This is a genomic window from Streptomyces sp. P9-2B-2, assembly GCF_030406865.1.
Taxonomy (GTDB): Bacteria; Actinomycetota; Actinomycetes; order Streptomycetales; family Streptomycetaceae; genus Streptomyces; species Streptomyces platensis.
Genome location: NZ_CP129126.1, coordinates 5,709,824 through 5,764,559, shown reverse-complemented (window position 1 = coordinate 5,764,559; position 54,736 = coordinate 5,709,824). Strand labels below are relative to the sequence as shown.

Sequence of the window (54,736 nt, the reverse complement as noted above, 5' to 3'; positions counted from 1 at the left end):
CGAGTGGCCGACGTGGAAGCTGACGGTCTTGTTCTGGATGCCCTTGACGCCCGGCGACGCCTCGACGCCGTCCAGGCCGAGCTCCATGGTGACCTCGGAGTTCGCCTGCCAGTACGTCTGGGGACGGAAGTCCAGCCGCTTGTCGTTGAACCAGTGGCCGACGACCTTCTGGTTGCTGCTCGACGCGACCTTGATCGCGGACTCCACATCCGCCTTGTTCTTGACCGGCTTGTCGAAGTTGATCGACACCGGCATGCCGACGCCGACGGTCGAGCCGTCCTCCGGCGTGAAGTTTCCGATGAAGCTGTCCGTCGGGGCGACCGTGGTGAAGCTGGAGTTCTCCACCGCCTTGCGGCCCTGGGTGTCGACCGCATGCGCGGTGACCTTGTACTTCGTGGAGCGGCTCAGCGGCTGGTCCGGCTTCCAGGAGCTGCCGTCGGCGGACAGCGTGCCCTCGACCGGCTGCTTGGTCTCGACCGAGGTCATGGTGACATCGGTGAGTTTTCCGTCGCTGACCGTGACACCGGCGTCACTGTTGAGACCCGTGTCGGTGGCGCCGTCCTCCGGGAGGATCGTGATCTTGGCGTCGGAGGCGTCCCTGGCCGCCGCCTCGTCCACCTGGCGGCTGTTCTCGTGCCGGGTGGTCTCAGCACCACCGTCATGACCTCGGTCAGCCGCACTGCTGCCACCACACGCCGCAAGCGTGAGTACGCCCCCGAGCAGCGTGGCGCTGGCTATAAGGCCCTTCCGGCGCTTGCTGTCCGTCATCACACGCATCTCCATTACTGCCGGTTTCGCACGTTTCCCCGAGCGAGCAGCCAACTGAACGCCGGCTCATGTGGACGGCGGCATTCCGGCCGACGCCATTTGAACGCCTTTTCCGTTTCGCCCGTTCCATGCCTCCACAAAGTGTGGGGAAGGCCACTTATGGCCTGGACCGGTCAAACGGGGCTCATCCGGCATGGTCGCACCGCCACGTAGTCGGCCCCCGTACGGCGGCGAGCCGTACGGGGGCCGTGGCCATCGGAGGTGCCGGTCAGCCCTCCCCGTCCGCGTCATCCGCCAGATCCCACTCCGCCGCGTCCCACTCGGCGTCCGGGTCGTAGTCGGTCAGCTCCTCGCTGCTCCAGGAGGCCTGTGCGAGTTCGGCGCCCGGCACCTTGGTGACGAGGTCGAACGGGTCGATCAGGTGGGCCAGCGCCTCCGCCGGGTCCTCCCGGACCGTCTCCAGCGACTGTCTGCGCTCCTCGCCGGGCAGCGAGGGGTCCGCGTCGATGTGGTCGACGGCGGCACCGGTCAGCCGGCCCGCGTCGGTGACCTCCATGATCAATTCGACATGAAGGCGCACAAACCGTGATGTCTCACCATTGCTCATAGCACGGAGGTTAGGCATGGACGACTCCCGACTTCCGCGCGACCCGCGGCGGTCATTAACATCTGAGGTCAACGGCCAATTTGCCGAACCCACAAGGGGGATCGCTTCCGTGACCGCACGACGACCACTGTTGACCGCCACGGCCGCGGGATCGGTGCTGTTCGCCCTGTGGTTCGTACCGTCCGCCAATGCCACGGCGGAAGGTGACGGTGCGTCGGGTTCCACGCTGCGGGTGGCGTCCGCACCGGACGGTCCCGGCCTGGCCGACCGCGCGGTCAGCGGGGCGCGGGAGACCGTCAGCGGGTCCACGACGGCCACCTCGGACGGCAGCGGAACCGGCAGCGGAACCGGCGGCGGCCGGACCGCCGGCCGCCCGCACTTCCTCGCCGACACCGGCAGCCCGGACACCACGCCGTATGTGATCGGCGGCGCCGCCTGTCTCGCGCTCGGCGCCGGCCTGGTCAGCTACTCCGTCCGCCGCACCCACGGCGGGACCGGCTGAGAGACGGGGCCGGCGCGGTCCGCCGGCCCCCGGCCGTCGTCAGGCCAGCGTGCCCGTGACCGACTCCACGGCCGCCACCAGCTTCCCGCCCCGTACGAACGCATAGGCGCTCTCCAGGTCCGGCGCCAGGAAGCGGTCCCCGCCCGGCCCCTGGACGCCCGCTCCGCGCACCGCGTCCAGTACGGCGCGGGTGGCGGGGGCCGGCGTCAGGCCCTCCCGCATCTCGATGGCACGGGTCGCCGCATAGAGCTCGACGGCGATGATCCGGGTCAGGTTGTCGACCGCAGTACGCAGCTTGCGCGCCGCCGACCAGCCCATCGAGACATGGTCCTCCTGCATCGCGGAGGACGGGATGGAGTCCACCGAAGCGGGCGCGGCCAGCCGCTTCAGCTCGCTGACCAGCGCGGCCTGGGTGTACTGGGCGATCATCAGCCCGGAGTCGACACCCGGGTCACCGGCCAGGAAGGCGGGCAGCCCGTGCGAACGGTTCTTGTCCAGGAGCCGGTCGGTGCGGCGCTCGGCGATCGAGCCGAGGTCGGCGGCGGCGATGGCCAGGAAGTCGAGGACGTAGGCGACCGGGGCGCCGTGGAAGTTGCCGTTGGACTCGACCCGGCCGTCCGGGAGGACGACGGGGTTGTCGACGGCGGCGGCCAGCTCGCGGTCGGCGACCAGGCGGGCGTGGTCGAGGGTGTCCCGGCCGGCGCCGGCGACCTGCGGGGCGCAGCGGATGGAGTAGGCGTCCTGGACGCGCGGGGCGTCGTCCTGGTGGTGACCGGTGAACTCCGAACCGGCCAGCACCTTGGCCATGTTGGCGGCCGCGGCGGCCTGCCCGGGGTGCGGGCGGATGGCGTGCAGCTCGGGCGCGAGGACCTTGTCCGTGCCGAGCAGTGCCTCCAGGGAGAGCGCCGCGGTGATGTCCGCCGAGGTGAACAGCCGGGCGAGATCGGCGCAGGCCATCACGAGCATGCCGAGCATGCCGTCGGTGCCGTTGAGGAGGGCCAGGCCCTCCTTCTCGCGCAGTTCGACGGGCTCGATGCCGTGCGCGGCGAGCAGCTCGGCGGCCGGCCGTACGACGCCGTCGGGGCCTTCCGCGTCGCCCTCGCCCATCAGCGCCAGCGCACAATGCGAGAGCGGCGCCAGGTCGCCGGAGCAGCCGAGCGAGCCGTATTCGTGGACGACGGGCGTGATGCCGGCGTTGAGGAGGGCGGCCATCGTCTCGACGACCAGCGGGCGGACGCCGGTGTGCCCGGAGGCGAGCGTCTTGAGCCGCAGGAACATCAGCGCGCGGACGACCTCCCGCTCGACCCGCGGGCCCATCCCGGCCGCGTGGGAACGCACGATGTTGCGCTGGAGCTGAACCCGCAGCTCGGGGCTGATGTGGCGGACGGCGAGGGCACCGAAGCCGGTGGAGACGCCGTAGACGGGGTCGGGCTTGGCGGCGAGTTCGTCGATGAAGGCGCGGGAGGTGGCGACGGCCGCGAGGGCTTCCTCGGACAGCTCGATCCGGGCCGCGCCGCGGGCCACCGCGATGACGTCCTGTGCGGTCGTGCCGGACGTCCCCAGCACCACAGTGTGCATATCCATATTCAGGCACCCTAGAGACTGAATCGCCGGATGTCACCACCGGATTTCGGGATCACCCCTTACCGATCTCCGCGACGGACCGGTGGTCCCGCGCGGGCAGACCTCCTCATCTCCGGAAGCGCCGGCGCTCCGGCCCCGTCCGCCGGTCCGGGGCGTCCGCGAGCCGGACGACCGGGTCATCCTTGCCCCCGTGCCGCCCGGCGATCACCGGCTCGCCGGACAGCGCCGCCTTGGCCTTGTACTGCGCGGCGTCCGCGAGCCGGAAGAGCCGGCGGGCGCTGCGCACCGGGCCGATCGGGTCCCCGGTCGAGGCGACCCCGACCGCGACCCCCTCACCGAGGTCCAACTCCCCCGCCCGGTCGCACAGTTCACCGGCCACCTTGACCACCTCGTCGGCCGGCGGCCCCACCGCGAGCAGACAGAACTCGTCACCGCCGAGCCGGGCGACGAGGGTGCCCGGCAGCATCGCGCCGCACAGCGACAGCACCGAGCCGAAGCGCTCCAGCAGACGGTCGCCGACCGCATGGCCGCGGGAGTCGTTCACCCGCTTCAGCCCGTTGAGGTCGCACACCACCAGGCTGACCACCACCTCGTCCCGGCGGTGCAGCTCCAGCGCCTCATCCAGCCGCATATCGACGGCACGGCGGTTGGCGAGGCCGGTCAGCGCGTCAGTGAAGGCCAGCCGGCGGGCCTCCGCCAGCCGCTCGGTCTGCGCGATCCCGGCGGCCGTCACCGCGGCCAGCACACTCGCGAAGTCGGCGTCCGCCCGGCCGAAGACCGGCTCCCCCGTTCGCCGCGCGACATACAGCTCACCCCAGGCCCGGCCGTGCAGCACGATCGGCGCGACCACACAGCAGCCCCGGCCGCGGCGGCGCAGTGCGGCCATCCGCTGGCGGTTGCCGCCACCGCCCCCGGCCGGCCCCTCCTCCGCCAACCGGGGCGCCGGCGCTGGCGCCCCCTCGGCGGTCTCCACCCAGGCGCTGGGCTCGCCGCCGCCCGCCCACTGCTCGTGCAGAAAGCCGACGATCTCCGGGAATTCATGGACGGGATAGCTCTCGTCGTCCGGGAACTCCTCCTCGCCCTCGGCGAGTTCGCCGGTATTGACCAGCACCCGCAGCTTTCCCAGCTCGCGCTCCCATTTCGAGATCGCCGCGAAGGAGCCGCCCAGGGCCTGGCGCACCCCCAGCGCCGCGGCGTGCGCCGATTCGCGCGGCGTGTGCGCGGCCGCCATCGCCTGCGCCAGCTCCACCACTGCCCGCAGCCTCGCATCGCCCTCGCCCGTCACCGGATCCTCGCATTCCGTCACCGTGAGCACGCTCTGTACTACAGCGTAGGAATGTTTAACCCCTTTCGCCCCTTTCCGTGCGCGATCGACACCCGGGCGTTATGCGCGTCATTCCTGGTCGGAGGTCGGGAAGGGGTGCGGGAGGGGCGCGAGTGACTCCATTACGGTGAGTAACTACGGTCAAACCTTCCGGAATGGCCGGCACTCGCACGACGGCACACCCTCCCCCGCCTCACTCCCCGGGCCACTCCGGGTCCCGCTTCTCATTGAAGGCCGCCACGCCCTCCGCCCGGTCCCCGGAGAAGGCCACACTGCGCCAGGCGCCGTCCTCCAGGTCCAGACCGGCCCGCAGGTCCAGCCCGTGCCCCAGCCGCATGGCGCGCTTGGCGGCCCGCAGTCCGACCGGCGAGTTGCGGGCGATCCGGGCCGCCAGCTCCAGCGCCTCGGCCCGGTCCTGCCCGTCCGCCGCCAGCTGGTCGACCAGGCCCAGCTCCACGGCCTCGGACGCCGGCACCCGCCGCGCGGTGAACACCAGCTCGGCCGCCCGCGCCGCGCCCACCCGGCGCGGCAGCAGCTGGGTCCCGCCGCCGCCCGGGATGACGCCCACCGACACCTCCGGCAGCCCGACCACGGCCGTCCCGTCGGCGACGATCAGATCGCAGGCCAGCGCCAGCTCGAAGCCGCCGCCGAGCGCGAAGCCGTGCACCGCGGCGATGGTCGGGACGGGCAGTTCCAGCACGCCCGTGTAGGCGGCGCGGGTGTGCGGGCGCTGGCGCATCAGGTCGGCGTCCGTGAAGGAGTTGCGCTCCTTGAGGTCGGCGCCCACGCAGAACGCCCGCTCATGGGTGGAGGTGAGGACCACCGCCCGTACGGAGCGGTCCGCGGCCAGCTCGGCGCAGGCCTGCGCCAGGCTGTCGGCCATGGCCGTCGAGACGGCGTTCATGGCCTTGGGGCGGTCCATGACCAGCTCCGCCACGAAGCCGTGCCGCTCGACGGCGACCCAGCCCTCCGCACCGAACAGCTGCCGTTCCCGTTGCATACAGCCCTCCCTGTTAACGGTCGTTGACCTGACAGGGGGATCATGTCAGCCGGCGGCCCGGAGGAACAGGACAGGCTTTCGCCTGTGGATAACCGCGGCTGTGGACAACCGGGGCGCGGCGCGGTCACCGGACCCGGGACCGGCCGCATGACGCGGTCCCGGCCCGGGGCCCGGTGACCGGGCGCCAGGTCAGTCGCGGCGGTTCAGCAGCCAGGGCTCGACGACGCCCAGACCGCGCACCGGGCGCTGCCACATCGGCTGGAGGGCGAAGCGGTAGGTCGGGGGCGGGGCTCCGGTGCCCTCCTCGGCCGCCTTCTCCGCCGCCGCGGCATCGGCCTCGGAGACCGGGGCGTCACCGATCCGGCCCAGCTCCTCGGCGAACGCCTGGTCCACCAGCACGGTGTCCTTCGGCGCTATCGACGTCAGACGGCTGGCGAGGTTGACGGTCGTCCCGAACACATCGCCCATCCGGGTCGTGACCGTGCCGAACGCGATACCGACCCGCAGCTCCGGCATCGTCTCGTCATGGGCCATCGTCTCGATCAGCCGCAGCCCGATCTCGGCGGCGATACCGGCGTCGTCGGCGGCGAAGAGGACCTCGTCGCCGAGGGTCTTGATGAGCCGGCCGCCGTGCGCGGCCACCAGGTCGGAGCAGGTGGTCTCGAACGCCTCCACCAGCTCGCCCAGTTCCTCGTCCTCCAGGCGGCGGGTCAGCCGGGTGAAGCCCACCAGGTCGGCGAAGCCGACGGCCAGGCGGCGGTCGACCATCTCGACGTCGTCCTGGGCCCGTACGACCCGGCCGGTGGCGGCGGCGAGCTGACGCCGCCAGACATAGACCAGGAACTCCTCCAGCTCGGGGAGCAGCAGCTCGACCAGCGGATAGGTGATCTCCGTACGGGTCAGGCCGGAGTCCTGGGGCTCGGTGAGGCCTTCCAGGAAGGAGTCGATCTGCCAGTCGGCCAGTCGGGCGGTGGTCTGGCCCGTGGACCGGGCGACCTGGATGGCCATGGCCTCACTGAGCAGTCCGGCCTCGACCAGACCGGCGAGGCGGCGCAGGGCCAGCACATCGGCCTCGGTCAGGGCCTTGACCTGGCCGATGTCGGCGAAGCCCATGGCGCGCCAGAAGCGGGCCGCGAGGTCCATCGAGACGCCGGCGCCGCGGGCCGCCTGGAACGGCGTGTAGCGGCGGTCGGCGCCGAGGATGAGTTGTTCGAGGCGGACGGCGATGTTGTTCTCGTCGCCCTCGTCCCCGGCCCCTGGGGGGTCGTCGACGGGGATGTTGCTCACTGCCTCGTCCTCGGTGTCCGTGTCGCGCGAGGCGGCGCCCGAGTCGTCGGCGGTCACCGGCCGCTCCCTGTCCGATCCCTGCGCACTGCCCTTCCGATCACTGCTCGCCGGTGGTCCGCTCCCTGGCGGACCGCCTCAACGATACGGCAGGTGTGCTCTGGCTCACTCTCACATGTCGGCTCTGACCAAGGAAGAGGCGGGCCCTCGTCGGCGCGGCGGGCGGCGTGATACAGGGGGCCGGTGGCGCGGGGCGCGGCCGGGCTCACGGTTCCGGGGAGTCGTCGCCTCCGGGCCGCCGGGACGCCGTGGCACGCAGATGGATGATGTCGCCGGCGCCCACCGGGTGCCGTACGCCGTTCGCGGTGGCCAGGACCAGGCGGCCGTCGGCGTCGATGGCCACGGCCTCGCCGGTCAGGGCGGTGTCGCCGGGGAGTTCGGCGCGTACGGAGCGGCCCAGGGTGGCGCAGCCCGCCGTGTAGGTCTCCTGGAGGCGGCTGGCGCCGGGGTCACCGACGGCGGACTGCCAGGTGGCGTACCACTCCTCCAGCGAGCGGAGCACGGCGCGCAGCAGCGGGTCGCGGTCGGTGGTGGCGGCGCCCGCCAGGGCCAGGGAGCCGGCGGTGGGCACCGGGAGTTCGTCGGCGGTGAGGGACACGTTCAGGCCGATGCCGATGACGACGCCGGAGCCGGCCCGCTCGGCGAGGATGCCGCCCACCTTGCGCTCGCCGGTGCCGGGGGTCCCGTCCGGGCCCGCGGCACCGTCGTCCCCGGGGCAGCTGACCAGGATGTCGTTGGGCCACTTGAGGGCCGTGTCGATACCGGCCGTCCGGGACAGCGCGGCGGCGGTGGCGACTCCGGTGAGCAGCGGGAGCCAGCCCCAGCGCGGCACGGGGACCCGGGGCGTGAGGTAGACGGAGAAGAACAGGCCGGAGCGCGGGGGCGCCGACCAGCTGCGGTTGAGCCGCCCTCGGCCGGCGGACTGCTCCTCGGCCACCAGGACGGCGCCCTCTGCCACCTCTCCCGCGGCCGCGCGGGCCGCCAGGTCGGAGTTGGTGGAGCCGGTCGCGGGGACGACGTCCAGGGCGGTCCAGAGCGCACCGGGGCGCACCAGGGCGCGGCGCAACGCCGTGGCGTTCAGCGGCGGGCGGCCCAGATCGCTCCAGCGGCCGGCATCTTTGTCCCGGTTTTCCGGTGGTTGAGGCGTCATGGGAACAGCCTAGGTGTGGTCAACGACGCAGTGCCGCTGAGCAGTCCCGCCGATACGCTACGGATCGGTAGCCAAACCCGTACCACCCTCAGTACGAGCACCAGTCCAGGACGAGCAGGAGCCGCATCCCGATGTCCGAGCCGGAAGCAAACATCCACACCACCGCGGGCAAGTTGGCGGATCTGCAACGGCGGGTCGAAGAAGCCACCCATGCCGGTTCCGCCCGTGCCGTGGAGAAGCAGCACGCAAAGGGGAAGTTGACGGCGCGTGAGCGCATCGATCTGCTGCTGGACGAGGGCTCGTTCGTCGAGCTGGACGAGTTCGCGCGGCACCGGTCGACCAATTTCGGACTGGACCGGACCCGCCCCTACGGCGACGGTGTGGTGTCCGGCTACGGCACGGTCGACGGCCGTCCGGTGGCCGTCTTCTCCCAGGACTTCACGGTCTTCGGCGGGGCGCTGGGCGAGGTCTTCGGCGAGAAGATCGTCAAGGTGATGGACTTCGCGCTCAAGACCGGCTGCCCGGTCATCGGCATCAACGACTCCGGTGGCGCGCGCATCCAGGAGGGCGTGGCCTCGCTGGGCATGTACGGCGAGATCTTCCGCCGCAACACCCATGCCTCGGGCGTGATTCCGCAGATCAGCCTGATCGTCGGCCCGTGTGCGGGCGGTGCGGTCTACTCCCCCGCCATCACCGACTTCACGGTCATGGTGGACCAGACCTCGCACATGTTCATCACCGGTCCCGATGTCATCAAGACGGTGACCGGCGAGGACGTCGGCTTCGAGGAGCTGGGCGGCGCCCGTACGCACAACACCACCTCGGGCGTGGCGCACCACATGGCGGGTGACGAGAAGGACGCCATCGAGTACGTCAAGGGGCTGCTGTCCTACCTGCCGTCCAACAACCTCTCCGAGGCGCCCGCCTTCCCGGAGGAGGCGGACCTGGAGACCTCGGACACCGACCGCGAGCTGGACGCGCTGATCCCGGATTCGGCCAATCAGCCGTACGACATGCATGTCGCGATCGAGCATGTCCTGGACGACCACGAATTCCTGGAGACCCAGGCACTGTTCGCGCCGAACATCCTGACCGGCTTCGGGCGGGTCGAGGGCCATGCGGTCGGTGTGGTCGCCAACCAGCCGATGCAGTTCGCGGGCATCCTGGACATCAAGGCCTCGGAGAAGGCCGCGCGGTTCGTGCGGACCTGCGACGCGTTCAACGTCCCGGTGATCACCTTCGTGGACGTGCCCGGCTTCCTGCCCGGCACCGACCAGGAGTACGACGGGATCATCCGGCGCGGCGCCAAGCTGATCTACGCGTACGCGGAGGCCACGGTCCCGCTGATCACGGTCATCACCCGCAAGGCGTTCGGTGGCGCGTATGACGTCATGGGCTCCAAGCACCTGGGCGCGGACCTCAACCTGGCCTGGCCGACCGCGCAGATCGCCGTGATGGGCGCACAGGGCGCGGTCAACATCCTGCACCGCCGCACGCTGGCCGCGATCGAGGACCCGGCGGCGCAGGACGAGCGGCGCCAGGAGCTGATCCAGGAGTACGAGGACGCCCTGCTCAACCCGTACGTCGCGGCCGAGCGCGGGTACGTCGACGCGGTGATCATGCCGTCCGAGACGCGCCGGCACATCGTCCGCGGGCTGCGCACCCTGCGGAACAAGCGCGAGGCGCTGCCGCCGAAGAAGCACGGCAACATCCCGCTCTGACCGGGCAGAACCAGCGGAACCAGCCGAACCAGCGGAACCGGCGAAGGGAGCCGTTCTCGATGATCAAGGTCGTACGGGGCAATCCGACCCCTGAGGAGCTGGCCGCCGCACTGGCGGTGGTTCAGGCCCGCGCGGCGGCCGCCGCTGCCGTCGCGCCCGGAAAGACGGACCGCGGCACCGAGTGGTCGGACCCCGCGTCCACGGTTCCTGCGCGGGCCCGTATGCCGCATCCGGGGCCGCGGGCCTGGCGGACGAGTTACTGGCCGCATTGACCGGATGACACCGGGTGGCCGTCGGGCCACCCGGTCGGTGCATAGTGCATTGACTAGTCCCTTTACCCCGTGGCGCCTGAGTACGCGTACTCAGGCGCCACGCGCGTCATGGGCACAGGATCGATACATGCTGTGGTCAGATCCGCCCGATGAGCCTCCTGAGGAGCTGCGCGATGTGCAGGCCAAGCTCCGCCGGATGGGCATCGTGCTGGCTGTGGTCGCGGTGGTGCTGATGGCCCTGCTCACGGGCTGGTAGCCGCCCCCGTACGCGGGGCACCTCGCTGTTCCCGCCACCGGAGAGGCAACACTCACAGTTCCCTTCTGCAACCGCTTCCCCCGATTTCGCTTCTTTCTCTCTTGACAGCGCAATTCGGGCTTTCGGTCGCCCGGACGGCAGCCGGACAGAAGTGGGAGAGCGATGAACAGGCCGCTGAGGCATATAGCCGTCTTCTGCGGGGTGCTGGTGCTGGCCCTGCTGGCGCGTGTGACATGGGTCCAGTTCGTCCAGGCCGACGAGCTCGCCAACGACCCGCACAACCGCCGCGTCAAGATCGAGGCGTTCTCCTACCCGCGCGGCAACATCATCGTCGGCGGCCAGCCGGTCACCGGGTCGGTGGCGACCTCCGGTGACTTCAAGTACAAGCGGACGTACAAGGACGGCCCGATGTACGCGCCGGTCACCGGCTTCGCCTCCCAGGCCCAGGGGACGACCTTCCTCGAAGGCATCTACAACAAGGTGCTCAGCGGCAAGGACGACCGGCTCGCCCTGAAGAACGCCAAGGACATCCTCACCGGCGAGAAGCCGCGCGGCGGCGATGTGATCACCACCATCGACCCCAAGGCGCAGAAGGCCGCGTACAAGGGCCTGACCGACCTCAACGCCAAGGGCGCGGTGGTCGCGCTCGACCCGCGCAACGGCAGGGTCCTCGCCCTCGCCTCCACCCCCTCCTACGACCCGTCGGTCTTCACCGGCATCTCCAACGCCGAGGGCCGGAAGTTCAAGGCGCTGGACGCCCAGAAGTCCAAGCCGCTGAACAACCGGGCGCTGCGCGAGACCTACGCCCCCGGCTCCACCTTCAAGATCCTCACCGCGGCGGCGGCCCTGGAACACGGCGTGGTCTCCGACATCAACGCGTCCTCGGGCGCATCGGCCCCGTACCAGCTGCCGCAGAGCACCACGAAGGTCGGGAACGATGTCGCGGGCGCGCCCTGCGACAAGGCCTCGCTCAAGACCGGTATGCAGTGGTCCTGCAACAACGTCTTCCTCGACGCCGCGCTCAAGGTCGGCAAGGACAAGATGCGCGAGACCGCCCAGAAGTTCGGCTTCAACGAGAACGTCTACGACGAGGACCTCGGCGACCTGCTGGCCACCAAGAGCCTCTACCCGAAGCAGCTCGACCGGCCGCAGACCGCGCTGACCGGTATGGGCCAGGGCAGCCTCACCAGCACGCCGATGCAGATGGCGATGGTGGCCGCCGGTCTCGCCAACGACGGCAAGGTGATGATGCCGCACCTGGTCGACGAGGTGCGCGGCTCCGACCTGTCGACGCTGGAGAAGGCCGAGCCGAAGCTGATGTCCCAGGCCGTCTCCGCCGACACCGCGAAGAAGGTGCAGGAGATGATGGAGTACACCGTCAACGAAGGCACCGCCGAGAAGGCCGCTATCGACGGGGTGACCGTCGGCGGCAAGACCGGCACCGCCCAGCATGGCGCGAACGTCAACGACGAGCGGCCCTACGCCTGGTTCGTCTCCTACGCCAAGCAGAGCGACGGCAGCTCCCCGGTCGCGGTCGCCGTCTTCGTCGACCCCAAGGACATGGACATTCCCCGGGAGCAGATCGCCGGCGGCAAGCTGGGCGGACCGATCGCGAAGTCGGTCATGGAGGCGGTGCTCAAGAAGTAGTCCGGGGGCCCGCGCGGCGGCGGGGGCTCCGTACGATGGCGGGCATGACCGAAGAGTCCCGCCCCCGCCGTCTCGTCCTCGCCTCCCAGTCCCCCGCCCGGCTGGCCCTGCTGCACCAGGCCGGGCTGGCCCCCGAGGTCATCGTCAGCGGCGTCGATGAGGACGCGCTCACCGCGCCCACGCCCGGTGAGCTGGCCCGCGTACTGGCCGAGGCCAAGGCCGAGGCGGTGGCCGGCCGTCCGGAGGCCGCCGGCGCCCTGGTCGTCGGCTGTGACTCGGTCCTGGAGCTGGACGGGCGGGCGCTCGGCAAGCCCGCCGACGCCGAGGACGCCACCGCCCGCTGGAAGTCCATGCGCGGCCGCTCCGGCGTCCTTCAGACCGGCCACTGCGTGATCGACACCGCGACCGGCCGCCGGGTCTCCGCCACCGCCTCGACCACGGTCCGTTTCGGCGAGCCGACCGACGAGGAGATCGCCGCCTACGTGGAAAGCGGCGAACCGCTGTTCGTCGCCGGCGCCTTCACCCTCGACGGCCGCTCCGCCCCCTTCATCGACGGCATCGACGGCGACCACGGCAATGTCATCGGCCTCTCCCTGCCGCTGCTGCGCCGGCTGCTCGCCGACCTGGACGTCGCGATCACGGAGCTGTGGACCTGAGCCTCCCGCCTCCGCCGGCCGTCCTGCCGAGGGTCGAGAAGCGGCCACAGACGGCAAAGGCGGCCACGGGCAGGCTCCCGGTACCTACGCTGCCCGTATGGCAACCGTTGTCGAACTGATCAGCTACCCCGTCAAGGGCTGCGCCGGTGCCCCGGCGACCGAGGCGGAATTGACCCCGGCCGGCCTCGCCCACGACCGCAGCTTCCTGGTCGTCGGCCCCGGCGGCGTCTTCCGCAGCCAGCGCACGGACCCCCGGCTGGCGGTGATCCGCCCGGCGGTCGAGGCCGGCGGGGCGCACCTCACCCTGCACGCGCCGGGCTGCGACCCCCTCCACCTGGACGTCGACACCGGCGTCGGCTCGGCGGCGCGGTCCGAGGTCGAGATGTTCGGGACGCCGTACCGCGCGGTCGACCAGGGGGACCGGGTGGCCCGCTGGCTGTCCGAAGTCCTGGGCGCGGAGAGCCGGCTGGTGCGGGTACCGCCGGAGCACGGCCGGGTGACCGACGGGCTCACCCCCGGCACCTCCGGCTTCGCCGACAGCAGCGCCGTGCATGTCCTCTCCCGGGCGACCCTTGACGACCTCAACCGCCGGATCGCCGCCGCCGGCCGCACCCCGGTCCCGATGGACCGTTTTCGCCCCAACTTCGTGGTGGACGGCTGGCAAGCGCCGCAGACCGAGGACCGGGTGCGCCGGGTCACCGTCGGCGGCGGGGTGCTGGGGTTCACCAAGCTGGCCATCCGCTGCGCGGTCACCCTCGTCAACCAGCAGACGGGCGGCAGGGCCGGGCCCGAACCGCTGCGCACGCTCGCCGCGTACCGGCGGGTGCCCGAGGGCGGGGTGGCGTTCGGATCGAAGTTCGCGGTGGTGGGGACCGGAAAGGTGACGGTGGGCGACGCATTCGAGGTCACCGAGTGGGGAACCGATTGACCCGAAACGACTCGATCGCCCCGGTCGGGTCCGTCATGAGGAGTCCGCACCATGCCGAAGATCCTGCTCATCGCCGGTGACGCCACCGAGGACCTGGAGTTCTTCTACCCCTACCAGCGGCTGCTGGAGGAGGGCTACGAGCCCACGATCGCGGCCCTCACCCGCAAGAAGCTCCAGTTCGTCGTCCATGACTTCGTCGACAACTTCGACACCTACGTCGAACGCGAGGGCCACTCCTGGCCGGCCGACCTCGCACTGTCCGAAGTCGATCCGGCCGACTACGCGGCGCTGGTGCTCCCCGGCGGCCGGGCACCCGAGTACCTCCGCAACGACCCCGACTACCGCCGCGTCGTCACCCACTTCTTCGACGCCGACAAGCCCGTCGCCCACATCTGCCACGCGGCCCTCTCACTGGCCCCGCTCGGCGTCCTCAAGGGCCGCCGCACTTCCGCCTACCCGGCCTGCGCACCGGACGTGGAGATGGGCGGCGGCACCTTCGTCGACGGCGCCGCGGTGGTCGACGGCAAGGTCGTCTCGGCCCGCGCCTGGCCCGACCACCCCGAGTGGATGCGGGCGTTCCTGGAGGTGCTGCGGGAGCACGCGCCGGTGAAGTAGCGGCCGGGCCGATCCGCCCCGGGACAGGGGGAGTTCGCGCCTGACCGGGGCTGCCCGGCCCCGTCGCCGGACGGGAAGCGAGGGGTCAGGCGGAGGTGGGGGCCACCGGCGGTGCGCCGTTCGGGGTGTTTTCCGCGTTTCCGTGCGCGTCCCCCGAAGAGCCCTCGCCGTACGCCATCAGCGTCAGCACCAGCAGCGCCAGCACGACCATCATCGCGAGGAAGGCGACCCAGCCGACCAGGCCGACGGCGAAGGCGCCGAGCATGCCGTGCACCACCGCACAGCTGATGAGGGCGATCCGGGTGAAACCGCCGGGGGCGCGGTCGCGCAGGGCGCAGCGGAGCAGAACCACGGCACAGAACAGCAGGTAGAGGCCGAAGAGAATGCCCCCCACCCAGGAGCCGGTGGACATCGCGCGGGGCTGGAGCCCGGCCAGCGACATCTGCTGGCGGTCCACGACGATACTCAGAATCCAGTTCAGCAGCACGATCCCGAACGCCTCCAGGATCAGTACCACCGCCGCGGCCAAGGCCACCGGCCGTCGTGCCACCCGCACCCCGTCCACCCACTTCCACCGTTCGCCCGCCCGATGCGCCATGTGGGCGCCTGTTGCCGCCGTCACTCCGGTTACCCATCGGTACCGGAAGACATCGGGCACGCTACTGGGGGTCCCCCCTGCTCGTGAAGAGCTTGGGGGAGGGTAATAGCTGGGGCAAGGGTTGTGCACGGGTCGGTGTGGACGACTGCGGGCAAGAGGGCGACGGCGCGCCGACGGACGGAGCCGACCGCAAAGTTTCCTTCGCCCATTCGTAGGGACTCCACAAAGAATTGACGATCCGCTGGACGCCCGAAGTTCGAGACCTAGGCCACACCAGGCCCCGGGCCGGAGCCCAGGAATCCGGGCCTACCCTGGGATACCAGGGGACTTAGGTTCCTCACTGGCGCCCCGAACACACTCCGTGTGGGCAAGCTCACCCCAGGGAACGGGTCGGCACGCGGTGTCGCCAGTCCCTAAAATCGCGGCATCCAATAGATGCGGCGAAGCGCCAAGGAAGGACCCATCGTGCGCAAGGTGCTCATCGCCAACCGTGGCGAAATCGCTGTTCGCGTTGCCCGTGCTTGCCGGGACGCGGGGATCGGCAGCGTAGCCGTCTACGCCGACCCCGACCGGGACGCGCTGCACGTACGCGCGGCAGACGAGGCATACGCCTTGGGCGGTGACACTCCTGCCACCAGTTACCTGGACATCGCCAAGGTCCTGGCTGCCGCTGCCGATTCGGGCGCGGACGCCATCCACCCCGGGTACGGCTTCCTGTCGGAGAACGCCGAGTTCGCGCAGGCCGTCCTGGACGCCGGGCTGACGTGGATCGGCCCGCCCCCGCAGGCCATCCGTGACCTCGGCGACAAGGTCGCCGCCCGGCACATCGCCCAGCGCGCCGGTGCGCCGCTGGTCGCCGGCACGCCCGACCCGGTCTCCGGCTCGGACGAGGTCGTGGCCTTCGCCAAGGAGCACGGCCTGCCCATCGCGATCAAGGCGGCCTTCGGTGGCGGCGGCCGCGGTCTGAAGGTGGCCCGGACGCTCGAAGAGGTTCCGGAGCTGTATGACTCCGCGGTGCGCGAGGCGGTGGCCGCGTTCGGCCGCGGCGAGTGCTTCGTCGAGCGCTACCTGGACCGTCCGCGGCATGTCGAGACCCAGTGCCTGGCCGACAAGCACGGCAATGTGGTCGTGGTCTCGACCCGTGACTGTTCGCTCCAGCGCCGCCACCAGAAGCTGGTGGAGGAGGCCCCGGCCCCGTTCCTGACGGAGGAGCAGAACGCCGAGCTGTACCGCGCGTCCAAGGCCATCCTCAAGGAGGCCAACTACGAGGGCGCCGGCACCTGCGAGTTCCTCGTCGGCCAGGACGGCACGATCTCCTTCCTGGAGGTCAACACCCGGCTCCAGGTCGAGCACCCGGTCACCGAGGAGGTCACCGGCCTGGACCTGGTCCGGGAGATGTTCCGGATCGCCGACGGCGAGAAGCTCGGCTACGACGACCCGGCGGTCCGCGGCCACTCCTTCGAGTTCCGGATCAACGGCGAGGACCCGGGCCGCAACTTCCTCCCGGCCCCCGGCTCGGTCACGCGGTTCGACGCGCCGTCCGGCCCCGGTGTCCGTCTGGACGCGGGCGTGGAGTCCGGCAGCGTCATCGGCCCGGCCTGGGACTCGCTGCTGGCCAAGCTGATCGTCACCGGCGCCACGCGTCAGCAGGCCCTCCAGCGCGCCGCGCGGGCGCTGGCGGAGTTCACCGTCGAGGGCATGGCCACCGCCATCCCCTTCCACCGCACGGTCGTCCAGGACCTGGCGTTCGCCCCCGAACTCACCGGCTCCAGCGACCCGTTCACGGTCCACACCCGCTGGATCGAGACCGAGTTCGTCAACGAGATCCCCCCGTTCGCCGCACCCGGCGCGGACGAGGGCGAGGCCGACAGCCGCGAGACGGTCGTCGTCGAGGTCGGCGGCAAGCGCCTGGAGGTCTCGCTGCCGTCCTCGCTGGGCATGCCGCTGGCCCGGGCCGCGGTCGCGGGCGGTGCCAAGCCGAAGCGGAAGGCCGCCAAGAAGTCCGGCAGCGCCGCCTCCGGCGACGCGCTCGCCTCCCCGATGCAGGGCACCATCGTCAAGGTCGCCGTCGAGGAGGGCCAGCAGGTCACCGAGGGTGAGCTGGTGGTCGTCCTGGAGGCCATGAAGATGGAGCAGCCGCTCAACGCGCACCGCTCCGGCACCATCAAGGGCCTGACCGCCGAGGTCGGCGCTGCGCTCACGTCCGGCGCGGTGATCTGCGAGATCAAGGACTGACCCGACGGCGTTCCGCCAGACGGACGAGGGGCTCCCGGCAACTGCCGCCGGGAGCCCCTCGTGTCCGTTCCGGAGCGCCTACGAGTTCCCCACCACGTCCTCCGGGAAGGTCAGCGACCGGTCCATCCAGTTCAGCGCCTCGGGCAGTTCACGCCGCCAGGTGGCGAAGTTGTGGCTGCCGTGCGGGAGGACGACGGAGGTCGCCGTCATCGGCGGCTTGACCGCGGCGAGGAACGCCTGGGCCGCCGGGTAGTTCTTCTCGCCGCTGCGGCTGGTGCCCACCAGGACGTCCACCCGCGGCACGGGCAGATGCCGCAGCCGCCACATCAGATCGTGCTCCTGGCGGCGGCGCACCCGGTCCCGCCCCTCGCCGAAGAGGTTGCCGGTCGTGGGGTCGTTGCTGACCTTGTAGTCGGGCGACAGGGCGGCCGCCGCGGAGTACGTACGGTCGTGCCGCATGGCGAGCTGGAGGGCGCAGCTGCCGCCCGAGGAGTAGCCCAGCAGGCCCCAGGCGCCGGGGTCGTGGCCGACGCGGTAGTGCGACCGGAGCGCGTCCGGCACATCGCGGGCGATGAACGTCTCGGCCTGCGGTCCGCCCGGCACATCGACGCACTGGGTGTCGCGGGGCGGGGCGATGGTGGGCCGCAGCATCACGATGACGGTCGGCTTCATCCGCCCGGCCCGGATCAGCCGCCCGGCGGTCTGCGGCAGCCGCAGATGCTGGCCGAGCAGGAAGGTGCCGCCGGGGTAGCCGCTGAGCGCGACGACGACGGGGAACCGCTGACGGTCGTACTGCGGCTGGAAGTACTGCGGCGGCAGATAGACATACGCCGGATTCACCACCCGGGTCCGCTTCCCGACGATCCGTACGGTCTCGACCTTCCCGGCCTGCTCCGGCGCCCCCTTCGGCAGACCGTGCACCTTGTCCAGCCCCTCCGGCCCCGAGGGCTGCACCAGGCCCTTCGACGGGTCGCCGACGGGCCCGGCCGCCCCCTGGTCGCCCCATTTGCCGACGGCGGCCGGGGCGTCGTCGTAGAGGCCGAGCAGCTCGTGCCACGACCCGTAGAACTGGAAGTTGGCGTTCACCACGAGGCCGAGCGCCGCCACGATGGCCAGCTGGGTCGCGAAGATCGAGCCGAGCCGCCCCAGCAGCGCCCGCGGCCCGCGCCCAGCGAACCGCGGCCACAGCCAGAGCGTGAGGCCCACACAGACCACGGCGACCGCGGCCACGGCGTACAACAGCGATCGGCTGGTCAGTCCCATGACGTCTTCCCCAGATGTCCCGCGCCGCGCCCGCTTCCCCGGCGGCCCCCACGGCGTCCTCCCCGGTCCTCCGGAAGACCCCGGAAGACCTCATTGCGCCTGGTTTGATGGCGCTTGCCGCCCCGGCGTTGCGGGGCCGCCGAGGTGTTCGGCCGCGTGCCCACCGGGGGATGCCGGGACTTCATCCCCGGTCTGCCGTACGGCCACCGGACGGGGGCGGCGGAGGCGTTCCGGCCATACGGAGGGGCAGTCCGGAAAGCCGTGCCCACCGCACCGGGACAGCGGCCGACGACGCAATGGCATCCTGGACCCACCGGGCCGCACATGGCCGGGTCGAGGGAGGACGGCGATGGCGACCGAGACGGCAGGGCAGCCGCAGACGACGGACCCGGCGGCGACCGCACCGGCGCGGACGCCTGAGGTACGCCCCATGCGGGCCGATGCCCGCCGCAATTACGAGCGGCTGCTGACCGAGGCCCGTACGGCCTTCACCGAGCACGGCACGGACACCTCACTGGAGGACATCGCCCGCCGCGCCGGCGTCGGCATCGGCACCCTCTACCGCCACTTCCCCAACCGGACCGCCCTGATGGGCGCGGTCTTCCAGGGCGAGGTGGACGCCCTGCTGACGCACGCCAGGGCACTGGCCGACGCGCCGCAGCCGTGCGCCGCGCTGGTCGAATGGCTGCGCGCGATCATCACCCACGCCACCACCTACCGCGGGCTGTCCCGCGCGCTGATGACGGCATCGGCCGACGACAGCTCGGGCATGGCCCGGTGCAGCGTGCCGATGCGGGAGGCCGGCGGTGCACTGCTGACGCGGGCCCAGCAGGCCGGGGCCGTACGCCCGGATGTGAGCATCAGCGATCTGATGCAGCTGACCAACGGCATCGCGCTGGCCGTCGAGGAATCCCCGGCCGACCCCAAGCTCGCCGACCGGCTGCTGACGCTCACGCTGCGCGGGCTGAAGGGGGACCACCACTGAGCTGCGGTCCCCGGCGCCGGGGAGGCGCGCCACGGTGGCGCGCCCCCGACGTCTGCGGACAGCTCAGCGCCGCCGTGGTGCCAGATCGGCGACCCGGCCGCCGGAGGCCTCACTCAGGGACGGGGCCGAGCGGAGCTGTGGACCACCGGCCCCGCCGCCCGGCGCATGGCTGCGCCGCTGGCCCGGGAGCGGGACGTCCCGCCGGGGTCCTCTGCGGTCCCCCGGCGCACCGTCCCGCCCTGGCTGCCCCGGCCCGTGACCCACGCCCGAGCCGTTGGCGACGGCGATCTGGACGCCCTGATCGGCCAGCGCCTGGAGTTCCGTGGCGGCGCGGTCGTCATGGCCCGGCGGCTCGTCCGTGACCAGCCGTGTGATCACATCCGTGGGCACGGTCTGGAACATGGTGTCGGAGCCGAGCTTGGTGTGGTCGGCGAGCACCACCACCTCCCCCGCCGCCTGCACCAGCGCCCGGTCGACGCTGGCGGAGAGCATGTTGGACGTGGACAGACCGCGCTCGGCGGTCAGCCCGCTGCCCGACAGGAAGGCGCGGGAGACCCGCAGGCCCTGGAGGGACTGTTCGGCACCGCTGCCGACCAGCGCGTAGTTGGAGCCGCGCAGGGTGCCGCCGGTCATCACGACCTCGACGCGGTTGGCATGGGCCAACGCCTGGGCGACCAGCAGGGAGTTGGTGACGACGGTCAGGCCGGGGACCCGCGCGAGCCGGCGGGCCAGCTCCTGCGTGGTCGTTCCCGCGCCGACGACGATGGCCTCGCCCTCTTCGACGAAGCCGGCCGCGAGATCGGCGATGGCCGTCTTCTCCGCGGTCGCTAGATGGGACTTCTGTGGGAATCCTGATTCGCGGGTAAAGCCTCCCGGCAGGACCGCACCGCCGTGCCGGCGGTCGAGCAGTCCCTCTGCCTCCAGCGCCCGCACGTCCCGCCGTACGGTTACTTCGGAGGTCTGGACGACGCGGGCGAGCTCCCGGAGCGATACGGCTCCATTGGCGCGCACCATTTCAAGGATCAATTGGCGACGTTCTGCAGCGAACACGAAACTGACAGTAACGCCAACGACCGTCTGTTTTCAGCAGGTTGCACCAATTAACGGAAGTTGTGCGCACCGCGGAGCGTGACGTGGTATGCGGTATGCATATGTCGTGCGGATGTCGAACTGCCGGGCGGGACGAGGCGCTTGACCCCTGGTCAGTCGCCTTGCCGGGGCCCGCGGCGGCCGGGACCGGAGCGGCCCGGTCCCGGTCCGATGCAGGGACGTTTCATTCCCAGTACGCACGGCGGGCACGAACATTCGAATCGGCCGCCGCCCGTCCGGCACCCCCGGTTACTCGCTGGCGGCCTTGCGCGTGTGCAGCTGGCGGGCGACCTCGGCGATCGATCCGGACAGCGACGGGTAGACCGTGAAGGCGTTGGCGATCTGCTCGACGGTCAGATTGTTGTCGACCGCGATCGAGATGGGATGGATCAGCTCACTGGCGCGCGGGGAGACGACCACACCGCCCACGACGATGCCGGTGCCGGGGCGGCAGAACAGCTTCACGAAGCCGTCGCGGATGCCCTGCATCTTGGCGCGCGGGTTGCGCAGCAGCGGCAGCTTGACGACCCGGGCGTCGATCCGGCCGCTGTCGACGTCGGCCTGGGAGTAACCGACAGTGGCGATCTCCGGGTCGGTGAAGACGTTGGCGGAGACCGTCTTGAGGTTCAGCGGGGTGACCGCGTCACCGAGGAAGTGGTACATCGCGATCCGGCCCTGCATCGCGGCGACGGACGCCAGCGCGAAGACGCCGGTGCAGTCACCGGCCGCATACACGCCCTGGGCGCTGGTGCGGGAGACCTTGTCGGTCCAGATGTGGCCGGAGTCCGTGAGCTTGACGCCGGCCGCTTCCAGGCCGATGCCGTCGCTGTTGGGGATGGAGCCGACCGCCATCAGGCAGTGCGTACCGGAGATCATGCGGCCGTCGGCCAGGGTGACCTCGACGCGGTCGCCGACCCGTTTGGCGGACTGGGCCCGGGAGCGCGACATGACGTTCATGCCGCGGCGGCGGAAGACGTCCTCCAGGACGGCGGCGGCGTCCGGGTCCTCGCCCGGCAGCACGCGGTCACGGGAGGAGACGAGGGTGACGCGGGAGCCGAGCGCCTGGTAGGCACCGGCGAACTCGGCGCCGGTCACACCGGAGCCGACCACGATCAGCTCTTCGGGCAGCTCGTCGAGGTCGTAGACCTGCGTCCAGTTCAGGATCCGCTCGCCGTCGGGGAGCGCGTCCGGGATCTCGCGGGGGTGCGCGCCGGTGGCGATCAGCACCGCGTCCGCGATCAGGCCCTCCGAGGTACCGTCGGCGGCGGTGACCGTCACCTTGCGGGAACCGTCCGGCGCCTGGCCCGGCTCCAGCCGGCCGCGGCCGCGCATGACCCGGCCGCCGGCACGGGTCACGGACGCGGTGATGTCATGCGACTGGGCGAGCGCGAGCCGCTTGACGCGTCGGTTGACCTTGCCGAGGTCGACGCCGACGACCCGGGCGGGCCGGTCCACGTGCGGAGTGTCGTCCTCGACGATGATGCCGAGCTCCTCGTAGGAGGAGTCGAAGGTGGTCATCACCTCGGCCGTGGCGATCAGAGTCTTCGACGGCACGCAGTCGGTCAGCACCGACGCCCCGCCCAGACCGTCGCAGTCGACGACGGTCACCTCCGCGCCGAGAGAAGCCGCCACCAGGGCCGCTTCGTAGCCGCCGGGCCCACCACCGATGATCACGATCCGAGTCACGTACTCCATTGTCCCGCACGCCCGTACGTCACTCTCGCCCGGGGGCGCCCTCCGCCTCTGACGAGCACCGGAGCGGGCCGCACCGGGTCTCCCGTCCGGACCTCGGGTACCACGAGCCCGACGGGCAACCTCCCGTACCCTCGGAACCATGTCGCTCTACGCCGCGTACGCCGGCAACCTCGACGCGCGGCTGATGTCCCGCCGCGCACCGCACTCGCCGCTGCGCGGCACCGGCTGGCTCAGCGGCTGGCGGCTCACCTTCGGCGGCGAGCAGATGGGCTGGGAGGGCGCGCTGGCGACGGTCGTCGAATCCCCCGGCTCCCAGCTCTTCGTCGCGCTCTACGACATCGCGCCCATGGACGAGGAGTCCATGGACCGCTGGGAGGGCGTCGGCATGGACATCTACCGCCGGATGCGGGTGCGGGTGCACACCCTCGAAGGCGACGAGGCGGCGTGGATCTTTGTCCTCAACGGCTATGAGGGCGGTCTGCCGTCGGCCCGCTATCTGGGCGAGATCGCGGACGCCGCGGAGTCGGCGGGCGCGCCGCACGACTATGTGATGGAGCTGCGCAAGCGGCCCTGCTGACGGGCGGCACCGCGCCGGCCGGGGCGGGCACGCCGCCGTACGGGTGCCGCGACGCGCCCGGGAACCTGCTTTTGGCAGATGCCACAACGATCCGATCCCAGCACCGTGAGCAGCGACATCTACGCGCGTAGGGCATTACCGGCTACCCTCGTCCGCGTGAACGCATCTGTTACTCCGGACATCGCGCGCGACCCCCAGGGTGCCGCCGCCGACGCCGCCGCCCGTCTGCGTGAGCTGACCGGCGCCGAGACCCATGACGTCGCCCTCGTGATGGGCTCCGGCTGGGCCCCGGCCGCCGAGGCCCTGGGCGCGCCCGAGCACGAATTCCCCGTCACCGAGCTGCCCGGCTTCCCGGCACCGGCCGTCGCCGGGCACGGCGGCAAGATCCGCTCGTACCAGGTCGGCGCGAAGCGGGCGCTGGTCTTCCTGGGCCGTACCCACTACTACGAAGGCCGCGGGGTCGCCGCGGTCGCGCACGGCGTCCGCACCGCCGCCGCGGCCGGCTGCAAGACCATCGTGCTCACCAACGGGTGCGGCGGTCTGCGCGAGGGCATGCGCCCCGGCCAGCCGGTCCTCATCAGCGACCACCTCAACCTGACCGCCACCTCCCCGATCGTCGGCGCGAACTTCGTCGACCTGACGGACCTGTACTCGCCGCGGCTGCGCGCGCTGTGCAAGGAGGTCGACCCGAGCCTGGAGGAGGGCGTCTACGCCCAGTTCCCCGGCCCGCACTACGAGACCCCGGCCGAGATCAAGATGATCCGGACCCTGGGCGCCGACCTGGTCGGGATGTCCACCGTCCTGGAGGCCATCGCGGCGCGCGAGGCCGGCGCCGAGGTGCTCGGGCTGTCGCTGGTGACGAACCTCGCCGCCGGCATGACGGGCGAGCCGCTCAACCACGAAGAGGTGCTGCAGGCCGGCCGCGACTCCGCGACCCGGATGGGCAGCCTGCTCGCCCAGGTGCTCGGCAAGCTCTGAGCCACCGCGGCGCCACGGCGCCGCACCGGACGACGACGGCTGACGGCCACGGCGGGTGCCCCACCCGCCGGGCCGCCCCGTCGGCACCGCACCGGGCCCGCCGCCTGCCCGCCGGTCCACCCCACCGCGCGGCGCGGCCCTCCCCCGCGCGCTGCCATCCAGTGGCAATGGCCGGTTTCGCGGCTCCCCGTACCCGCGTACCGGGTATGCGTGACGAGCCGAGAGGGCCCTGCCTCCTCAGCTGTCCTCAGCGCGCCCCCACCCGCATCCACCGTCAGGAGCATCACGTGGCTACCGATCCCGCGGAGCTGACCCACCGGGCCCAGGCATGGCTGGCCGAGGACCCCGACCCGGAGACCCGGGACGAGCTCGCCAAGCTCATCGCAGCCGAGGACACCGACGAGCTGGCCGCCCGGTTCGCCGGCACCCTCCAGTTCGGCACCGCCGGGCTGCGCGGTGAACTGGGCGCGGGCCCGATGCGGATGAACCGCTCCGTGGTCATCCGGGCCGCGGCCGGCCTCGCCGCGTACCTCAAGGCGCAGGGCGACGGCTCGGGCCTGGTGGTCATCGGCTACGACGCCCGCCACAAGAGCGCCGACTTCGCCCGTGACACGGCGGCCGTGATGGTCGGCGCGGGCCTGCGCGCGGCGGTGCTGCCGCGCCCGCTGCCCACCCCGGTCCTGGCCTTCGCGATAAGGCACCTGGGCGCGGTGGCCGGGGTCGAGGTCACCGCCAGCCACAACCCGCCGCGCGACAACGGCTACAAGGTCTACCTGGGCGACGGCTCCCAGATCGTGCCGCCCGCGGACGGCGAGATCGCCGCCGAGATCGCCGCGGTCCGCGCGCTCGCCGACGTCCCGCGCCCGGAGGCCGGCTGGGAAACCCTCGACGAGACGGTCCTGGCCGCCTATCTGGCGCGTACGGACGCGGTGCTGACACCCGGCTCCCCCCGGGACACGAAGGTCGTCTACACGCCCATGCACGGCGTCGGCCGGGACACCCTCGTCGCCGCCTTCGCACGGGCCGGATTCCCGGCGCCGACGGTCGTCGCGGAACAGGCCGAGCCGGACCCGGACTTCCCGACGGTCGCCTTCCCCAACCCGGAGGAGCCGGGCGCGATGGACCTCGCGTTCGCCACCGCCCGGGCGGCGGGCGCGGACATCGACATCGTGATCGCCAACGACCCCGACGCGGACCGCTGCGCCGTCGCCGTCCCCGACCCGGGCACGCCGGACGGCTGGCGGATGCTGCGCGGCGACGAGGTCGGCGCGCTGCTCGCCGCCCACCTGGTGCGCAAGCGGGCGGCCGGCACGTTCGCGACGACCATCGTCTCCTCCCAGCTGCTGTCCCGTATCGCGGCCGCCGCCTCGCTCCCGTACGAGGAGACGCTGACCGGCTTCAAGTGGCTGGCCCGGGTGGACGGTCTGCGGTACGCCTTCGAGGAGGCGCTCGGCTACTGCGTCGACCCGGCGGGCGTCCGCGACAAGGACGGCATCACCGCGGCCCTGCTGATCACCGAGCTGGCCGCGGAACTCAAGCAGTCCGGGCGCACCCTCGGCGACCTGCTCGACGACCTCGCGCTGGAACACGGGCTGCACGCCACCGACCAGCTCTCGGTCCGCGTCGAGGACCTGTCGCTGATCGCCGACGCCATGCGCAGGCTGCGCGAGCAGCCGCCGACCGCGCTGGCGGGCCTGACCGTGACCCGCGCCGACGACCTGGCGCAGGGCACGGAGACGCTGCCGCCGACCGACGGGCTGCGCTACTACCTGTCCGGTTCACCGGCGGCCGGCATCGAGGCCGCCCGCGTGGTGGTCCGCCCCAGCGGCACCGAGCCCAAGCTCAAGTGCTACCTGGAGGTCGTGGTCCCGGTGTCCGCACCCCAGGCGCTGCCCGAGGCCCGCACGAAGGCCGTCACGGCGCTGGAGTCGATCAAGCGAGATCTGGCGGAGGCGGCGGGGATCTGAGGGGGTGGGGGGCGCCTTACGGCCCTGGGGCCGTTCGTCCGGGGGCGGGCGTGGATTGCCTCTCCTGGACCGCCCCGCCTGAAGGGGCCTGGTGCACCCTCCCGTACCCGCCACCCCCAGCGGGCCCTGAACCACCACTCCCGTACCCGCCCACCCCCCGAAGGGGGGTGGGCGGCGGGGAAACAACAACACCGGGGTGGGCGGCGGGGAAACAACCCTGGGGCGCGCCCCCGAACCCCGCCCCCCTGGACCCGAGGCAGTTCGCCCCCTGGGCCCACAGCAACTACAGCCCCACCACTACAGCCAGGCCCCGGGCCGTAACAGCCCAGCGCTACGGCGCGACCCCGGCGGCGCAGCTACACCGCCACCATCACCACCAGCCCCACCGCCCCCACCACCAGCGGGGCGAGGACCGCGTACGACCAGCGCACCGCCGGTTCGCCCTGGGCGTTCTCGCGGTGGGTGGCGCGCTCCTTGATCTCGCGCAGCTCGTCGAGGGTCTGGTCGGCCATGGCGCGCGGCACCGGACCGGCGTCGGCGTCGAGCCCGAACCGGGGGCGGGGCGCGGAGCCCCGGGCCGCCTGGCGGCTGACCTTCTTGCGCTGCCGCAGCGAGACCGGGATGGCCCACAGCTGGTACTTGCCGCCGCTGGTGAACACCTCGGCGGAGAACGCCGCCCGCAGGTCCTCCACCGCGCCCCACGGCAGCGTGATCGTACGGAACGGGTTACGCACCGTCAGCCGGTCCTCGCCCGCCCTGACCAGCGGCCGCAGGGTGAAGGCGACCACCAGCGGCACCCCGAGGAGCAGCGCGAACAGCGCCGTCAGCTTGGTGCGCAGGTCGCCCCGCAGCAGGGCGTCGCCGCCGAGCCAGAGTCCGAGCAGGAGGAGCAGCGCGCCGCCGACGAGGGCCGCGGGCGAGCGGTAGCTGCGCTCCGCGTACTGCTGTTGGGGCGGGGAGGTCCGGTCCTGGCTCGTCATGGGGCCGATTCTGCCCGACCGTCCGGATGCCGGACATTGCGTTACGGCATCATTCGGGCGCGGGGTGCGGCCACCTCCGGGCCCCGGTGGCGGCCTCCTGCGCCGCCCGTCACCGGGCACGTTGCCGGAATCGGCGCGGCCCGGCCCGGCCGGATTCGGTCGGCTGAGGGGGATGACATGGTGCTACGCGCGTAGATATGCTCCCCTCGTGACCATGCCCATCACTGTTCCCGCATACGGCAAGGAAGCCGCGGGGCGTCTGGCGTCAATGGCGGACGTGACCGCCGACGACGGTGCGCTGCGCCGCTTCCTCCACGGCCTCCCCGGCGTCGACGCGGTCGGCCTCGAAGCCCGCGCCGCCGGCCTCGGCACCCGCTCGATCAAGACGACGGCGAAGGCGTACGCCATCGATCTCGCCATCTCGATGATCGACCTGACGACCCTCGAAGGCGCGGACACCCCGGGCAAGGTCCGGGCGCTGTGCGCCAAGGGCGTCCACCCCGACCCCACCGACCGCACCAGCCCCAAGGTCGCGGCGATCTGTGTCTACCCGGACATGGTCGCGACGGCCAAGGAGGCGCTCGGCGACTCCGGCATCCATGTCGCGTCCGTCGCCACCGCCTTCCCCGCGGGCCGCGCCGCGCTGCCGGTCAAGCTCGCCGACACCCGTGACGCGGTCGCGGCCGGCGCCGACGAGATCGACATGGTGATCGACCGGGGCGCCTTCCTCTCCGGCCGGTATATGGACGTCTTCGAGGAGATCAAGGCCGTCAAGGAGGCGTGCGTCCGGCCGGACGGCACAGCGGCGCACCTCAAGGTCATCTTCGAGACCGGTGAGCTCCAGACGTACGACAACGTGCGCCGGGTCTCCTGGCTGGCGATGCTCGCGGGCGCCGACTTCATCAAGACCTCGACCGGCAAGGTCGCCGTCAACGCCACCCCGCCGGTCACCCTCCTGATGCTGGAGGCGGTCCGGGACTTCCACGCCGCGACCGGCGTGCAGGTCGGGGTGAAGCCGGCCGGCGGCATCCGGACGACCAAGGACGCGATCAAGTACCTGGTCATGGTCAACGAGACGCTCGGCGAGCCCTGGCTGACCGCCGACTGGTTCCGCTTCGGCGCCTCCAGCCTCCTGAACGACCTGCTGATGCAGCGCCAGAAGCTCAGCACCGGCCGCTACTCCGGCCCCGACTACGTCACGGTGGACTGAGGCTCCCATGACCTTCGATTACGCACCCGCACCCGAGTCCCGCTCCGTCGTCGACATCGCGCCGTCCTACGGCCTGTTCATCGACGGCGAGTTCGCCCCGGCCTCCGACGGCAAGGTCTTCAAGACCGTCTCCCCGTCGTCGGAGGAGGTCCTCTCCGAGGTCGCCCAGGCCACCGGCGACGACGTCGACCGCGCCGTGACGGCCGCCCGTAAGGCCTTCGAGAAGTGGTCCGCGCTGCCCGGCGCCGAGCGCGCCAAGTACCTCTTCCGGATCGCCCGGCTCATCCAGGAGCGCTCGCGCGAGCTGGCCGTGCTGGAGTCGCTGGACAACGGCAAGCCGATCCGGGAGTCCCGGGACGCCGATCTGCCGCTGGTCGCCGCGCACTTCTTCTACTACGCGGGCTGGGCCGACAAGCTCGACCACGCGGGCTACGGCGCGAACCCCCGCCCCCTGGGCGTCGCCGGCCAGGTCATCCCGTGGAACTTCCCGCTGCTGATGCTCGCCTGGAAGATCGCCCCGGCGCTGGCGACCGGCAACACGGTCGTCCTCAAGCCCGCCGAGACGACCCCGCTGTCCGCCCTGTTCTTCGCGGACATCTGCCGCCAGGCGGGCCTGCCGAAGGGTGTCGTCAACATCCTGACGGGAGACGGTTCCACGGGCGCCGCGCTGGTCGCGCACCCGGACGTCAACAAGGTCGCCTTCACCGGCTCCACCGACGTCGGCAAGGCCATCGCCCGTACGGTCGCCGGCACCGACAAGAAGGTGACCCTGGAGCTGGGCGGCAAGGCGGCGAACATCGTCTTCGACGACGCCCCGCTCGACCAGGCCGTCGAGGGCATCGTCAACGGCATCTTCTTCAACCAGGGCCACGTCTGCTGCGCGGGCTCCCGTCTGCTGGTCCAGGAGTCCGTCCAGGACGAGCTGCTGGACGCCCTCAAGCGCCGGATGCGGACCCTGCGGGTGGGCGACCCGCTCGACAAGAACACCGACATCGGCGCCATCAACTCCGCCGAGCAGCTGGCCCGGATCACGTCGCTGGCCGACGCGGGCGAGGCTGAAGGCGCCGAGCGCTGGTCGCCGTCCTGTGAACTCCCCACCTCGGGCTACTGGTTCGCCCCGACGCTGTTCACCGGCGTCACCCAGGCGCACCGCATCGCCCGCGAGGAGATCTTCGGCCCGGTGCTGTCCGTGCTGACCTTCCGCACCCCGGCCGAGGCCGTGGAGAAGGCCAACAACACCCCCTACGGGCTCTCCGCCGGCATCTGGACGGAGAAGGGCTCGCGGATGCTGTGGATGGCGAACAAGCTCCGCGCGGGCATCATCTGGTCCAACACGTTCAACAAGTTCGACCCGGCGTCGCCCTTCGGCGGCTACCAGGAGTCGGGCTACGGCCGCGAGGGCGGCCGGCACGGTCTGGAGGCGTACCTCAATGTCTGAGCTGACTGGCCGACTCTCCGTCTTCAAGACCTACAAGCTGTACGTCGGGGGCAAGTTCCCCCGGTCCGAGAGCGGGCGGGTGTACGAGGTGACCGACTCCAAGGGCACATGGCTCGCCAACGCGCCCCTGGCCTCCCGTAAGGACGCCCGGGACGCGGTGGTCGCCGCCCGTAAGGCGTTCGGCGGCTGGTCCGGCGCCACGGCCTACAACCGCGGCCAGATCCTCTACCGCGTCGCCGAGATGCTGGAGGGCCGCCGCGACCAGTTCACCGCCGAGGTCGCCGCGGCCGAGGGGCTGTCGAAGGCGAAGGCCGCGGCGCAGGTGGACGCGGCGATCGACCGCTGGGTCTGGTACGCGGGCTGGTCCGACAAGGTCGCCCAGATCGCCGGCGGCACCAACCCGGTGGCGGGCCCGTACTTCAACGTCTCCGCCCCGGAGCCGACCGGTGTGGTCGCGGTCCTGGCCCCGCAGGAGTCGTCGTTCCTCGGCCTGGTCTCGGTGATCGCCCCGGCGATCGTCACCGGCAACACGGTGGTCGTGGCGGCCGCCGAGAACGCCCCGCTGCCCGCCCTCTCCCTGGCCGAGGTGCTCGCCACCTCCGACCTCCCGGGCGGCGTGGTCAACATCCTCTCCGGCCGCACCGCGGAACTGTCCGCCCCGCTCGCCGCCCACCAGGACGTCAACGCCCTCGACCTGGCGGGCGCAAACGACGAGCTGGCGAAGGACCTGGAGACGGCCGCGGCCGACAACCTCAAGCGCGTCCTGCGCCCGGCCCCGGTCAACTGGACCGCCGACCCCGGCACCGGCCGCCTGCTGGCCTTCCTGGAGACGAAGACGGTCTGGCATCCCATGGGGGTGTAGGGCTGCTGCGGCGCCCGGACGGCGTCACGGAACGACGGTGCGGGGCCTCGCCTATGTGGCGGGGCCCCGCACTGTTGTGGTGTACCGGACCGCGGCCCGGCCGCGTCCGTTCACCCCGGCAGCACCCTCGTCACCGTCCCCACCAGCGGCAGGTCCTTGAGCGCGGCGCCGTTCGAGAGGGCGCCGGTCAGCAGAGTGGTGCCCACCGGCTTGAAGTCGGCGATCTGGGTGCTCACCGCATTGGCGAGCGGGTCGACGGAGGTGTTGGCCAGCGGGTCCAGCTTCAGGTTCTTGACCGGGCCGAGGCCGCCGGCCGCGGAGTGCAGCAGTGCGCCGGTCAGTCCCGAGGCCGCGGCGCCGGTGTCGGTGGCGAGGTCCGAGGCGGCGGGGGCCGCGCTCGCCGTCGCCGCACCGCCCGCCGCGAGCGCCGCACCGGCGGCGGAAATCACCAGTCCCGCCCGCAGCAGAGCACGCGGAACACGACTGGGCTTGGGACGCGCGTGGGAGGGCATGTGCCACCTGCCTGTGGATCGAAGGGGTTCGAAGTGCTGTGCGAGACAGCGCATTCGGGTAATCAATTGACTGCGTAGCGTAGTTGAGGGGCGGGAGCCGATCCACCTCGCGCGCCAGGGGTACCCCACACGGCGCAATACGCGACAATGGGTGCCCGTGAGCTCCCACACCGCCACCCGGCCGCCCGCCACCAAGCGCCCTGCGGCCCGGGTCGTTCTGCTGACCGGCCCCTCGGGTTCCGGCAAGACGTCCCTGGCCGCCCGCAGCGGCCTCCCCGTCCTCAACCTCGACGACTTCTACAAGGAGGGGACGGACCCGACACTGCCGCAACTGCCCGACGGCGGCGGCGCCGACTGGGACGCGCCGCTGTCCTGGGACGCCGGCGCCGCCCTCGCGGCCATCGACGCACTGTGCCGTACGGGGCGTGCCGACGTTCCGGTGTACGACATCGCGACCAGCGCCCGGGTCGGCGCGTCGGGGCTCGACCTCGGCGGCGCCCCGCTGTTCATCGCGGAGGGCATCTTCGCGGCCGAGGCCATCGCGGACTGCCGGGCCGCGGGGCTGCTGGCCGACGCGCTGTGTCTGCGCGGCCGCCCCACCACCACCTTCCGCCGGCGGCTGGCGCGGGATCTGCGCGAGGGCCGCAAGTCCGCCCCGTATCTCGTCCGTCGGGGCCTGCGGCTGCTGCGCGCCGAGCGGTCGGTCGTCGCCCGGCACACCGCTCTGGGCGCGCACCCCTGTGCCAAGCCGGAGGCGCTGGCCCGGATATCGGCCGCGGGGGCACCGGACGCGGTCGGCGCGGCCGTCCCTTCCTGACGGGACGATTCGGCACCGGACGGGACGGGACCGGACGGGACGGGGCGGGGCCGCGACGGCGCCCGCACGGCACGACGCGCAGACGCGAAGAAGCGGGCTCGGACAGACCCCCCGGCCGTCCGAACCCGCCTTTTCTTCCCCCTGCTCCCCGTGCTTCCCCCGTATCCCCCGATACGCCCGGCCGCCGTGGATCACTCCGCTTCGGCCGGTTCCCCCGTATCCCCGTTTCCCCCCTCGGGCGTTCCCCCTGCCCCCCGGGCTTCCCCCGGTCCTCAGGCCACCAGCTCGCCGAAGGACTCCTCCTCGTCACGGCCGAAGCTGAGGACCTCGTCCTCACGCAGCCGGCGCAGGGCGCGCCAGATGCTCGACTTCACCGTGCCGACACTGATGTTGAGAATGTCCGCGATCTCCGGGTCCGTACGGCCCTCGTAGTAGCGCAGCACCAGCATCGTGCGCTGCGTCTCGGGCAGCCGGACCAGTGCCTGCCACAGCACGGCGCGGAGTTCGGTGCCGCGCATCGCGTCCGCGTCGGCCGCCGTCTCCGGCAGTTCCTCGGTCGGGTACTCGTTGAGCTTGCGCCGGCGCCAGGCGCTGATGTGCAGATTGGTCATGGTGCGGCGCAGATAGCCGCCGAGCGCCGCCTTGTCACTGATCCGGTCCCACGCCCGGAAGGTCGAGAACAGCGCGCTCTGGAGCAGGTCCTCGGCCTCGTAGCGGTCGCCGGTCAGGTGGTAGGCGGTGGCGTACAGGGAGGCGCGGCGCTCCTGGACGTAGGCGGTGAAGGCCGCTTCGGCCTCGGCCGCCTCCGACGCGGAACGCCGTTCCCCCGTGGCCTCCCCGTACTCCGCTCCCCCGGTGGTTCCCCCGTTTTCTCCCCTGTGGGCGGCCTTGCCCCCGTGCCCCGGGTCGATTTCCACCGTCATCGCGTCGATGGCCACCATGAAGGGCGGCCGCTGACGCCCGGTGCTGCGGGTGCAGCCCCGTACGGCACCGGACTTCTCGCCGGACCGGACGACATCGTGGAGTCGCGTGATAACTGCGCTGGAAGTGCTGCCGTGCAGTGTGTTCATCTCGCGCCCCCCGTCGTAGAGCCAGCTCGTTCGGTGTGTTCCGGGTTGTTGATCTCTCCCGGTGACCAAAAGACTGCCAAGCCAGTTTCATCGCGTTGTCCGTCGACTGTCACAGGCCTGTCACAGGCGTCTGGGCGGCGCGTCGCGGGGGCCTCACGCGGTGGGCCTTGTGTACGAGAGCGCCACTTGTCGATGTCCCGGCGTCCCATGGGCCAGAATGGCTGAGTGCCTTTCCTGTTGCTGATCGAGGACGACGACGCCATCCGCACGGCCCTCGAACTCTCGCTGTCGCGCCAGGGTCACCGTGTGGTGACCGCGGCGACGGGCGAGGACGGCCTGAAGCTGCTGCGTGAGCAGCGCCCGGACCTGATCGTGCTGGATGTGATGCTGCCGGGCATCGACGGCTTCGAGGTGTGCCGGCGGATCAGGCGTACGGACCAGCTGCCCATCATCCTGCTCACCGCGCGTAACGACGACATCGACGTCGTGGTGGGGCTGGAGTCCGGCGCCGACGACTATGTCGTCAAACCGGTCCAGGGGCGGGTGCTGGACGCCCGGATCCGGGCCGTGCTGCGCCGCGGCGAGCGGGAGTCCAGTGATTCGGCGACGTTCGGCTCGCTGGTGATCGACCGGTCGGCGATGACGGTCACCAAGAACGGCGAGGATCTGCAACTGACGCCGACCGAACTGCGGTTGCTGCTGGAGCTGAGCCGCCGTCCCGGCCAGGCGCTGTCCCGCCAGCAACTGCTGCGGCTGGTGTGGGAGCACGACTACCTGGGCGACTCGCGCCTGGTGGACGCGTGTGTGCAGCGGCTGCGGGCGAAGGTGGAGGACGTGCCGTCCTCGCCGACCCTGATCCGTACGGTCCGCGGCGTCGGCTACCGGCTGGATTCGCCGCAGTGAGGGAACGTTCCGCGGGCGATACGACGGGCGACAGCGCGGACGCCGGAGCCGGGGACGCGTCCGGGCCCGCGGCGGGACAAGGGATGCAGCGGGTGCTGCGGGGGCTGCGCCGGGCCTCGGGGCTGCTGCGCTGGACCAGTCTGCGGCTGCGGCTGGTCGTGGTCTTCGGGCTGGTGGCGCTGACCGCGGCGGTCTCGGCGTCGGGCATCGCGTACTGGCTCAACCGCAACACCGTTCTGGAGCGCACCCAGAACGCCGTCCTCAACGACTTCCGCAAGTCGCTGGAGGACAGTACGCGGTCGCTGCCGCTGCGGCCGCGGTGTGCCGAACTCCAGGACGCGGCACGGCAGATGGCGGCCGGGCCGCAGGACTACGCGGTGCTGCTGATCGGGGCCGACCGCGAGGGCAAGGCCTGCGCGGCCACCACGAACAAGAATCTGCTGACGCTCGACAGCGTGCCCCTGTCACTGCGTACCGCGGTCGACGAGGTGCGCCCGGTCGACGAGTCCAACCGCTACGCGCACCACCTGTACTGGCAGCGCAAGGAGGTCGGGGACGCCCCCTACCTCGTCGCCGGGGCGAAGGTGATCGGCGGCGGGCCCACCGGCTACATGATCAAGTCGCTGGCCACCGAGCGGCAGGACCTCAACTCGCTGGCCTGGTCGCTGGGGATCGCGACCGCGCTCGCGCTGGTCGGCTCGGCGCTGCTGGCGCAGGCCGCGGCGACGACCGTGCTGCGGCCCGTACAGCGGCTGGGGCATGCCGCGCGGCAGCTGGGCGAGGGTCGGCTGGACACCCGGCTGCGGGTGACCGGCACGGACGAACTGGCCGATCTGTCCCGGACGTTCAACCGTACGGCGGAGCGTCTGGAGCACCGGGTCGAGGAGCTGAGCGGGCGCGAGGCGGCGTCCCGGCGGTTCGTCGCCGATATGTCGCACGAGCTGCGGACGCCGCTGACCGCGATCACCGCGGTCTCCGAGGTGCTGGAGGAGGAGGCGGACTCCCTCGACCCGATGATCGCGCCGGCCGTGCAGCTGGTGGTCAGCGAGACCCGGCGGCTGAACGACCTCGTGGAGAACCTGATGGAGGTCACCCGCTTCGACGCGGGGACGGCCCGGCTGGTGCTGGACGACGTCGATGTCGCGGACCAGGTGACCGCCTGTGTGGACGCCAGGGCCTGGCTGGACGCGGTCGAGCTGGACGCGGACCGCGGCATCGTGGCCCGTCTGGACCCGCGGCGGCTCGATGTGATCCTGGCGAATCTGATCGGCAACGCCCTCAAGCACGGCGGCTCGCCGGTGCGGGTCTCGGTGCACACCGAGGAGGTGCCGGGGGACGGTGCGGGCGGCAAGACGGGCAGCACGGCGGTCACCGGCGGCCCGGCCGCGCCCCACCCGTCCGGCGGCCCGGAAGCCGGTACGGAGCAGGAGGTTCCGGAGCGGTCCGGGGAGGAGCCGGACGCGGGGCCCGGGGGCGGCGAGCTGGTGATCCGCGTACGGGATCACGGCCCCGGCATCCCGGAAGAAGTCCTTCCGCATGTCTTCGACCGCTTCTACAAGGCGAGCGCCTCCCGGCCACGGTCGGAGGGCAGCGGTCTGGGCCTGTCGATCGCGCTGGAGAACGCACATATCCACGGCGGGGAGATCACCGCGGCCAACCTCCCCGAGGGCGGCGCGGTCTTCACCCTGCGGCTGCCGATGGACGCCACACCGCTGACGGACGGCGACCGCAGGGACCGCGGCACGGCCCGCGCGGCCGACGAGGGCACGGAGGACGGGCGATGACGCCGATCAGGCGGACGGGGCGGCGCACCGCCGCCGTGGCGGCGCTCGCGCTCGCCGCCGCGGGCTGCGGCATCCGGGGCACGTCGGTGCCGGTCGACGCGGGTGGCGCGCCCTCGCGGGTGAGCTGCAAGGCCCCGGCGAGCGAGCCGGCCCCGAACCCGCCCGGCAGGTCCCAGGCCACCGTCTATCTGGTGTGCGGTTCGGCGCTGGCCCAGGTGGAGCGGGCGGTGTCGCTGCCCAAGGGCTCGGCGGACACCGATCCGCGGCTGCCGGCCGCCCGTGCGCTGTTGAAGGAGCTCCAGCGGCGGCCGTCGGCCGACGAGGACCGGGCCGGCTTCAGCACCGCGCTCCCCCAGGACCTGAAGGTCACGGCGCCGCGCGCGGGCGATGCCGCGGACACCCTGCGGCTGAGCATCCGGCCGGAGGATCTGCCGTCGTTCGCGCTGGCGCAGCTGGTGTGCACCTACGGCGCGAGCCCGGCGCTGGGCAAGCAGCACGCGGCGGTGCTCGGCGGACCGGGCGACGCCACCGCGCACCGCTACGACTGCTCGGCGGATGTGCTGGCCAATCCCGACATAGCGGAGAACGCCGGGTGGGGCGACCCGTTGGCGGAAGAGGACTGACCCGGCGGAGCAAGGCGGGCGCAATTGGGCGGAACCGCGGCCACCGCCGGTCGCGTCCTGGCCTGTGTGCAGCGTCATGGCCCCGGCACCACCGCCGTTCCCCGTATGCGCGTCACCGGACTTCTCCTCCTTGTGGCGCATCTGTCGATCGTCGCCTGGCTGACGTTGCGTCCCCGCACGGTGCCCTGGGTGTCCGCGACGAATCTCGAACCGCTGGCGACGATCCGGGCCGAGCTGGCGCACGGACCGTCGTGGGAGGTCGTACAGCATCTGGGCGGCTCGGTGCTGCTGCTGGCGCCGCTGGGCGTGCTGCTGCCGCTCTCGGCCGGCCGGCTGAACGTTTCGCCGCTGGTGTCGCTGACCCGCACGGTGTTCGCCGGCGCGATGATCTCGCTGGCCATCGAGCTGCTCCAGTCAGGGGTGCCCGGCCGGGTCCCGGACATCGATTCGGTGCTGCTCGCCTCCCTCGGCGTGGCCCTGGCGCACCTGGCGGTCGTCCCCGGGGCGCGGCGCCGGCTGCGTCGGCGGTACGGGGATCTCGGGGAGGTAACCCCGAGGATCCCCAGGGTTGAACTGGCCCCGCAGGCTGATGTCCTCTCCGGCAGCCGGACCTACCTTTGAGACATCGGGCAAACGCCCACCGAGTCGCAAAGGAGCCGCCGTCATGACCGCCGCACTGGTCCGCCCCAGCAACAACCGAATGATCGCCGGAGTGTGCGCGGGCCTGGCCCGTCGCTTCGGAACGACGCCGAAGACGATGCGTGTGCTGTTCGTGGTGTCGTGTCTGCTGCCCGGCCCGCAGTTCCTGATCTACCTGGCGCTGTGGATACTCCTCCCCTCGGAGGACAAGGCCGCCACCGGCGCCGCCGCCTGGTGACCCGGCCGGCCGCCGGACCGTCCGCCCGGCCCGGGCCCGGACCGGCGCCCCGCCGCCCGGTTCCCTGACGGCACATGACGATGCCCCGACCGTACGCACGAGGGCGTTCGGCCGGGGCACGGCGCAGAAGGTGTCCCTAGGGGACGAGCCGCGTGGCGGGATCAGCCACCCAGGGGGAGGGTCTTGGTGACGGCGCTGGTCGGCAGGCCGCCCAGCAGCTTGTTGCCCTGGGAGTTGAGCTTGGTCTTGACGTCGTTGCCGGCCGGCTTGGCCTTGGTGAGCCCGGAGACGGTCTTGGTGGCGTCCTTCACCGGCAGGCTCTTCAGCACCCCGGCGGTGTCGACCGACGGGGCCGCGCTGGCGACGCCCGCGGCGGTGACGACAAAAGCGGCACCGAGCGCGACGGTACCGAGAGTCTTGATGGTTCCCTGCTTCATCGAATTACGTCCTCGTGATGGGGGCTTGACCGGCAAATCAACCTACTGAGGCGGCAACCGGCGCCGCAAACAGCCACGACGAAAGAAAAAACGGCCGGTGGACATTCCACCGGCCGTTGCGCTATAGGCTCGCCTGAGCCCTTACGCAGGGTCAGAAGCGCTGTTCGCAGGGGGCGTTGTGACCGCCGGACGGAACAGCCATTCGGCCCGGAGTTCCGCGTAACCGGGCTTGATGACGTCATTGATCATGGCCAGACGTTCATCGAAAGGAATGAACGCTGATTTCATCGCATTGACTGTAAACCACTGCATGTCATCGAGCGTGTATCGAAATGTCTTGACCAGGTGATCGAATTCCTCGGACATGCTGGTGTGGCTCATCAGCCGGTTGTCGGTGTTGACCGTGAGCCGGAACTGCAGGCGGCGCAGCAGGCCGATGGGGTGCTCGGCGTAGGAGGGGGCGGCGCCGGTCTGGAGGTTGGAGGTCGGGCACATCTCCAGCGGGATGCGCTTGTCCCGCACGTACGAGGCGAGCCGGCCGAGCTTGACCGAGCCGTCGTCGGCGACCTCGATGTCGTCGATGATCCGGACCCCGTGGCCGAGGCGGTCGGCGCCGCACCACTGGAGGGCCTGCCAGATCGACGGCAGGCCGAAGGCCTCACCGGCGTGGATGGTGAAGTGGTTGTTCTCCCGCTTGAGGTACTCGAACGCGTCGAGGTGGCGGGTGGGCGGGTAGCCGGCTTCGGCGCCCGCGATGTCGAAGCCGACGACGCCGGTGTCCCGGTAGCGGTTGGCGAGTTCGGCGATCTCCAGGGCGCGGGCGGCGTGCCGCATGGCGGTCAGCAGCGCGCCGACGCGGATGCGGTGCCCCTTCTCGCGGGCCCGCCGCTCGCCCTCGCGGAAGCCCTCGTTGACCGCCTCGACGACCTCTTCGAGGGTCAGGCCCTGCTCCAGGTGCTGCTCGGGCGCGTACCTGACCTCGGCGTAGACCACACCGTCGGCGGCCAGGTCCTCGGCGCATTCGGCGGCCACCCGGGCCAGTGCGTCGCGGGTCTGCATGACGGCGCAGGTGTGGGCGAAGGTCTCCAGGTAGCGCTCCAGCGAGCCGGAGTCCGACGCCTCGCGGAACCAGACCCCGAGCTTCTCCGGGTCGGTCTCGGGCAGTCCCTCGTAGCCGTTCTCGCGGGCCAGCTCGACGATGGTGGCCGGGCGCAGGCCGCCGTCGAGGTGATCGTGGAGCAGCACCTTGGGGGCGCGGCGGATCTGTTCACTGGTCGGCAGGGTGGTGGTCTCGCTCGTCATTTCGGCACTCTAGCCCCTACGCGCGTAGATCTCATCGAACGATACATAACAGTGACCCGTCCGCGGGATGGCCTGCAGGCCTCCTTCTGCCATCGTTCTGCTCATGGCTCAGCAAGCACTTCCGGTGCGTGAGGCCCGGCTGGGAAAACCGCTGGGAACGGCCGGCAAGGAGGGGGCGCGCGAAGCGCTCCGGTGGAAGGGCGGCAGGCGGGGCACCGGCCGGGAGGTGAGCGGTGTCGCGCTTTTACTGCCCGGCGGCGGACCGACCGGGGTACGGCGCCCGTCGCCGGTGGCGGCGCTGGCGGTGCGCCCGCTGGCGGTCCGGCTGGCGAAGGCGGGACGCCCTGAGGGCCTGACGGCCCATGTCGTGCGCTATCGCTGTCACGGCTGGAACGGGGCCGCGGCCCATCCGGCGCGGGACGCGGAATGGGCGCTGGAGGAGGTGGTCCGCCGCTACGGCGATGTCCCGGTCTGCCTCGTCGGTACGGGCATGGGCGCCCGCGCCGCCCTGCACGCCGCGGGCCATCCGGCCGTCAACTCCGTACTGGCGATCGCCCCTTGGCTGCCCGACCCGCACCGGGACAGCGAGCACCCCGATCCGGTGAAACAGCTCATCGGCCGCCAGGTCCTGCTCGTCCACGGCACCAACGACGAACGCACCGACCCCGATCTCTCCTACCGCTACGCCGAGCGCGCCAAGAAGGTCAACCGCGACATCTGCCGCTTCGAGGTGCACTCCGACGGCCACTCGCTGCATCAGCACCGTGCCGAAGTCCTGGCCCTGGCAACGGACTTCGTGCTCGGCTCGCTGTTCGCCCGGGGCTACGCCCGCCCGGTGAAGGACGCGCTGGCCGCGCCGCCGCCACTGGGTCTGCGGATGCCGCTGGCGGCGGGGTTCGGGGCGTCGTTGCGGCAGTGAGGGCCGGGAGCCCGGCCGGTGCACCCGGCATCCGGCACCCGTCGCCCGGCACCCGGCGGTGGGCTGGTCGGGCCGCCGCCGGGTCTGCGGAGGCAACTGGCGGCCACGCCCCTCACCTGGGCAGCAACCGCCCCCGTCGGCTCAGCAGGAACTTCTTGAACTCGGCCACCGGTGGGGTGTCCGGGTGGCCGTCGAGCCAGGCGACGCCGATCTCGCGGACCGCGCGCGGTGCCGTCACGGTCAGCTCGGCGACGCCGGGGCGGGGGACGGGCGGCGGCGGGAGCAGGGCCACGCCCAGCCCGGCCGCGACCAGGCCGCGCAGCGTCTCGGCCTCCTCCCCCTCGAACGCGACCCGCGGCGTGAAGCCCGCCTCGGCGCAGAGCGCGTCGGTGATCCGGCGCAGCCCGTAGCCCGGTTCGAGGGTCACGAACAGCTCCCCGGCGGCCTCCGCGAGCCGGATCCGCTTACGGGCGGCCAGCGGATGATCGTCCGGGACGACCAGGCGCAGCTTCTGCTCATCGAGCCGGCGGGCGACCAGGTCCGGGTAGTCGGGCACCGGCGAGGTCAGACACAGATCGAGGTCGCCGGCCCGCAGCCGCTCGATCATGGCCTCGCCGTAGTTCTGGACGAGCTGGAAGCGGACGCGCGGATGGTCGGCGCGGAAGCTGCGGATCAGGCCGGGCACGGTCTCCGGTCCGAGGGTGTGCAGAAAGCCGAACGCCACCTTCCCGGCCGCCGGATCGACATCGGCCCGTACGGACTCCGTCGCCCGCTCCAGGTCCGTCAACGCCCGCTCGGTGGCGGCGAGAAAGGCGCGGCCGGCCGGAGTGAGGGAGAGGGTGCGGCCGTGCCGGGCGAAGAGGGCGACGCCGAGGTCCTCCTCCAGCCGGACGATGGCCCGGCTGAGCGTCGGCTGCGGCATGCCGAGCTCCTGCGCGGCGCGGGTGACGTGCTCGTGCCGGGCGACGGCGGTGAATTGGGCGAGCCGCGGGGCGAGTGTCACCGCCCACGAGTCGGCGCCCAGCTCGGCCACCTCGCCCGCGTCCGCCCCGGCGCGACCCGAATCAGCGATGTCTTTTCTGTTGCGACCTTGCAACAGAGGCCCTTGCGACCTGGGATCATGTGCCACAGCATCGATTATGCCGTTTCCATGCATTGGACGCATGAAACACAGAGGCCTACTTTCGAAACATGCCTCCCGCTGATACCGGGGCGTCCGTCATCGACCGTGCGGCCGCCTCTCCCCAGTCCTCCCCTGACTCCTCTCCCGCCGCCGCGCCCGACCCCGAAGCGGGCAAGCTGCGGCCGGGCGGCCCCGGCTATCGCCGGATGAGCTTCGCCCTCTTCGCCGCCGGAGTGGCGACCTTCGCCCTCCTCTACTCCACGCAGGCGCTGCTGCCCGCGATCTCCGCCGACCTCGGGGTGAGCCCGGACCAGGCGAGCTGGACCGTGTCCGCGGCGACCTTCGGCCTGGCGCTCGGTGTGATCCCGCTGAGCGCGGTCTCCGAGCGCTTCGGCCGGCGCACGCTGATGATGTGGTCCCTCGCGGTGGCCGCGCTGCTCGCGATGCTGGTGCCGTTCGCCCCGTCGCTCGGTGCGCTGATCGCGCTGCGCGGCCTTCAGGGCGTCGCCCTGGCCGGACTGCCGGCCTCGGCGATGGCGTTCCTGGCGGAGGAGGTACGCGCGAAGGCGCTGGTGGCGGCCATCGGACTGTTCGTGGCGGGCAACAGCATCGGCGGGATGTCCGGCCGGATCGTGACCGGCTGGGTCGCCCAGGCGTGGGGCTGGCGGGCGGCGCTCGCCGCGGTGGGTGTGCTGGCCGTGGTGTGCGCGGTGGCCTTCCGGCTGCTGGTGCCCAAGGCCCGGCACTTCGTGTCCCGTTCGGTGGGCCCGCGGGCGCTGGCCCGTACGCTCGGCAGCCACCTCGCCGACCCGCTGCTGCGCCGTCTCTACGCCATCGGCGGGCTGTTCATGACGGTCTTCGGCGCGGTCTACACGGTCATCGGCTACCGCCTGGTCTCCGAACCGTTCAACCTCCCGCAGGGCATCGTCGGTTCGATCTTCGTGGTCTATCTGGTCGGTACGGTCTCCTCGGCCGCGGCCGGCAAGCTGGTCGCCCGGGTGGGCCGCCGGGGCGCCCTGTACCTGGCCGTCGGTACGACCTCGACGGGTCTGCTGCTGACGCTCTCCGACTCGGTGGGCGCGGTGCTGGCGGGCCTGATCCTGATCACCGCCGGTTTCTTCGCGGGCCATGCGGTGGCCTCGTCCTCGGTCAGCCGCACCGCCAAGACGGCGCGCGCCCAGGCCTCGGCGCTGTACCAGTGCGCGTACTACGTCGGCAGCAGCCTGGGCGGCGCGCTCGGCGCCGCCGCCTTCCACGCCGTCGGCTGGGAGGGCACCGTCCTCCTCGGCCTCGCCGCGATGCTCGGCGCCGCCTCGATCACCCTCTACGCCACCCGCAAGGCCGTCGCCGAACGCCGCCTCCTCCACCTGGAGAAGGCCGCGTAACGCCCACGCCCCGCAGTCCGAAGGGCCCGTCCCTCCACCTGTCCTGGTGGGGCGGGCTCTTCGTCGTCAACTGACGCGAAAGAGCGACGTGTCGATGGTCATGTCGAACGGCTCGGGGAGGTGGAGCCGCTCACCGAGGCGTGCGGAGCGCTGGTTGCGGTAGCGCGTGTGATCCGGCTCGCCATGGAGAGTGGCGGTCGGGCCGTCGGGCGACCAGAGGTCGATGAGCAGGTAGAGCGGTACGCCTGCGGAGGCGTATCCGGCGGGTTTATGGAGCCGGTCGTGGACCGCAGAGGTCATTGAGGTGATCTCGACGACCAGTTCGGCAGCCGCGGCAGGGATGAAGCGCCCTGGGCCCCGAACCACGGAATCGGGGGCCACAACGAGGTTGGGGACGTAGAGGCCCTTGCGGGCGGGAACAGCCAGGGCGAGTTTCTGGTAGGCGCCTCGGTTCTCAGGGAGCGCCTGCTGGTACAGGGCGCGGCTGAGCTCGGCGACGATCACGTTCTGCCGGACATCGCGCGGCGGGGCGACGGTGACGATGCCGTCCACGATCTCCACCATGCAGCCCTCAGGCGCCTCGGTGTCCTCCCAGATGCGGACCAGGGCGTCCCAGACGCGGCCCTCCTCTGGGAAATGCTCGGCGGTGAGTGCGATCACTGCGGGCTCCTCGGCTTCGACACGTACAGCCGACTCCACCACGCCGAACGGGACCCGCGGCTGTCCGCAGATCCCGTTCACTCGTACGAGCCCCGTCAACAACAGCCTCCGGCCGGAAAACCCCAGGTCAGGCAATACGCTCCAGCACCACCGGAGTGGTGGCGAAGGCCGCGTCCTCGGGGCCGATGAGCACGCCGCCGTCGAGGGCCTCCAGGGCGTAGGCGAACTTCTCCGGGGTGTCGGTGTGCAGGGTCAGCAGGGGCTGGCCGGCGGTGACGGTGTCGCCGGGCTTGGCGTGGAGTTCGATACCCGCGCCGGCCTGGACCGGGTCCTCCCTGCGGGCGCGGCCGGCGCCCAGGCGCCAGGCGGCGAGGCCGACGGCGTAGGCGTCGAGGGTGGTGAGTGTGCCGGAGGAGGCTGCGGTGACGACATGCTGTTCGCGGGCCACGGGGAGGGCCGCGTCGGGGTCGCCGCCCTGGGCCGCGATCATGCGGCGCCAGTGGTCCATGGCGGACCCGTCGGCCAGTGCCTTGGCCGGGTCGGCGTCCTTGAGCCCGGCCGCGTCGAGCATTTCGCGGGCGAGGGCGAGGGTCAGCTCGACGACGTCCTGGGGGCCGCCGCCGGCCAGCACCTCGACAGATTCCCGGACTTCCAGGGCGTTGCCTGCGGTGAGACCGAGCGGGGTGGCCATGTCGGTGAGCAGGGCGACCGTCCGCACGCCGTGGTCGGTACCCAACTCGACCATCGTGGAGGCCAGTTCGCGGGCGTTGTCGAGGTCCTTCATGAACGCGCCGGAGCCGACCTTGACGTCCAGGACGAGGGAGCCGGTGCCCTCGGCGATCTTCTTGGACATGATCGAGGACGCGATGAGCGGGATGGACTCGACGGTGCCGGTGACATCGCGGAGCGCGTAGAGCTTCTTGTCGGCGGGCGCGAGGCCGTCACCCGCGGCACAGATGACGGAGCCGACGTCGCGGAGGACGTTCAGCATCTCGTCGTTGGAGAGCGTCGCGCGCCAGCCGGGGATGGCTTCGAGCTTGTCGAGGGTGCCGCCGGTGTGGCCGAGGCCCCGGCCGGAGAGCTGCGGGACGGCGGCACCGCAGGCGGCCACGAGCGGGGCGAGCGGCAGCGTGATCTTGTCACCGACGCCACCGGTGGAGTGCTTGTCGGCGGTGGGCCGCGGCAGGGAGGAGAAGTCCATCCGCTCGCCGGAGGCGATCATGGCAGCGGTCCAGCGGGCGATCTCCGTGCGGTTCATACCGTTGAGGAAAATGGCCATCGCCAGCGACGACATCTGCTCATGAGCGACCTCGCCGCGGGTGTAGGCGTCGATGACCCAGTCGATCTGCTCGGGGGTCAGCTCACCGCGGTCGCGCTTGGTGCGGATGACGGAGATGGCGTCCATGGACGGTTCCTTTCGAACGGGTAGGTACGTTCTACACGCATAGATGCCGGGGTGGCCAGGGAGGGCGGGGAGTGGTCCTGAGGACCGGTCCCCGATGAGCCGCCGGTGTTGCCGCGCAGGTCCACGACCCAGCCCTTCGGGTGGTGACGGTCCAGGTCGCGCACGGCGGCCGCCCCTTCTCGTATGTACCGCCTCTCCGCCTCCGTGCCCCCGTCGGCCTCCGGGACGGTGAGGTGCGCGAAACCCCCGTCGATCAGGCGCCCGGTGGGCACGGGCTCGGCCGGCGCGGCCTCCTGGTCGTGAGTCTCCTCGGCGTCCTGAGGGCGGAGGAAGAAGGTGTGCGGATCCCCCAGCAGGTCGATCACGGCGTCGATGACCCCGTAGGTCTGTTCCGTCGCGGTCGCGTCCGCGATCTGCGCCTCCGCTTCCCGCCGTACCCGCGCCCAGTCCATCCGGTCGCGGTTGAGCGCGTGTTCCTCCAGCAGGTCCAGGACCGCCTCCAGGTAGTCGCGTACCGGTGACGTTCCGCCGGACGGAGCCGCTACGGACATTTCGCCAGCACCCCTGTTTCGGACAAGATCCCTCCCGAGGTCTTCGACGCGTCGAAGCTCAGCGCGTTTCCAGAAGTTCTGTCGGTAATTGGGCGGGAACCAGGGGGCGCTCAGGGGGTGTTGACCGCCTCAGTCGGCTCCTCAGCTCGGCGACAGGCCGGCCGCGGTGCGGCCTTGACGCTGACGCAGCGGCAACTTGGACGATGACGCCGTACGGCAGACACAGTCACCCCACTGGAGGCATTCGTCATGTTGCGCGGCAAGGGCATCCATTACGACACCGGCACCTTTCCCAACGGCGACACGTCGCGCCCCGTCTTCGACGCCCGGGACGCCGAACGGGACATGCGCGTCATCGCGGAGGATCTGCACTGCACCGCTGTCCGTATCACCGGGGGCGATCCGGACCGGATCGAGACCACGGCGCGGTCCGCGGCGGAGGCGGGCCTGGAGGTCTGGTTCTCGCCGTTTCCCTGCGAGCTGTCGAACGCCGAGATGCTGCCGTTGTTCACCGACTGCGCCGAGCGGGCGGAGCGACTGCGGCGCGACGGCGCCGAGGTCGTCCTCGTCACCGGCTGCGAACTCAGCGTGTTCGCCCGTGGCTACCTGCCCGGGGACACCCTGAACGAGCGCATTCCGGTCCTGGCGGGCCCCGGCCGCGAAGCCGCGCTCCAGGGCATCCCCGACAAGGTCAACGCCTTCCTGGGGGAGGTCGTCGACGCCGTGCGGCCCCTCTTCGGCGGCGGCGTGAGCTACGCCTCCTGCCCTCTGGACGGCGTGGACTGGGCCCCGTTCGACATCGTCGGCCTGGACGCCTTCCGTAGCCTGCGCAACGCGGCCACCTACCGCACCGACCTGCGCAAGGAATGCGGCCACGGCAAGCCCGTCGCCATCATGGAGGCCGGCTGCTGCACCTACCGGGGAGCGGGAGAGCACGGCGGCGCCGGCTGGTACATGGCGAGGGAGGCCGACGGCGTCACCCTCAAACCCGGCCTGGTGCGCGACGAGGGCGAGCAGGTCCGCTACCTCGACGATCTCATGACCGTCTTCGAGGAGCAGGGCGTCGATTCCGTCTTCTGGTTCAGCTTCGCCGGTTTCAGCACACCCCACCGGACATCCGGACCGGATGAGGACCTCGTCTCCTACGGCATCGTCAAAGTCCTGGACGAGCACAGCGGCTATCCCGCCGACAAGCGCGCCTACCCCGACATGCCCTGGGAACCGAAGCAAGCGTTCCACGCGCTCGCCACCCGCTACAGGGCCCACTGAGCTTCTTCTCAGTGGTCACCGATCGGGCTCGTGACACGGGCCCGTGACGAGCGAGGCCCCCGGCCGGCCGGCGGTCATCTGCTCAGGAAACTTCGGGCGGGTCGGGCGACGGTAGTAAACGGAGCGGACCGACGCGAGGTCAAGGGTGCGACGGTCGTTGTTCCACGTGCCGTGCCAGCGGTTCCCGCTGAGGCTCGCGGCAAGCGTGAGCCTCAGCGGGAACTCGGCCATATCGGCCCGGAAGACGGGCACGGCGCGCCGGTTCAACTCCTCAACCACCAGATCGCAGGTCGGGTCGAAGCAACCCGCCAGGATGAGAACGTGCCCGGCGCCTTTCCTCAGTCGTCGCTCGGTCCGGGGCCGTCCGGCGCGTCCATCTGACCCGTGGGCGCCGTCGGCCCGTACGTCTTCGGCGGGTTCTTGGTCATGTAGACGCCCGGCGGCAGATCCTCGTAGACGCCGGTCTGGGACTCCTCGTCGTACTCGACCTCACTCGGCGGAATGCCGCCCGTGGCCGGGACGGGCGTGAGGAACCGGAACGCGAAGGGAGCCGGCCCCTCGTGGTCCGACAGCTCCGGCGGGCCGTCATCGTCCGGCACGGGCAGGCGCGCACCCCGGCTCTCCGCGACCCGGCGTACGTTGGCGAGGGAGCTGGCCAATTCCAGGGCCAGCAAGTGGATTTCGCCCGGTGTCCACGCCCGGCCCGCGAGGATGCGGTGCGCCTCTTCGCCGAGTTCGGCTGCGGAGTCGAGCTGCGCCTCCTCCATCTCGTCGGCGAGCCGGGACACGTAGCCGTTCCCGTCGCCTGCGAGAAAGCACGGCTTCCCGTCGAGGCTCGACCAGGGCAGGAGCCGGGGGGTGTCGGTTGGACTCATCAGCCTGCCGCCTCCTGGCCGTGCATGCAGTGCTGAGCGGCTCTGGTGCCGTACGCCGCGGGCAACGAGCCGGCCGACCGATGGCGTCCTCGCGAGGGCAGTAACAGCCGCAACAGCGACGCGACCGCTCTCACGGTGGTTTGGGGCATGTCGTCAACCTCCCAGGGGTTGGTGGCCACGACCCCGACGTACGCCCATTCCTGCGGCGTCGCGGGGGTTGTGCTCTCACGCCCACACTTCCGCGCCTGGTGGCGCGTTCCTACTCCGCTCCACGACCGTTAGACACGGAGAAGACCTACCGTGTGAAGCGTGCCTAACGTCCCAAGGGGTACTTGTGAACGAAGCACTACGCCGCGCCCTGCTACGGGCACACCTGACTGATCGCCAATTAGCCGAGAGGTGTGGCGTCGACATCAAGACCGTAGGCCGATGGATCACCGAGACCGGACGGGTTCCCCATGCTCGACACCGGTGGTCCGTCTGTGAGGCGCTCGGAGAGGACGAGGCGGTGTTGTGGCCAACAGCTGCAAAGAAAGCGATAAAGGTTGGTCCGGACCGCGAGGTCGTTTCCGTCTATCCGTACCGGTCCGGTTGCCCCGCCTCCTTGTGGCGCTCACTGATCACCAAGGCGGAGCGAGAGCTGACCTTCGCGGGATACACCAACTACTTCCTATGGCTCGAACAAGCAAGGTTCGGTACAGCCCTACAGCGGAAGGCTGCCCGGGGGTGCCGGGTTCGGTTTCTTCTCGGCGATCCTGACAGTTGCCTCACACACTCGCGCGAGCGCGATGAAGATGTCGCACTCACCTTGTCGACGCGTATTCGCGTGACCCTCGCCGAGCTGGAGAAGATCAAAAAGCAGCCAGGAATTGATGCGAGGTTCAGTGAGGGGCATGCATATCTCTCCGTGTTCCGCTTCGATGACGACATGATCGTTACGCCGTTGCTGACGCACAGTGTCGGGCACGATGCACCCACCCTGCATCTGCGTCGTCAGCAGGACGACGGCATGTTTGACCGCTTCGCCTCACACGTAGAAGAACTGTGGAGCAGGGGAACTCCGGTGTGGGAAGGCGGCGGCGATGAGTAGGCGCGACTACGAGAACGACCCTCATGCCCCTGCCGCGAACAGCTTGGTTCCGGCGGCATCTGCGGTCGTGGTCGACGACTCCGGGCGCGTGCTGCTTCAGCGTCGGCGCGACAATGACATGTGGGCACTTCCCGGTGGCGTCATGAATATTGGCGAGTCACTGCCGGACTGCGCCGTTCGGGAGACCCGCGAAGAGACCGGGTTCCATGTCGCGATCGTGGGCATCGTCGGCACCTACACCAACCCCCATCACGTCTTCGCCTACGACGATGGCGAAGTGCGGCAAGAGTTCTCCATCTGCTTCCTGGCGAGACCGTTGGGTGGGCAGCTGGCGGTGTCCGAAGAATCAACGGACGTCCGATGGTTTGAGCCCGGAGAAATTAATGCGCTTCCGATGGTGCCCAGCATCCGAAAGCGTCTGAACGACTGGCGCGACGGCAATATGCCCGCCACTCGCTGAAACCCGCCCCTGCGCCGACTCTCACACCGCGAACTGCCCCGCAGTGGCCGAGGTACTGGAACTGGCCCGGGCGTGAGGTCAGTCCGGTGCCGTGGTCGTTTCCAGCCAGTGCAGGTAGCCATTCACCCCGGCAACGATCGGAACTGCGGCAACTTCCGGGTTCTGCCAGGGGTGATGCTTCAGCAGATGCGCCTCGACCTCGTCGTGCCGATCGGCGCGGACCTTGAGGACGAGTGGCCATTCCTCGCCCGAGCCGAGCTCGCCCTGATGCCAGAACACCGACCCCACCGGGCCGACGATCTGCGCCCCGGCTGCGAGCCGTGCCGAGACGACCGACTGCGCCGGCTTCATCGCCGCTTCACGTTCTCCGTGTCGGAGAGCCACCGCGCTGGAGCCGGGACCGGATGCCTTCGACGGGCCCTACAGAACATGTCCATGTCACAACATACATGGCCAAACCACCCCATTCGGCGCCAGTCGCTCCCTTTCGATGCCCGCATTGGGTGTCAATGGATGGATTAGCAGTGATTTGCCGAGATGTGAATACGGATGAATTCGAAACGTGAATGAGGCAATTCAGGTAGTGATGTGGATCACTTGACACATTCACCGGTTAGGTCTTCACTTTCCGCAGCAGTTGAAATGAATGCCGGGAATTCTGACCGGTATCGGCATCTTCTGCCGTCGAATAAGTGTCTCGTTCACCGCACAAATGGAGGTGCTCATGAAACTCGTTCGCATCGTCAAGAAGTTCCGTCCGGAAAAGAGCCTCAAGGCGTACGCCTGGTACGGCTGGATTTAATTAGACAGCTTCCCTGCCGGACTCGCGTCGGTCAGGAATCCTGGCCGACGCGAGCTGCCTACCCACGGAGTTCATCCATGCCTATGCACCGCGTCGGCGGGAGCGGTCGGGTCATCGAGTTCGCACCGAGAATCGATGAACTGTTAAGTCGTTATCGTGGTGCGTCGCTTTTCCGTCTGGAGCCCGACACGATCGGTATATCCGGCGCCGATCTGATGGACAGCTTGCTCCATAGCAGGCCGGCCAACGCGGAGGAGAGGCCCACCTTCAAACCCGTCCAGGGGCGGCTCGTCGCCCGTACCGATGCGTCCACCTTTATGCAAGCCGTGGGCTCGGACGTGCGAAACGCGCTGCAACGTCCCCTCGATGAGGCGGTCGACCTGACCGGCCGGTGGCCGCATGTGGCGCATGTTTACCTGCGGAATCTCGTTTTCGGAAACGAACGTCTGCGATTCCGGGTTCTGGTCGACCGCAGGCTGGAGTTGACACCGAAACTGACCTGGTCGGCCGTCGCCTCCGGTGCCGCTTTGTTGGGCAAGCCCGGGCAGGGCGTGCCGCTGTCAAAACTGGCCGCTCTCGTGCTCGATTCCAAGACCTACAGTGACCGGCGCTATGCCATGTACCTGTATCGGCGGGTGGCAGCACCGGTGTGCTTCACCGTATCCGCGCTGGTCACCAACGCCCTGTGGCTCGGGGCTCCGTTCAGCGATGACGTATCGAATCGGAACATCCTCCTTGAGGCACTCCGACTGCTTCCCCCCTCATGGAACATCTTGCGAATGGCTTCTCCGGAGTTCTCGGACGTGGACGCACGGATCGGCCCGAAAGACGATGTCCTGTTGCTTCCCCTGCTGAGCCACCGCGACCCCAAGCTCTGGGACGAACCCGACGCGTTTCATCCCGACCGCTGGGAAGAGCTGGACGGAGACACCCACCCCGGATATCTCCCCTTCGGCCACGTAAGCGAACGATGCTGGGGCCGGCATATGGTCCTGCCCCTGGCCGAACGGCTCCTGGACATCGTGCGCCGGGACGGACTGGTGGTGAGTCCGAGCCAGACCAGGGGGAAGGTCGAACTCGACGGATTGCTCGAAGTGTCCGAAGTGCAGATGACTCGACCGATGGCTCGACCGTGACGGCCTGACCATCCGTCCCACCTGAACGGCCGCGACGACACGAGTTCGACCTCAGTAGCCCCTGTGCCCGCCCGGCCCCTTCATGCGGCTGCCACAGACGTTCGGCGGCGTGGCAAACGGAGTTGACGTGCGGAAGGGACTCGGGTCTTCTGCTGCGATGTCTGATCTTCGTATTCAGCGGCCGGATGGCGACGACGCCCTCAAGGACTGGCAGCACGTCCACAACACGATCATTCCCACCCACCTCCTTTCGCTGGAGGAGGTGCGGGAGCGGGCACAGCGTCACCACTTGGAGGTCGCGTATGCCGGTGACGAACTCATCGGATGCAGCACGGTGCGCCCGCCTGCCGATGACACGCTGACGGTGACCGTGATCGCCCGCGTGCTGGAAGCTCATCGTGGTCAGGGGTTCGGGGAGGAGCTCTATGCGCGCGGGCTCAGCCGGGCGCGGGAGTTAGGTGCCGAAGTGATCGAGACCGTGGTCCTGTCCTCCAACGAGGACGGGCTGCGATTCGCGCGGAAGCTCGGGTTTGTCGAGACCGAGCGCTATCTGTTGCCGGGGGACAGCATTCCCTGGATCGACCTGCGTCTTGCCCGGTCCTGACGCCTCTGAAGCGTTCGGGCCTCTCAGCAGGGCGACGGTCGAGCTGGTGGTGCCGGGTGCGGTGGGTGCCGGGGGTGGGTGGCGTACCGCAGACCCCCATCAGCCCACCGCTCCCGTCACCCCCTCAGATGCCCCGGCCCGAACGCATCCGGCAGCAGCTCCGAGAGCGGGCGAATACCCGCCGCCGTGTCCACCAGGAGGTCGGCGCCGCCGTGTTCCCACAGCAGTTGGCGGCAGCGGCCGCAGGGAACGAGCAAGTCGCCCGCCCCGTCCACGCAGGTGAAGGCGGTCAGGCGGGGGGCGGGGCCGCCGTTGTCGGACCGACCCGCGAACAGTTCTGAGACCAGGCCGCATTCGGCGCAGAGAGCGAGGCCGTATGAGGCGTTTTCGACGTTGCAGCCGGTGATGGTGCGGCCGTCGTCCACTAGGGCGGCGGCGCCTACGGGGTAGCCGGAATACGGGGCGTAGGCCCGGGACATGGCGTCCCGGGCCTGCGCGCGCAGTGCGGTCCAGTCGACCGGCACCGGTGGTGTCATGTGCCTTGTCCTCGGCGGTAGGGCTTGCCGTTCGCCTTCGGCGGCCGAAGCCGCTGGGAGAAGAGGGCGAGTACCAGCAGGGTGGCGATGTACGGGCTCGCCTCGACCAGTTCGAGCGGAACGGTGTCGGCCAGGAAGTACCAGATGACCAGGACGGCGGCGGCTATCCCGGCGACCACACCCTGGGTGCGCTTGGCGGCACGCAGCCGGAGCAGGGCGAGCACCGCGAGGAGCGCGGCCAGGCCCAGCAGCAGGGCGTGGACGGTCGGGCCGCCGCTGCGCAGCTGCATGGCGTCCATGAAGCCGAACAGGCCCGCGCCCATCGCGACGCCGCCCGGCCGCCAGTTGCCAAAGATCATCGTGGCGAGACCGATGTAGCCACGGCCGCCGGTCTGGCCGTCCTGGAAGAAGTGCACCCCGATGGAGAGGAAGGCACCGCCGAGGCCGGCCAGGGCGCCGGAGACCAGCACCGCCGCGTACTTGTACGAGTAGACGTTGACACCCAGGGTCTCGGCCGAGATCGGGGCCTCGCCGCAGGAGCGCAGCCGGAGCCCGAACGAGGAGCGCCACAGCACGAAGAAGGTGCCGATGAACAGGCCGATGGTGAGCAGGGTCAGCCAGGAGACGTTGGTGACCGCGGCGCCGAGGATGCCGGCGACGTCGGAGACCAGGAACCAGTGGTGGCCCTCCAGGGTGTTCAGCGCGTCCGACAGACCGGGCACGGTGAACGTCGGCATGTCGGGCATCGGCGGCGACTGCTTGTCGTTGCCGCCGGCCAGCATGGCCGCGCTGCCCTCCTGGCCGAACCACAGCGTGGCCAGGTACTGGGTGGCGCCGAGCGCCAGGATGTTGACCGCGACACCGGAGACGATGTGGTCGACGCCGAAAGTGACGGTGGCGATGGCGTGGATGAGGCCGCCGAGCGCGCCGCCGAGGATGCCGGCCGCGGCCGCCGCCCAGGGACCGTGCTGCCAGCCGACCCAGCCGGCCGCGAACGAGCCGAGCATCATCATGCCTTCGAGGCCGATGTTGACCACGCCGGCCCGCTCGGACCACAGTCCGCCCAGACCCGCCAGGCCGATGGGCACGGCGGCGCTCAGGGCGGCGCCGAACTGGCCGGTGGAGGTGAGGTCACCGGCGCCGGTGACGGCCCGGAGGACGGAGACGGCGACCAGCCCGACGGCGATGATCAGCAGGATCCACGGGTAGGTCAGCTTGCGCCGGCCACCCTTCCCGGGGACCGCGAGCTTCGTCGCGGTCTTGAGGTCCGTACTCACGCCGACACCTCCGGGTTGTCGCTCTTGTCAGACTTGTCGGTGTTGTTCGTACGGGACAGGGCGGCCAGCTCCTCGCCGACCTTGCGCTGCTGAAGGCTCAGCCCGTAGCGGCGCACGATCTCGTAGGCGATGACCACGCAGAGGACGATGACGCCCTGCATGACGCCGACGATCTCCTGGGCGTAGCCCTCGAACTCCAGCCGGGAGCCGGTGCGGTCGAGGAACGCCCACAGCAGGGCACCGAAGGCCATGCCGACGGGGTGGTTGCGGCCGAGCAGCGCGATGGCGATACCGGTGAAGCCGATACCGGCCGGGAAGTCCGTGCCGTACTGGAAGGACTCGCCGAGCAGGGTGGGCATACCGACCAGACCGGCCGCGGCGCCCGACAGCAGCATGCTGCACAGGACCATCCGCTTGACGCTGACCCCGCTGGCCTCGGCGGCCGGCTCGGAGGCGCCCACGGCGCGCAGGTCGAAGCCGAAGCGGGTGCGGTTGATCCCGAACCAGTACAGCGCACCGGCCAGGATCGCGATCACCACGAAGCCGAGGACCGGCTTGGGGTGGGTCGGGAAGGTGAAGAAGTGGCTCGATTCCGGCAGGAACTTCGTGTGCAGGAGGTTGCCGTCCTTGATGGCGAGGCGGCCGTCCTGGAGGAAGTAGCCGATGATCGACGCGGCGATGGCGTTCAGCATGATCGTGGTGATCACCTCGCTGACGCCGCGGGTGGTCTTCAGCAGACCCGCGATGCCCGACCAGATCGCGCCCACCAGCATCGCGATGACGATGAGCAGGATGATCTGGAGCGCGCCGGGGAGGGCGATGGCCCCGCCGACGGCGGCGGCCGCGAAGGCCGCCAGTCGGTACTGGCCGTCGACGCCGATGTTGAAGAGGTTCATGCGGAAGCCGATGGCGACCGCCAGCGCCGAAAGGTAGTACGGCACCGCCTTGTTGATGATCCAGACCTGGCTGTCGCTGTAGTGGCCGTAGTCGGCCATGATCCCGTAGGCCCGGAAGGGGTTCTCACCGGAGGCGAGGAACACCAGGGACGAGATCACTATCGCGGCGACGATGGCCAGGACGGGCGCGGCGATCGCGAGGATCACCTTGTCGCGGGTGGCGCTCTTGGCGATGGCGTCCACGGCGGGGTTCTTGGTGGAGGTGCTCACTGCTCGTCGCCCTCCTGCTCACCGGCGTCCTGCGACGCACCGTCTGCCGGTGCGCCGTCGTCCGGCGCACCGTCCTCCGACGCGCTGAGGTGGCCTCTGGCGGCACCGGTCATGGCGGAGCCCAACTCCTCCGGGGTGATGACGGCGGGGTCCGCGTCCGCGACCAGCCGGCCCCGGTACATCACCCGCAGGGTGTCGGACAGCCCGATCAGCTCGTCCAGGTCGGCAGAGATCAGCAGTACCGCCAGGCCCTCGCGGCGCGCCTCGCGGATCTGTTCCCAGATCTGCGCCTGCGCGCCGACGTCGACCCCGCGGGTGGGGTGGGCGGCGATCAGCAGCTTGGGGTGGTGGCTCATCTCGCGGCCGACGATCAGCTTCTGCTGGTTGCCGCCGGAGAGCGAGGACGCGGTGACCTCGATGCCGGGGGTGCGCACGTCGTACTGCTCGACGATGCGCTCGGTGTCCTTACGGGCGCCGGGGATGTCGAGGAGCTTGCCCTTGCTGTTGGGGCGCTCGGTGACATGGCCCAGGATGCGGTTCTCCCACAGCGGGGCCTCCAGCAGCAGGCCGTGGCGGTGGCGGTCCTCGGGGATGTAGCCGATGCCGCCCTCGCGCCGGGCGCGGGTGGAGGCGCCGGACAGGTCCGTGCCGTCCAGGGTGATCGTGCCGTGGTCGGGGCGGCGGGTGCCCATGACGGCCTCGACCAGCTCGGCCTGGCCGTTGCCCTCGACACCGGCGACGCCCAGCACCTCGCCCTTGTGGATGGTGAAGGAGATGCCGTCCAGAACGGTGCGGACCACGCCGTCGGAGTCGGTCGCGGACAGGTGCACGTCGCTGACGCGGAGCATCTCCTCGTCCGTGACGGTCGACTCGCGGGTCTCCGGCGACGGCAGTTCGCTGCC

57 protein-coding genes (2 of these 57 cut by a window edge) are annotated in these 54,736 nt (G+C 70.9%); 30 read left to right on the top strand and 27 right to left on the bottom strand.

What is annotated here, in order from left to right:
* Positions 1-768 carry the 5' portion of an Ig-like domain-containing protein gene (locus QT196_RS25435; RefSeq protein WP_211117416.1) on the bottom strand. It extends 501 nt beyond the left edge of the window, so 768 of the gene's 1,269 nt are visible here — the first part of the coding sequence; its start codon is at positions 766-768; its stop codon lies off the left edge, out of view.
* A 268-nt stretch (positions 769-1,036) separates the two neighbouring features.
* Positions 1,037-1,375: a hypothetical protein gene (locus QT196_RS25430; RefSeq protein WP_235468339.1), complete on the bottom strand. Its 339-nt coding sequence runs from the start codon at positions 1,373-1,375 to the stop codon at positions 1,037-1,039.
* A gap of 109 nt (positions 1,376-1,484) precedes the next feature.
* Here QT196_RS25430 and QT196_RS25425 point away from each other — a divergent pair, with 109 nt between their 5' ends.
* Complete coding sequence (locus QT196_RS25425; protein WP_290355763.1) at positions 1,485-1,877, top strand: hypothetical protein; 393 nt, start codon at positions 1,485-1,487, stop codon at positions 1,875-1,877.
* A 39-nt stretch (positions 1,878-1,916) separates the two neighbouring features.
* On the opposite strand, the gene hutH is transcribed toward QT196_RS25425, so the two are convergent.
* From hutH to QT196_RS25400, 5 genes are all read right to left on the bottom strand, one after another.
* A complete protein-coding gene (gene hutH / locus QT196_RS25420; RefSeq protein WP_168481125.1) occupies positions 1,917-3,461 on the bottom strand; it encodes a histidine ammonia-lyase in 1,545 nt (514 codons plus the stop codon).
* A gap of 106 nt (positions 3,462-3,567) precedes the next feature.
* Positions 3,568-4,692 (bottom strand): diguanylate cyclase, encoded by a 1,125-nt coding sequence (locus tag QT196_RS25415; RefSeq protein ID WP_168483971.1) that lies wholly within the window; start codon positions 4,690-4,692, stop codon positions 3,568-3,570.
* 286 nt (positions 4,693-4,978) lie between these two features.
* Positions 4,979-5,785, bottom strand: coding sequence for an enoyl-CoA hydratase-related protein (locus QT196_RS25410; protein WP_290355762.1), 807 nt, complete (start codon positions 5,783-5,785; stop codon positions 4,979-4,981).
* A 189-nt stretch (positions 5,786-5,974) separates the two neighbouring features.
* The gene (locus QT196_RS25405) at positions 5,975-7,072 is read right to left on the bottom strand and encodes an adenylate/guanylate cyclase domain-containing protein (RefSeq protein ID WP_248001651.1); all 1,098 of its coding nucleotides are present in this window, start codon (positions 7,070-7,072) and stop codon (positions 5,975-5,977) included.
* Between the two features lie 262 nt (positions 7,073-7,334).
* Positions 7,335-8,279, bottom strand: coding sequence for a biotin--[acetyl-CoA-carboxylase] ligase (locus QT196_RS25400; protein WP_290355761.1), 945 nt, complete (start codon positions 8,277-8,279; stop codon positions 7,335-7,337).
* Between the two features lie 131 nt (positions 8,280-8,410).
* On the opposite strand from QT196_RS25400, the gene QT196_RS25395 reads away from it, so the two are divergent.
* From QT196_RS25395 to QT196_RS25365, 7 genes are all read left to right on the top strand, one after another.
* Entirely contained in the window at positions 8,411-10,000 is a 1,590-nt protein-coding gene (locus QT196_RS25395) for an acyl-CoA carboxylase subunit beta (protein WP_168481122.1), read from the top strand.
* A 59-nt stretch (positions 10,001-10,059) separates the two neighbouring features.
* Entirely contained in the window at positions 10,060-10,272 is a 213-nt protein-coding gene (locus tag QT196_RS25390; protein ID WP_168481121.1) for an acyl-CoA carboxylase epsilon subunit, read from the top strand.
* A 127-nt stretch (positions 10,273-10,399) separates the two neighbouring features.
* Positions 10,400-10,528 carry a hypothetical protein gene (locus QT196_RS25385; protein WP_266733877.1) on the top strand — a complete coding sequence of 43 codons (129 nt, stop codon included), beginning with the start codon at positions 10,400-10,402 and terminating at the stop codon, positions 10,526-10,528.
* A 162-nt stretch (positions 10,529-10,690) separates the two neighbouring features.
* Complete coding sequence (locus QT196_RS25380; protein WP_266733878.1) at positions 10,691-12,175, top strand: penicillin-binding protein 2; 1,485 nt, start codon at positions 10,691-10,693, stop codon at positions 12,173-12,175.
* Positions 12,176-12,219: 44 nt separating this feature from the next.
* Positions 12,220-12,831, top strand: a complete 612-nt coding sequence (locus QT196_RS25375; RefSeq protein ID WP_290355760.1) for a nucleoside triphosphate pyrophosphatase — start codon at positions 12,220-12,222, stop codon at positions 12,829-12,831.
* A gap of 97 nt (positions 12,832-12,928) precedes the next feature.
* Positions 12,929-13,759, top strand: a complete 831-nt coding sequence (locus tag QT196_RS25370) for an MOSC N-terminal beta barrel domain-containing protein (RefSeq protein WP_290355759.1) — start codon at positions 12,929-12,931, stop codon at positions 13,757-13,759.
* Between the two features lie 51 nt (positions 13,760-13,810).
* Positions 13,811-14,374: a DJ-1/PfpI family protein gene (locus QT196_RS25365; protein ID WP_168481117.1), complete on the top strand. Its 564-nt coding sequence runs from the start codon at positions 13,811-13,813 to the stop codon at positions 14,372-14,374.
* A gap of 85 nt (positions 14,375-14,459) precedes the next feature.
* On the opposite strand, the gene QT196_RS25360 is transcribed toward QT196_RS25365, so the two are convergent.
* Positions 14,460-14,972: a hypothetical protein gene (locus tag QT196_RS25360; protein ID WP_168481116.1), complete on the bottom strand. Its 513-nt coding sequence runs from the start codon at positions 14,970-14,972 to the stop codon at positions 14,460-14,462.
* A gap of 465 nt (positions 14,973-15,437) precedes the next feature.
* Between QT196_RS25360 and QT196_RS25355 the strand changes: the two genes are divergently transcribed.
* Complete coding sequence (locus tag QT196_RS25355) at positions 15,438-17,207, top strand: biotin carboxylase N-terminal domain-containing protein (RefSeq protein ID WP_266733882.1); 1,770 nt, start codon at positions 15,438-15,440, stop codon at positions 17,205-17,207.
* Between the two features lie 78 nt (positions 17,208-17,285).
* On the opposite strand, the gene QT196_RS25350 is transcribed toward QT196_RS25355, so the two are convergent.
* Positions 17,286-18,470, bottom strand: a complete 1,185-nt coding sequence (locus QT196_RS25350) for an alpha/beta hydrolase-fold protein (RefSeq protein ID WP_266733883.1) — start codon at positions 18,468-18,470, stop codon at positions 17,286-17,288.
* Positions 18,471-18,900: 430 nt separating this feature from the next.
* On the opposite strand from QT196_RS25350, the gene QT196_RS25345 reads away from it, so the two are divergent.
* Complete coding sequence (locus tag QT196_RS25345; protein ID WP_168483970.1) at positions 18,901-19,455, top strand: TetR/AcrR family transcriptional regulator; 555 nt, start codon at positions 18,901-18,903, stop codon at positions 19,453-19,455.
* A 63-nt stretch (positions 19,456-19,518) separates the two neighbouring features.
* On the opposite strand, the gene QT196_RS25340 is transcribed toward QT196_RS25345, so the two are convergent.
* Both QT196_RS25340 and QT196_RS25335 read right to left on the bottom strand, forming a co-directional pair.
* A complete protein-coding gene (locus QT196_RS25340; RefSeq protein ID WP_168481113.1) occupies positions 19,519-20,505 on the bottom strand; it encodes a DeoR/GlpR family DNA-binding transcription regulator in 987 nt (328 codons plus the stop codon).
* A gap of 288 nt (positions 20,506-20,793) precedes the next feature.
* The gene (locus QT196_RS25335) at positions 20,794-22,380 is read right to left on the bottom strand and encodes an NAD(P)H-quinone dehydrogenase (RefSeq protein ID WP_266733884.1); all 1,587 of its coding nucleotides are present in this window, start codon (positions 22,378-22,380) and stop codon (positions 20,794-20,796) included.
* Here QT196_RS25335 and QT196_RS25330 point away from each other — a divergent pair.
* From QT196_RS25330 to QT196_RS25320, 3 genes are all read left to right on the top strand, one after another.
* Positions 22,379-22,816 carry a gamma-glutamylcyclotransferase gene (locus QT196_RS25330; protein ID WP_168481111.1) on the top strand — a complete coding sequence of 146 codons (438 nt, stop codon included), beginning with the start codon at positions 22,379-22,381 and terminating at the stop codon, positions 22,814-22,816. The two genes, QT196_RS25335 and QT196_RS25330, sit on opposite strands and share 2 nt — an antisense overlap.
* Positions 22,817-22,972: 156 nt before the next feature.
* Complete coding sequence (locus QT196_RS25325) at positions 22,973-23,794, top strand: purine-nucleoside phosphorylase (RefSeq protein WP_042147790.1); 822 nt, start codon at positions 22,973-22,975, stop codon at positions 23,792-23,794.
* Between the two features lie 287 nt (positions 23,795-24,081).
* Positions 24,082-25,761 carry a phospho-sugar mutase gene (locus QT196_RS25320; protein ID WP_290355758.1) on the top strand — a complete coding sequence of 560 codons (1,680 nt, stop codon included), beginning with the start codon at positions 24,082-24,084 and terminating at the stop codon, positions 25,759-25,761.
* 356 nt (positions 25,762-26,117) lie between these two features.
* On the opposite strand, the gene QT196_RS25315 is transcribed toward QT196_RS25320, so the two are convergent.
* Positions 26,118-26,741 carry a PH domain-containing protein gene (locus QT196_RS25315; protein ID WP_168481109.1) on the bottom strand — a complete coding sequence of 208 codons (624 nt, stop codon included), beginning with the start codon at positions 26,739-26,741 and terminating at the stop codon, positions 26,118-26,120.
* A 214-nt stretch (positions 26,742-26,955) separates the two neighbouring features.
* Here QT196_RS25315 and deoC point away from each other — a divergent pair, with 214 nt between their 5' ends.
* The 3 genes from deoC to QT196_RS25300 are packed head-to-tail and all read left to right on the top strand — an operon-like array spanning position 26,956 to position 30,251.
* Positions 26,956-27,951: a deoxyribose-phosphate aldolase gene (gene deoC / locus QT196_RS25310; RefSeq protein ID WP_211117605.1), complete on the top strand. Its 996-nt coding sequence runs from the start codon at positions 26,956-26,958 to the stop codon at positions 27,949-27,951.
* Positions 27,952-27,958: 7 nt separating this feature from the next.
* On the top strand, positions 27,959-29,389 hold the full coding sequence (locus QT196_RS25305) for an aldehyde dehydrogenase family protein (protein ID WP_168481108.1): 1,431 nt from the start codon (positions 27,959-27,961) through the stop codon (positions 29,387-29,389).
* Positions 29,382-30,251, top strand: a complete 870-nt coding sequence (locus tag QT196_RS25300; RefSeq protein WP_211117415.1) for an aldehyde dehydrogenase family protein — start codon at positions 29,382-29,384, stop codon at positions 30,249-30,251. Before QT196_RS25305 ends, QT196_RS25300 begins: the two co-directional genes overlap by 8 nt.
* A 110-nt stretch (positions 30,252-30,361) precedes the next feature.
* Here the strand turns inward: QT196_RS25300 and QT196_RS25295 are convergent, their stop codons facing one another.
* On the bottom strand, positions 30,362-30,763 hold the full coding sequence (locus QT196_RS25295; RefSeq protein ID WP_168481107.1) for a hypothetical protein: 402 nt from the start codon (positions 30,761-30,763) through the stop codon (positions 30,362-30,364).
* 157 nt (positions 30,764-30,920) lie between these two features.
* On the opposite strand from QT196_RS25295, the gene QT196_RS25290 reads away from it, so the two are divergent.
* Complete coding sequence (locus QT196_RS25290; RefSeq protein ID WP_168481106.1) at positions 30,921-31,580, top strand: ATP-binding protein; 660 nt, start codon at positions 30,921-30,923, stop codon at positions 31,578-31,580.
* A 272-nt stretch (positions 31,581-31,852) separates the two neighbouring features.
* Here the strand turns inward: QT196_RS25290 and QT196_RS25285 are convergent, their stop codons facing one another.
* Positions 31,853-32,650 carry a SigE family RNA polymerase sigma factor gene (locus QT196_RS25285; protein ID WP_168481105.1) on the bottom strand — a complete coding sequence of 266 codons (798 nt, stop codon included), beginning with the start codon at positions 32,648-32,650 and terminating at the stop codon, positions 31,853-31,855.
* 225 nt (positions 32,651-32,875) lie between these two features.
* On the opposite strand from QT196_RS25285, the gene afsQ1 reads away from it, so the two are divergent.
* The 5 genes from afsQ1 (at position 32,876) to QT196_RS25260 (ending at position 36,837) form a co-directional block, all read left to right on the top strand.
* Positions 32,876-33,553, top strand: coding sequence for a two-component system response regulator AfsQ1 (gene afsQ1, locus QT196_RS25280; protein ID WP_026169550.1), 678 nt, complete (start codon positions 32,876-32,878; stop codon positions 33,551-33,553).
* Positions 33,550-35,337, top strand: a complete 1,788-nt coding sequence (locus tag QT196_RS25275) for a HAMP domain-containing sensor histidine kinase (RefSeq protein WP_290355757.1) — start codon at positions 33,550-33,552, stop codon at positions 35,335-35,337. Before afsQ1 ends, QT196_RS25275 begins: the two co-directional genes overlap by 4 nt.
* Positions 35,334-35,960 carry a hypothetical protein gene (locus tag QT196_RS25270; protein WP_248001300.1) on the top strand — a complete coding sequence of 209 codons (627 nt, stop codon included), beginning with the start codon at positions 35,334-35,336 and terminating at the stop codon, positions 35,958-35,960. Before QT196_RS25275 ends, QT196_RS25270 begins: the two co-directional genes overlap by 4 nt.
* A 66-nt stretch (positions 35,961-36,026) precedes the next feature.
* Positions 36,027-36,581, top strand: coding sequence for a VanZ family protein (locus QT196_RS25265; RefSeq protein WP_229894021.1), 555 nt, complete (start codon positions 36,027-36,029; stop codon positions 36,579-36,581).
* A 43-nt stretch (positions 36,582-36,624) separates the two neighbouring features.
* Positions 36,625-36,837, top strand: a complete 213-nt coding sequence (locus QT196_RS25260) for a PspC domain-containing protein (RefSeq protein ID WP_290355756.1) — start codon at positions 36,625-36,627, stop codon at positions 36,835-36,837.
* 161 nt (positions 36,838-36,998) lie between these two features.
* On the opposite strand, the gene QT196_RS25255 is transcribed toward QT196_RS25260, so the two are convergent.
* Positions 36,999-37,274 (bottom strand): hypothetical protein, encoded by a 276-nt coding sequence (locus QT196_RS25255; protein ID WP_168481102.1) that lies wholly within the window; start codon positions 37,272-37,274, stop codon positions 36,999-37,001.
* Positions 37,275-37,415: 141 nt separating this feature from the next.
* Positions 37,416-38,576 (bottom strand): adenosine deaminase, encoded by a 1,161-nt coding sequence (locus QT196_RS25250; protein ID WP_168481101.1) that lies wholly within the window; start codon positions 38,574-38,576, stop codon positions 37,416-37,418.
* Positions 38,577-38,679: 103 nt separating this feature from the next.
* On the opposite strand from QT196_RS25250, the gene QT196_RS25245 reads away from it, so the two are divergent.
* Complete coding sequence (locus QT196_RS25245; protein WP_290355755.1) at positions 38,680-39,495, top strand: alpha/beta hydrolase; 816 nt, start codon at positions 38,680-38,682, stop codon at positions 39,493-39,495.
* 112 nt (positions 39,496-39,607) lie between these two features.
* On the opposite strand, the gene QT196_RS25240 is transcribed toward QT196_RS25245, so the two are convergent.
* Positions 39,608-40,591 carry a LysR family transcriptional regulator gene (locus QT196_RS25240; RefSeq protein WP_290355754.1) on the bottom strand — a complete coding sequence of 328 codons (984 nt, stop codon included), beginning with the start codon at positions 40,589-40,591 and terminating at the stop codon, positions 39,608-39,610.
* Between the two features lie 95 nt (positions 40,592-40,686).
* Here QT196_RS25240 and QT196_RS25235 point away from each other — a divergent pair, with 95 nt between their 5' ends.
* A complete protein-coding gene (locus QT196_RS25235) occupies positions 40,687-42,003 on the top strand; it encodes an MFS transporter (protein ID WP_168481099.1) in 1,317 nt (438 codons plus the stop codon).
* A 66-nt stretch (positions 42,004-42,069) separates the two neighbouring features.
* Here the strand turns inward: QT196_RS25235 and QT196_RS25230 are convergent, their stop codons facing one another.
* From QT196_RS25230 to QT196_RS25220, 3 genes are all read right to left on the bottom strand, one after another.
* Positions 42,070-42,663 (bottom strand): Uma2 family endonuclease, encoded by a 594-nt coding sequence (locus tag QT196_RS25230; RefSeq protein WP_266733889.1) that lies wholly within the window; start codon positions 42,661-42,663, stop codon positions 42,070-42,072.
* A gap of 127 nt (positions 42,664-42,790) precedes the next feature.
* On the bottom strand, positions 42,791-44,068 hold the full coding sequence (locus tag QT196_RS25225) for a thymidine phosphorylase (RefSeq protein ID WP_290355753.1): 1,278 nt from the start codon (positions 44,066-44,068) through the stop codon (positions 42,791-42,793).
* The gene (locus tag QT196_RS25220) at positions 44,020-44,619 is read right to left on the bottom strand and encodes a hypothetical protein (RefSeq protein ID WP_290355752.1); all 600 of its coding nucleotides are present in this window, start codon (positions 44,617-44,619) and stop codon (positions 44,020-44,022) included. Before QT196_RS25220 ends, QT196_RS25225 begins: the two co-directional genes overlap by 49 nt.
* Before the next feature lie 249 nt (positions 44,620-44,868).
* On the opposite strand from QT196_RS25220, the gene QT196_RS25215 reads away from it, so the two are divergent.
* The gene (locus QT196_RS25215; RefSeq protein ID WP_290355751.1) at positions 44,869-45,888 is read left to right on the top strand and encodes a hypothetical protein; all 1,020 of its coding nucleotides are present in this window, start codon (positions 44,869-44,871) and stop codon (positions 45,886-45,888) included.
* 15 nt (positions 45,889-45,903) lie between these two features.
* Here the strand turns inward: QT196_RS25215 and QT196_RS39405 are convergent, their stop codons facing one another.
* Together QT196_RS39405 and tgmA are read right to left on the bottom strand one after the other, a co-directional pair.
* Positions 45,904-46,200, bottom strand: a complete 297-nt coding sequence (locus QT196_RS39405) for an MvdC/MvdD family ATP grasp protein (protein WP_356948503.1) — start codon at positions 46,198-46,200, stop codon at positions 45,904-45,906.
* 26 nt (positions 46,201-46,226) lie between these two features.
* Positions 46,227-46,763, bottom strand: a complete 537-nt coding sequence (gene tgmA / locus QT196_RS25210) for a putative ATP-grasp-modified RiPP (protein ID WP_290355750.1) — start codon at positions 46,761-46,763, stop codon at positions 46,227-46,229.
* A gap of 334 nt (positions 46,764-47,097) precedes the next feature.
* Between tgmA and QT196_RS25205 the strand changes: the two genes are divergently transcribed.
* Both QT196_RS25205 and QT196_RS25200 read left to right on the top strand, forming a co-directional pair.
* Positions 47,098-47,853, top strand: a complete 756-nt coding sequence (locus QT196_RS25205) for a DUF5919 domain-containing protein (RefSeq protein WP_290355749.1) — start codon at positions 47,098-47,100, stop codon at positions 47,851-47,853.
* Entirely contained in the window at positions 47,846-48,313 is a 468-nt protein-coding gene (locus QT196_RS25200) for an NUDIX domain-containing protein (protein ID WP_290355748.1), read from the top strand. The genes QT196_RS25205 and QT196_RS25200 overlap by 8 nt, the downstream gene beginning before the upstream one ends.
* A gap of 78 nt (positions 48,314-48,391) precedes the next feature.
* On the opposite strand, the gene cutA is transcribed toward QT196_RS25200, so the two are convergent.
* A complete protein-coding gene (gene cutA, locus QT196_RS25195) occupies positions 48,392-48,697 on the bottom strand; it encodes a divalent-cation tolerance protein CutA (RefSeq protein ID WP_290355747.1) in 306 nt (101 codons plus the stop codon).
* 328 nt (positions 48,698-49,025) lie between these two features.
* Between cutA and QT196_RS25190 the strand changes: the two genes are divergently transcribed.
* The 3 genes from QT196_RS25190 (at position 49,026) to QT196_RS25180 (ending at position 50,855) form a co-directional block, all read left to right on the top strand.
* Positions 49,026-49,115: a tryptorubin family RiPP precursor gene (locus QT196_RS25190; protein WP_217366279.1), complete on the top strand. Its 90-nt coding sequence runs from the start codon at positions 49,026-49,028 to the stop codon at positions 49,113-49,115.
* A gap of 77 nt (positions 49,116-49,192) precedes the next feature.
* The gene (locus tag QT196_RS25185; RefSeq protein WP_290355746.1) at positions 49,193-50,251 is read left to right on the top strand and encodes a cytochrome P450; all 1,059 of its coding nucleotides are present in this window, start codon (positions 49,193-49,195) and stop codon (positions 50,249-50,251) included.
* Between the two features lie 157 nt (positions 50,252-50,408).
* Positions 50,409-50,855: a GNAT family N-acetyltransferase gene (locus tag QT196_RS25180; RefSeq protein WP_290356718.1), complete on the top strand. Its 447-nt coding sequence runs from the start codon at positions 50,409-50,411 to the stop codon at positions 50,853-50,855.
* Positions 50,856-50,971: 116 nt separating this feature from the next.
* On the opposite strand, the gene QT196_RS25175 is transcribed toward QT196_RS25180, so the two are convergent.
* The 4 genes in view from QT196_RS25175 to QT196_RS25160 are tightly spaced (at most 23 nt apart) and all read right to left on the bottom strand, a layout consistent with a single transcriptional unit that may run on beyond the window.
* Positions 50,972-51,391 (bottom strand): cytidine deaminase, encoded by a 420-nt coding sequence (locus QT196_RS25175; RefSeq protein WP_290355745.1) that lies wholly within the window; start codon positions 51,389-51,391, stop codon positions 50,972-50,974.
* The gene (locus tag QT196_RS25170) at positions 51,388-52,668 is read right to left on the bottom strand and encodes an ABC transporter permease (RefSeq protein WP_190144072.1); all 1,281 of its coding nucleotides are present in this window, start codon (positions 52,666-52,668) and stop codon (positions 51,388-51,390) included. Before QT196_RS25170 ends, QT196_RS25175 begins: the two co-directional genes overlap by 4 nt.
* Positions 52,665-53,807, bottom strand: a complete 1,143-nt coding sequence (locus QT196_RS25165; protein ID WP_235468334.1) for an ABC transporter permease — start codon at positions 53,805-53,807, stop codon at positions 52,665-52,667. Before QT196_RS25165 ends, QT196_RS25170 begins: the two co-directional genes overlap by 4 nt.
* A gap of 23 nt (positions 53,808-53,830) precedes the next feature.
* Positions 53,831-54,736 carry the 3' portion of an ABC transporter ATP-binding protein gene (locus QT196_RS25160; protein WP_211117412.1) on the bottom strand. The gene runs 651 nt beyond the window's last position, so the window shows 906 of its 1,557 coding nt (coding positions 652-1,557); its start codon lies beyond the right edge, outside the window — the gene reads right to left on this strand; it ends in the stop codon at positions 53,831-53,833.

What these genes read in the sequence shown, in the direction of transcription:
- QT196_RS25430 (WP_235468339.1), bottom strand. Translation starts at nt 1,375, where the DNA reads ATGAGCAATGGTGAGACATCACGGTTTGTGCGCCTTCATGTCGAATTG.
- hutH (WP_168481125.1), bottom strand. Translation starts at nt 3,461, where the DNA reads ATGGATATGCACACTGTGGTGCTGGGGACGTCCGGCACGACCGCACAG.
- QT196_RS25415 (WP_168483971.1), bottom strand. Translation starts at nt 4,692, where the DNA reads ATGGCGGCCGCGCACACGCCGCGCGAATCGGCGCACGCCGCGGCGCTG.
- QT196_RS25410 (WP_290355762.1), bottom strand. Translation starts at nt 5,785, where the DNA reads ATGCAACGGGAACGGCAGCTGTTCGGTGCGGAGGGCTGGGTCGCCGTC.
- QT196_RS25400 (WP_290355761.1), bottom strand. Translation starts at nt 8,279, where the DNA reads ATGACGCCTCAACCACCGGAAAACCGGGACAAAGATGCCGGCCGCTGG.
- QT196_RS25395 (WP_168481122.1), top strand. Translation starts at nt 8,411, where the DNA reads ATGTCCGAGCCGGAAGCAAACATCCACACCACCGCGGGCAAGTTGGCG.
- QT196_RS25390 (WP_168481121.1), top strand. Translation starts at nt 10,060, where the DNA reads ATGATCAAGGTCGTACGGGGCAATCCGACCCCTGAGGAGCTGGCCGCC.
- QT196_RS25385 (WP_266733877.1), top strand. Translation starts at nt 10,400, where the DNA reads ATGCTGTGGTCAGATCCGCCCGATGAGCCTCCTGAGGAGCTGCGCGAT.
- QT196_RS25380 (WP_266733878.1), top strand. Translation starts at nt 10,691, where the DNA reads ATGAACAGGCCGCTGAGGCATATAGCCGTCTTCTGCGGGGTGCTGGTG.
- QT196_RS25375 (WP_290355760.1), top strand. Translation starts at nt 12,220, where the DNA reads ATGACCGAAGAGTCCCGCCCCCGCCGTCTCGTCCTCGCCTCCCAGTCC.
- QT196_RS25370 (WP_290355759.1), top strand. Translation starts at nt 12,929, where the DNA reads ATGGCAACCGTTGTCGAACTGATCAGCTACCCCGTCAAGGGCTGCGCC.
- QT196_RS25365 (WP_168481117.1), top strand. Translation starts at nt 13,811, where the DNA reads ATGCCGAAGATCCTGCTCATCGCCGGTGACGCCACCGAGGACCTGGAG.
- QT196_RS25360 (WP_168481116.1), bottom strand. Translation starts at nt 14,972, where the DNA reads ATGGCGCATCGGGCGGGCGAACGGTGGAAGTGGGTGGACGGGGTGCGG.
- QT196_RS25350 (WP_266733883.1), bottom strand. Translation starts at nt 18,470, where the DNA reads ATGGGACTGACCAGCCGATCGCTGTTGTACGCCGTGGCCGCGGTCGCC.
- QT196_RS25345 (WP_168483970.1), top strand. Translation starts at nt 18,901, where the DNA reads ATGCGGGCCGATGCCCGCCGCAATTACGAGCGGCTGCTGACCGAGGCC.
- QT196_RS25330 (WP_168481111.1), top strand. Translation starts at nt 22,379, where the DNA reads ATGTCGCTCTACGCCGCGTACGCCGGCAACCTCGACGCGCGGCTGATG.
- QT196_RS25335 (WP_266733884.1), bottom strand. Translation starts at nt 22,380, where the DNA reads ATGGTTCCGAGGGTACGGGAGGTTGCCCGTCGGGCTCGTGGTACCCGA.
- QT196_RS25315 (WP_168481109.1), bottom strand. Translation starts at nt 26,741, where the DNA reads ATGACGAGCCAGGACCGGACCTCCCCGCCCCAACAGCAGTACGCGGAG.
- deoC (WP_211117605.1), top strand. Translation starts at nt 26,956, where the DNA reads ATGCCCATCACTGTTCCCGCATACGGCAAGGAAGCCGCGGGGCGTCTG.
- QT196_RS25305 (WP_168481108.1), top strand. Translation starts at nt 27,959, where the DNA reads ATGACCTTCGATTACGCACCCGCACCCGAGTCCCGCTCCGTCGTCGAC.
- QT196_RS25300 (WP_211117415.1), top strand. Translation starts at nt 29,382, where the DNA reads ATGTCTGAGCTGACTGGCCGACTCTCCGTCTTCAAGACCTACAAGCTG.
- QT196_RS25295 (WP_168481107.1), bottom strand. Translation starts at nt 30,763, where the DNA reads ATGCCCTCCCACGCGCGTCCCAAGCCCAGTCGTGTTCCGCGTGCTCTG.
- QT196_RS25285 (WP_168481105.1), bottom strand. Translation starts at nt 32,650, where the DNA reads ATGAACACACTGCACGGCAGCACTTCCAGCGCAGTTATCACGCGACTC.
- QT196_RS25270 (WP_248001300.1), top strand. Translation starts at nt 35,334, where the DNA reads ATGACGCCGATCAGGCGGACGGGGCGGCGCACCGCCGCCGTGGCGGCG.
- QT196_RS25260 (WP_290355756.1), top strand. Translation starts at nt 36,625, where the DNA reads ATGACCGCCGCACTGGTCCGCCCCAGCAACAACCGAATGATCGCCGGA.
- QT196_RS25255 (WP_168481102.1), bottom strand. Translation starts at nt 37,274, where the DNA reads ATGAAGCAGGGAACCATCAAGACTCTCGGTACCGTCGCGCTCGGTGCC.
- QT196_RS25250 (WP_168481101.1), bottom strand. Translation starts at nt 38,576, where the DNA reads ATGACGAGCGAGACCACCACCCTGCCGACCAGTGAACAGATCCGCCGC.
- QT196_RS25245 (WP_290355755.1), top strand. Translation starts at nt 38,680, where the DNA reads ATGGCTCAGCAAGCACTTCCGGTGCGTGAGGCCCGGCTGGGAAAACCG.
- QT196_RS25235 (WP_168481099.1), top strand. Translation starts at nt 40,687, where the DNA reads ATGCCTCCCGCTGATACCGGGGCGTCCGTCATCGACCGTGCGGCCGCC.
- QT196_RS25225 (WP_290355753.1), bottom strand. Translation starts at nt 44,068, where the DNA reads ATGGACGCCATCTCCGTCATCCGCACCAAGCGCGACCGCGGTGAGCTG.
- QT196_RS25220 (WP_290355752.1), bottom strand. Translation starts at nt 44,619, where the DNA reads ATGTCCGTAGCGGCTCCGTCCGGCGGAACGTCACCGGTACGCGACTAC.
- QT196_RS25215 (WP_290355751.1), top strand. Translation starts at nt 44,869, where the DNA reads ATGTTGCGCGGCAAGGGCATCCATTACGACACCGGCACCTTTCCCAAC.
- tgmA (WP_290355750.1), bottom strand. Translation starts at nt 46,763, where the DNA reads ATGAGTCCAACCGACACCCCCCGGCTCCTGCCCTGGTCGAGCCTCGAC.
- QT196_RS25200 (WP_290355748.1), top strand. Translation starts at nt 47,846, where the DNA reads ATGAGTAGGCGCGACTACGAGAACGACCCTCATGCCCCTGCCGCGAAC.
- QT196_RS25190 (WP_217366279.1), top strand. Translation starts at nt 49,026, where the DNA reads ATGGAGGTGCTCATGAAACTCGTTCGCATCGTCAAGAAGTTCCGTCCG.
- QT196_RS25185 (WP_290355746.1), top strand. Translation starts at nt 49,193, where the DNA reads ATGCCTATGCACCGCGTCGGCGGGAGCGGTCGGGTCATCGAGTTCGCA.
- QT196_RS25180 (WP_290356718.1), top strand. Translation starts at nt 50,409, where the DNA reads ATGTCTGATCTTCGTATTCAGCGGCCGGATGGCGACGACGCCCTCAAG.
- QT196_RS25175 (WP_290355745.1), bottom strand. Translation starts at nt 51,391, where the DNA reads ATGACACCACCGGTGCCGGTCGACTGGACCGCACTGCGCGCGCAGGCC.